Here is a 57,671-nt window from a genome sequence, read left to right as displayed (position 1 = left end):
CAGTCATTACGTAGGCGGCATAAGTATCTTCGTTTAATGTATAATCTTCTTTAGTACTATCAATTGACGTTTCGCCACCGGTGGCACTTTCGCGCGTAATTGATGTTGCATCAACCATGTATTCCATTTGTGAGCGAGATACAAACGGATAAGAGAAATCACTATTATTAGGTATTGCGTAGTCATAGTTAGTTATATTAGAGTTAGCAACAGTAATACAAGTTTCATCCCCATTGCAGTCACTATCATCAATGCTATAACTCCAGCGATCTTTGTTGTTATAGTGCTCGCGTTCATTATAAGTACCACCAAACTTGATATAATTTATATACTCCGAGTCAAACTGTTTGGTTAAATCTAATTTTAAGCTACTAATTTCGTCAGTACGAGTGCTGTCCTCCATAAACAAGTTATCGTATTCCATGTTGGAAAGATTGCTTAAATCTCCATCAGCTTCACCGTTGAATACATCGCCTTCGTCACTTAATGCAAACCCGCCTAACTCAGCGGCTTCTGCGGGAGTAAGTACACGTGCCACAATACTGTTTTTAGACGCTTTGCCGTAGACAATATTTTCCCTTTCACGAAATTGCACACGACGGTCACCTACAGACTCATCATCTGTTTTTGAATATGCATACTCATAATTTATTTTCCAGTCATCACCTACGTAATTTTCACCCCCAATACTCATATTAATAGTGGTTTTTTCGCCTTCTTGAACAAAATATTGGTTCATTACGTCAATGTCAGACAGTGCAAATTCTTTAGTTTCTGAATTTACATAAATAACTTCGTCATCTTGGTCGCCATTATAAAAATTATAGAATTCACGTAGTGCTATATCTTCATCTGTATAGTTTGAGTAATTGGCACGTAAATAGTAGAAACCAGAGTCTGTTGGTTTAAATTCGATATTAACCGTTGCGGTAGTTCTTTCCCTATTTGCTATTTCACGGCGGTTTTCTAATTGCGCAGGAGCTAAAATTTCAGGTGCGCTTTCAATGTCTTCCGCAGTTAGGCCTATTCCACCTTTTAAAAAATTTAAATCACGGGTACTGTGATGCCTATTTTCATCCACTTGTGTTTTACGATCTTCGTAAGATAAGGCAAACCCAATACCAATGGTGTCATCAAGAAACAATTGAGTCCCATCAATACTAAATTTAGGAGAGTGTTTTTCGCGCAGCTCATTGTAAGCGTCTTGAATTTTTATTTTTAGGGTATTCTCACCTCGATCATACGCAGAGATCGATTTAACATTTACAGCACCACCAATTGAATTTAGGTTCATGTCAGGAGTCAGTGTTTTAAAAACTTCAATGGAACCAAGAGAATCACTCGTTATACCGTCTAAGCCTACTTTTCGGTCATCCCCTGCGCCAGATAACTCAGCACCGTTCATATTTATTGCTACAAACTTAGGTCCTAAACCACGAACAGCTACGTATTTCCCTTCTCCTTCACTTCTTTCCAGTGTTACACCTGGCATTCTTCTTAATGATTCTGCTACATTTTGATCAACAAAGTTACCCATGTCATCAGTTGCAATAACTGAACTAAATGCATTACTGTCTCGCTCAAGTGCACGTGCTTTTAAATCAGCTTGGTAAATACCGGTAACACTAATAATTTCAATATCATCTTCTGGTGTTTGAGGTTTACCGTCTTGTTTCGATAATGTACTAGAGATCGGCTTTTCTTTATTGTTAAGCTCATCAGCGGTTGAAGAGCTTTGCCCATAAGAGGGAAGGGCTAATAATAATGCAGCTGCTATTGTGCTGAGTCTCATGCTTTTCATGATTTTTCCTTTATATAAGAGCGTTGTGTGTAACAAAAATGATACTTAGATGCTCACTGCCACCGGTGGCATTTGTGTTTTATGACGTTAACACTTCATTAATAAATATGTCAATCGTTTAATATTCGGGCAGTTGGATTGTGACTACGTAGTTGAATATAGTTATAAAGTATTATTTGAAGTTTTAGTGTGTGTTATTTAAGGCGCTGTAATAGTGGTTTGTTCATACTTTTAGATGTGTTCTAATCAAAAAAGAAAATAAATCAGCTTGGGTCGTTAATCTACTTATTTAAAATTTATTACAAATACGAAAAGAGTATAAGGTTTTGTGCTAATAAACTTTTTATAGTTAAAAAAAGCGACTGACTGTTTAGTTAGCCGCTTTTTAAATTTATTTAGGAGCTGTTGATTTTTTCGGATTAAAATTTTTCCTAAATATCAATTTTATTACCTCTTCATATCACTCTTATGATAGAACTACACAAATAAATAATAAAAATTAAGCTAATACATGGTTTCCCTACAGCAGTGGCAGTCTCAGGGTTCATTTACCCAAATTAATGGTCATCAAATATTTACAAAAGTAGCCGGCGATGTAACAAAACCTGCGCTGCTTTTAATACATGGCTTTCCAAGTGCTAGTTGGGACTGGGAAGGTATGTGGCAAGCGCTTAGTGAACATTATTTTGTAATTACACTCGATATGCTAGGTTTTGGTTTGTCAGATAAACCTAAAAATGCAGGCTATAAAATTACTGAACAAGCCGACTTATATACTCAATTTTTAAAAACGTTAAATATTAATGATATACATATTTTAGCTCATGACTATGGCGATACAGTGGCTCAAGAGTTATTAGCAAGGCAAGTACATAATCAAAGTGCCATAACGATCAATAGTGTTTGCTTTTTAAATGGTGGACTGTTTCCAGAAGTGCACAAACCCTTATTTATACAAAAATTATTATTATCTAAGTTTGGTTGGCTAGTGCCAAAATTAATGAATAAACAAAAATTTGCCAATAATTTAGTGACTATTTTTAGTAAAAGTACACCCCCTTCAAAACAAGTGGTAGACACACTTTGGGAGTTGCTAATTCATAAAAATGGTTTAGCCGTTATGCCTAAACTCATTAGTTATATAAAGCAGAGGCAGCAAAACAGAGAGCGTTGGGTTGGTGCCATCATAAATAGTAATATACCACTTACGTTTATAGCAGGCGCAGAAGATCCCATCTCTGGTAAGCACATGATTGAGCATTATAAAAAGCTGATCCCCAATGCGCGCGTACAAGAGTTTGTAGAGCTTGGGCATTATCCGCAAGTAGAAAATCCAGATGCAATTACGCAGGCTTACTTGGCATTTAGAAATTAACTATTAGTACAATTTAGATTTTTATAGAAGCTAAAATTTTAGCTATTTTTTCTTTTGATTCATAACTGATAGGCGCTAAAGGGCTTCTTACCGTTGCGTGTATTGGTAATCCCAAAAGGCTGAGTGCTTCTTTAATATTTGCATGAGGGCTGGTTACTGACTTTATTAGTGGTTTAGGACTACGAATTAAAATATTAAGCAGTGAGTTTTGCACACTTACTGAAATATTCAAATTATTAGCAATCGGTAATACAGATTTTAATACTGTACGATGTTTATTTATCTCTTTAGTGTTATTTAGATTTAAATCTTCAAAAAATGCAGCAGCCTGCATGGGTAAAATAGTTGCTATAGGACAAATTGCACCCGCAGCACCATGGGCAGCTATATGTTCGTACACCAAAGTTAATCCGCTAAAGTAACGAGTATCAGGCAATTTATTTAAAACGGTGCGCGCTGTTGCTAGATGTAATGAGCTATCTTTAATACCTATAATATTTTTAATACTTAGCAGTTTTATTAATTGTTGGTTTGAAAAATAATGCCCTGTAATCTGAGGGAAATAATAAAAAAGGATAGGTGAAGTTGAATGCTGCGCTATGTTCTTAATCGCTTTTAAGTAGTTTTCAAAGCTTGATTTATAGTAAGGAGTTAATAACAGTAATATATAACTCGAGTAATCTTTATAAGCAGTAATTTTTTCAATTGCTTGCGCGCTACTGTATGCGTTTACGCCTATGATAAGTGGCTTTTTATTTTGCACTTTATTGTAAGTGTACTGAACAATTTTAAGTTGTTCTTGATCAGAAAAATAAGGGAGTTCACCACCACTACCTAAAATTGTTAAGCCGTGTATATCTGTATCTAGGTAATAACCTAAACATTTATCAAACCCTTTAAAATCGATACTCTCATCTTCTAAAAGGGGAGTGTGGATCACTGGGTATATTCCATTTTTTATAGTCATATTGATATCCAACTAAATATTAGCTCCTAAAATTATTAGGAGCTAAGTGATTTTATATACTTAAATCAAGTAAGTTATAATCTTTAATCTCTTGTTTTGCCAGATCATCCCAATCAAAGGTTTTATTGGCTTCAGCAAAAGGTTGATATTGATAAGGTGTTTCGTCAGGGAAGTGCTGTTTTCTAGCATCTATTGCATAGCCAAGTACTTTTGATCTCTGCTCAATAAGTGACTCATCGTAAACTTTAGCTTCACAGTGCATTCCAGAGCCCATGACACCTAATACAGATGAACGTTTATGGAACCCAAAGTTAATAGTAACGCGAGGCTCAAATCCAGAGTTAGCGAATGAACCATGCAAAAGCTGTCTATTACAAATAACAACATCACCGGGATTACAAATTAAAGGCACCATTCCAATTAAGCGCTCACTGCCTGCTTCGGCAACCATTTTTTTAATATCAACCCTACCAACCTTATGACTTTTAGGTAAAACCCACACACCATTTACAGCAGTACTGCCAAAAACTTGCGCCATAAAGTTAAAGCCGTGTATGTCTTGATCAAAATTTTCATTTTCCCAATGAGTATCACCATCTTGGTGCCATGAAACGGCAGCGCCTACGCCAGGATCTTTAATAAAAAGACATTCATGAAATGGGGCAAAATCCTTACCATTTATTGCCTCGGCCACTTTTAATAATTGAGGGTGCGCGTACGTTCTTAAGCATGACTCAGAAAACTGCAGTGAGCCAAGCAATACAAAAGGCGAAAACGCAGGCAGATCGTCAGCAGCTTCAGGTTCAAATAATTTTACTTGGTGTCGGCCATTAGCGATTGCGGTTCCGCCAAGTGGATCTCCAAGTGATTTTGACCAAATTAAATTAGGTGCTTGATTATCAGCACCTAACGCTGGTTTTCCATCTGCGGTTGTTTTTCCATACGGTTCTAAAGGGAAGGTTTTTTTTAATTGGGCTAGTTCTATTTCTATCTCGGCGAGCTCTTTTTTATCAATTACGTTTTCGAATATATAAAAGCCGTATTCTTGGTATTGGCTTTTAATGTTTTGTGCTAAATCACCATATTCATCAAACTCAATAGGGCCTCTATTATTCATAGCTAAAGCATTTTTTTCGCCATTAAGTAAATATTCTCGCATTTCATTGGCATTTTCACCGTAATGTGAGGCGCATGCATCAATCGATCTTGTTATACTTTTAGTCATAATGTGTCCTTAACGTATTTCACAGTTTTTATTGTAAGTAAAACTTAACCTATAATAAAAACTGTGGTCAAGCTGTTTTTCTATGGAGAAAATAAATGGAGCAACTAAATATCGCTCGGGGTAATAAAAAAAGACAAGAAAACAAAGAGTTGAGAAAGGTTGATATACTAAAGCATGCCCGAAATCTTATTGCCTCTAAAGGCTTTGATGCGTTTACATTAAGCGAATTAGCCACTGTTGCAGGTGTTTCAATACCAACTATTCATAATTTATTTGGTAAAAAGCATGATATCTTCAAAGTGCTGGTCGAAGAAATGGTCATTCGCATTGAAAAAGTTATACTACAGCCCGACATGACAAACCCAATAGAAGCCGCTATTGCGTTTATAGATAACTTACTCGAATTATTTAAAAAAGATGAAGCGTTTTACCGAGCTGCGTTTGTTGCTGGTGAGCGTAGTAATTTATTTGAACATAAACAACCGACAGGCATTTTTAGTCAATCGCTAAAAATAGCAGAGCAGCTATGTATTTCAGCTAAAGAAAAAGGCTTTTTGAATGGTCTTGTTGATAGTAAATGGTTAGCAAAGCAGCTGTTTGGTTGTCAGCGACTAGCTCGCCAAGATTGGGTTAACGGGTATATTGATTTACAGCAGTACAAAAACCAAGTGCTGATAGGTATGTTTATTACTTTTAGTGCTGATGCAACAGATGAGTATAAAGTTGAATTGTTAAATAAAATTGATTCACTGACATAAACGTATAAAAATGCGGCCTACTTTACAGTGGCCGCGTTTTAAATTTAGTAATTAGGTTTAATATTTTTTCTTCGGTGCTCTTAATTGTTTTTCAAATTCATCTGAAAACAATATCGTGCCGTCGTCTTCCTCAGTAGGAAAGGCAGCAATAAGTAAATCATCCTCTTCAAGGCCTGGTGTCCAGCGACTAAACCAATCAGCAAGTGGAATTGCTTTAGCGCTACAACCAACCCATTCGCCAGTTGCCCATGCCTCTGCAAATTCGCGAGTTGGCCAAACTGGAACACAGTCGTCATCTTCGTTGGCAAGCATAACGCAGCCATCATCATCGTTTAAAATCCATACTTGTTTAAATTGTTGTACGGTTTCGAACATATAGGCTAGGCGTTTTTTTGCCCCAAGCCCTAAAATTACTGCTTGTTCTTCACTTAAATTTGGCGTTGTCATAATTAGCTCACTCTTAATTACTATATCTAAATTATATGCACACAAGTATATCGAGTTATATGACAGAGTGTTGAAAAGTTGTTATTTAATTTCAGCAATGCAGATCTAATTTGTATATTGACCAGTATAAGTCCTCACTAATTTGAGCGATCATTCAAAATAAGCTTGAATGTTTGTAAAAAGGCCACATTGTAGTAAGCATATACTTAATGAAGGATTAAAAAATGACAACCGATCTACTAGCTCCGTTTAAACTAAATAACACGATTGAGCTTAAAAACCGCGTAATTATGGCGCCATTAACGCGTTGTATGGCTGACGATAACTTAGTGCCAACACAAGATATGGTTGAATATTATGCTCGCCGTGCCGAAACCGGTTTAATTATTAGCGAAGCAACTATTATTCGTCCAGACGCGCAAGGTTACCCAAATACACCGGGTTTATTTACCAGTGAGCAAATTCAAGGTTGGAAAAAAGTAACAGACGCAGTGCACGCTAATGGCGGCAAAATGTTTGCACAGCTTTGGCATGTTGGCCGTGTTGCACATCCTCACTTTTTTGATGGCGATGTACTGGCACCATCGGCAATTGGCGTTGAAGGCTCTGTACCTCGTATGCGTGAGCTTACATACATCACACCAAAAGCAGCGACTATAGATGACATTAAGGGCCTTGTAGCTGATTACGCAAAAGCGGCAGAAAATGCGATTGAAGCGGGTTTTGATGGGGTAGAAATTCACGGTGCTAACGGCTATTTAATTGACCAATTTTTGCATTATGCTGCCAATACACGCAGCGACGAATACGGCCAAACGCCTGAAAATATGTCGCGTTTTGCACTAGAAGTAACCGATGCAGTTATTGCAGCTGTGGGCAGTGATCGTACTGCACTTAGATTAACACCGGGTGCTTACTTTAATATGAGCGAAGATAGCCGCGATAAAGCGGTATTTGACTACTTACTAACAGAACTTGAAAGCAGAGAATTAGCGTACTTACACGGCGGTATTTTTGACGATAGCATGCGCTTTGACTCGCTTGAAGGCAAAAGCATCTCTGAATTTTTACGTGCAGGCTACAAAGGTACGTTAGTAGGTGTAGGTAGTTATAGTTTTGAGTCAGCAAAAGAGGCTATTAACGATGCTAAGTTTGACTTAATCGCTATTGGTCGCCCACTTATTGCAAATCCAGATTATATTAGCAAGGTTGCAAACGGTGAAGAGTTAGTACCATACAGCGATGAAATGCTTGCTGAATTAAAATAACAGCTAATTATTATATTTAGTTATCAATAAATAGTTATTAAGACACCCGAAGCTAAACCTTTGGGTGTCTTTTTTTGTACATATTCCCGCCATAAATATTCCATATTTGTTTAACCTTTATGTAAATAAAGTTCATCCTCGTTGTCATATTTAAAATTCATACTGTGCTCGTTTTCATATTTCATAATTAAAACTAAACGGGACAACAATGTACGCTTTAAAAAACAAATCGCTATTGAGCATGGCAGTTGCCATGGCTGTATCAACATCTACTTATGCTAACGACAGCACCATAGAAGAAGTAACCGTTGTAGCTAAACCAACGAGCTACGCTAACAATGTTATTGAGCCTGCAATGCTTGAGCAGCAAAGTTCGGTATCGAGTATATTATCGGTTATTGATAACTTACCAGGTATTAGCATAAACGAAGGTGATGCATTTGGTGGCGACGATTGGTCTACTACAATCACTATGCGTGGTTTTAGTATTGATGGGAACCAACAACAATTAGGAATGACCGTTGATGGCATTCCCAATGGTGGCTCTAATTACGGCGGTGGTGCTAAAGCTAACCGTTACTTGGAGAGCGAAAATTTAGCAACGGTAGAAGTAGGTCAAGGTACGTCTGATATTAAGTCGGCTTCACTTGAAGCACTAGGCGGGACATTTAACTTTGTAAGTAAAGACCCAAGCCTTGAAAAAGGCACTACCTTTGCTTATACATCAGGCAGCCACGATGCCACGCGTTATTATATTAAACACGAAACAGGCACTGTTTTTAATAACACACAAGCGTACGTAAGTTACTCGCAAACAGATACAAGCCGCTGGATTGGTTCAGGCAGTAATGGGGGCAAAGACAACCAACACGCTGAGCTTAAGTTTGTATCTAATTTTGACGATTTAACACTCACTGGTCGTTTATCTTACGATGATGTAAGCGAGACAAACTATAACAGCGTAAGCCTTGAGCAGTTTGAACAAACACCCGATTGGGATCAGCTAACATGGAATTGGACAGGAGTTCCGCATTTTGACCAAATGTTTGCAGAAGGTTGGGGAACGCTTCGTGAAAATACCTTAGGCTATTTAAAATTTGAATACGCGATTTCGCCAACTTCATTATTAACCGTTAGTCCTTATTATCATAAAAATTCAGGTCGCGGCGATTGGATCCCACCTTATTTAACAACGCCTGTTGATGAAAATGGCGACCCAACAACCGAGGGTGGCACTAATACAGGCTCTTATGGTTTTGCTGATAGTGAAGGCAACCCGCTTGCACCCAATGCCGATTGTACGCAAAGTTTGAGCTGGCCATGGGAGTCGGGTCCTGGTTTAAATCCTGCGTGTTACGATGCAACAGCAACGCCTGTTATGTCTTACCGCCATACGCATTACAACAAAGATCGTTTAGGTGTAACGGCAAATTACCAAGCTACATTTGGTGATCACGATATCGAAGCGGGCTTTTGGTATGAGCAAAGCGAACGTGATGAATCGCGTGATTGGCACAAAGTAATTGATGCGCGTATTTATCATCACTTTGATAGCACGCCTTACTGGACACAATACAAAAACACTTTTGATACCGATACATTCAAATGGTACCTACAAGACTCGATTAATTTTGGTGACTTAACATTAAATATTGGTGCAAAACAATATTTAGTTGAATTACAAAAATACGACCACTTTGCTAACGAAAGATCAGATAAAGTAGATAGCGACTCAGACGTGTTATTTAGTGGTGGTGTATTGTATCAGCTAAATAACAGCACAGAATTATTTGCTAGTTACAGCGAAAATTTTTCAGCAATAAAAGACGGTGTACTTGAGCGAGATAGCTCAACACTTACAAACATAGAGCCAGAAACTGCCGACAACATCGACTTTGGTGTACGTTACCAAGCCGACAGATTAACCCTTACAGCAACGGCTTACAGTGTTAAGTTTGATAACCGCATTACCTTTATTGCCCCTGGTAGTGGCACAGATGGGATTGATTACACCATTGGTACAAATGGCTCGTACGTAAATGTAGGGGGTATTGACTCAAATGGGCTTGAGCTTGCAGCAAGCTATATGTTAACACCAAGCTGGAGCGTGTATTCGTCGTATACTAATAGCAGTTCTGAGTATTCGTCGGATGATCCAAATGCATACGATTCACAGGGTGTAATATTAAGAGATGAAAGTGGTAATGAGGTAGCACCGAGCTTTAGAAAAGGCGACAGCATAATAGATTCATCAGAGGATTTATTTGTGGTATCTACCGATTACTTTAGCGATGGCTTTCGTGTTGGTTTATCGGCTAAATACACCGGTGAGCGCTTAGGTACATGGCAAGACGAAGACACTCGCACGCGTAATAAAGTAGACGGCTACACCGTACTTGATTTTAATGCAGGTTATTCAACTGACGTAGATGCAGGTCCGTTTAAAGCCATTGACGTATCGTTTGTTGTTTATAACGTTACTGACAAAAGCTACTTAGCAGGTGGTACTGGTAACGGCGCTACTTATTACATTGGCGCGCCACGCACCGCAGCAGTTACATTTACTGCTGACTTTTAATTAAGTTTTAGTAATTGAATTAAAATGAAGCCCATCATTGATGGGCTTTATTATATCAAAGGGCGCAAAACGCGATGAAAACGATTTTAAAAGTAACACTATTTAGCTTAAGTGTATTAGCGAGTAACTTTGCAACAGCAGCGCAAAATGTAGTGCTGGTAACGCTTGATGGAGTACGCTGGCAAGAAGTATTTAATGGGGCTGATAATAGCTTAATTAATAATACTGATTTTGTTAAAAAGCCAGAGCAATTAAAGACCCTGTTTTGGGCAAAAACAGCAAATGAGCGCCAGCAATTACTAATGCCTTTTTTAACGCAAGTAGTGGCTAAAAAAGGGATTATAATTGGCGATAGAGCTAACGGCTCTACTATGTCTGTAAGTAACCCGTGGTATTTTTCATACCCTGGTTATAACGAAATACTCACCGGTGAAGTTGACGAAAATATAAATAGTAACAACAAAGTGCTCAACCCAAATAAAACTATTTTAGAGCGTTTAGATAAGTTACCTGAGTTTAAAGATAGCACAGCCTTATTTGGTAGTTGGGATGTATTCCCATACATTGTAAATACTAAGCGCAGTAACGTGTATGTAAATGCAGGTTTTATGTCAATTGAAGAGAATTTATTCACAGATGCGCCACTGTTAAATGCGCTACAAAACGAAATCCCCAGTCCTTGGTATAACGTACGACTAGACAGTTTTACGTATCGCTTTGCTAAAGCGTATATGTTGGCTAAAAAGCCTAAGTTGTTAGTGATAAGCTTAGGCGAAACCGATGACTTTGCGCATGATGGTCATTACGATCAATACCTTAAATCGGCAAGGCAAAGTGACGCGTTTATAAAAGACTTATGGGCAACCATTCAAACTACAGCGGGTTATAAAAATAACACCACACTAATTATTACTACTGATCACGGCCGTGGCAATAATGCCAACGATTGGCAACATCACAGCTCTAAACGTGCACTTGCTGAGCTAGAGTTAGGTGAAAATACCTACCCAGAAGGAATTATCGGCTCTGAACATATTTGGCTTGCAGCCATTGGCCCCGCAATAAAAGGTAGTGGCTTAATTAAAACTAAAAATGAGCTTAAACAAGCGCAAATAGCGGCGACCGTTTTAAAGGCGCTTGGGCAGAATCCAAATGAAATAAATTCAAATATGGCGCCTGCTATTAGCGAGATTTTAAAATGAAGAACCTATTAAAACCATTAACCCTAACTGCCTTGGCGTTGAGTTTGGTTATTAGCGCAAGTATTACTGCCGCGCCATCTAAAATTCTATTTGGTTCGTGTGGGCATCAAGATAAAAACATACCCATATTTAATGCAATTAACAAAGAGCAGGGGGATTTGTTTATATTTTTGGGTGACAATATCTACGGCGATACCAACGATATGGATGTACTTGCCGATAAGTACCAACGTTTAGGGGCAAAGCCTGGTTTTAAAACGTTAAAAGTGCAAACGCCTATCATTGCTATGTGGGATGACCACGATTATGGCCAAAACGATGCAGGTAGAGAGTATCCGCATAAAGAGCTATCACGTCAAATTATGCTTAATTTTTGGGATGAACCTGTAAACTCAGCGCGTCGCACTCGCCCTGATGGAATTTATACCTCGTACATGTATGGTGAAAATGAGCAAACCATACAAGTAATAATGCCTGATTTACGTTGGAATCGTGATGCGTTAAACCATGTAGGTGAGCTTGAATACTACACTAAACGCAAGTTAAATAACCAAGGCCCGTATAGTCCCAGTGAAGTGAAGGGTGCATCCATGTTAGGTGAAGCCCAGTGGCAATGGCTTGAACAAGAGCTTAAAAAGCCTGCTGCAATTAAATTGATTGCCTCAAGCTTACAGCTTTTACCCGATTTTACAGGTTGGGAGTCATGGGCAAACTTTCCTGAAGATAGAAACCGTTTATTTGCATTGATTAAAAAGCATAAGGTAAATGGGGTCGTGATCATCAGCGGCGATACGCACTGGGGTGAAATATCAAAGTATCAGCAAAATCTTGATTACCCATTAATTGAGATGACCAGCTCTGGCTTAACTGAAAAATGGAAAGACGTAAGCCCTAACAAACACCGAGTAGGGGATTTTACTCATAACGTAAATTATGGTGATTTAAGCATAGACTGGCAGCAAATTGATCCCACTATTTCACTTAAATTAAAAGGCGTTGATGGCGAAGTAATAATGCAAAGTGACTTTAGTTTATCAAGTATTAGCCCTTATAAATAAACTCACTACTACGCACAGTATATAAAATAGATGCTGTGCGTATAAAAATCTGTAAATTAGTTCTTAACTCTCTGATTTATTAAAGCCAATTACCCGTTTGCGCTACCCCTAATATTGAAAATATCTTACACTGGTTTTATCTCAAGCAAGGTCAGTGTTATATGCTAAATATTATTCAATCAAACCGGATGGAAGCCCTGCAAGCGCAGTTCCACCAGCTGTTAAAAGTAAACCCATTGCAAAGCCCGTTCGACAAAGAAGTAGTGCTAGTGCAATCGCCGGGTATGTCGCAGTGGTTAAAAATAGGTTTGAGCGAAAACTTAGGGGTTGCAGCGCAGGTTGATTTTCCGCTGCCGTCGAGCTTTATTTGGCAGTTGTATCAGCAATTGCTGCCAAATGTCCCTAAAGAGTCGGCATTTAATAAGCCCAACCTTGCTTGGAAACTGTTTGCAATTTTACCAAACTGTATTGACGAGCCATTATATTTGCCGCTAAAAACCTATTTAGAAGGCGATATAGGCGGGCAAAAAACCTTCGCGCTGTGCGAAAAAATAGCCGATGTGTACGACCAATATTTAATGTACCGACCGCACTGGATAGCCACATGGGATAGCGGCAAAGATGAGCTTGATGACGTAGATGTAGCCATTGCCCCATGGCAACCTGATTTATGGCGACGCATTGTAAAGCTAAGCCAAGAACTTGGGCAAAGCCAATTTCATCGCGCTAACATGCAAGGGCAATTACTTGCAGCACTTGAGACCATGGACAATAGCTTACTGCCACAACGCATTAGTTTATTTGGTATATCGGCGATTGCCAGCTCCCAGCTTGAGGTATTTGAAGCGCTGAGTAAAAAAACCGAGGTTATATTATTCTTTTTTAACCCAAGTGAGCACTACTGGGGCGATATCATAGATGAAAAAACAGCAGCTAAAATAAGCGCTAAATACGCTAAAATGCCGCTGGTGGAAGCGCAACAAAAAAAACAAACCAATCCAGACGAAGAATACTACTTTATAGGTAATCCGTTGTTATCGTCGTGGGGTAAATTAGGTCGCGACTATTTTGAACAACTTGTACAGTTAGATGCCCGTTGGATTGATGGTTTTATTGATGTGTTTGACGACACCTTACTAGGGCAAGTACAAAGCGAGATTTATCAGCTTGCGTTTAAAGGCGAATCTCTTACCGATAACAAAGAGTGGTTTATAAACGACGAAGGTAAGTTACCAATCAGCACAACCGACACCAGTATTACGCTCAGCGATTGCCATACACCGCTTAGAGAAGTTGAGCGCTTGCACGACTACTTACTTAACTTATTTAATCAAAACCCAACGCTTACCCCCAAAGACATAATTGTCATGATGCCCGATGTAGGCATTTACAGCCCCTACATTGAAGCCGTATTTGGCGGGGCACAAGGCAGCCGCTTTATTCCTTACGCATTGGCCGATTTAGCCATAGAGCAAGAAAAGCCCGTCCTTAGCTCATTTGCGAGTTTAGCTAACTTACCGTTTTCGCGCTTTGGTGTGTCGGATATTCTCGATTTATTACAAGTGACGCAAATAGCCGAAAAATTTGGGCTTGAAGCACACGAGTACGAGCAAATTCAATACTGGCTTGAACGTGTTGGGGTTAAATGGGGTATAAACGCAGCGCATAAAAGCAGCTTTGATTTACCCGCTATCGATTTAAATACCTGGCAACATGGGCTCAACCGTTTACTGCTCGGCATTGCCATGCGCGACGAACAATGCCCGTTTAACGGCATTTACAGCGCTGATGAAGTAGAAGGCATGGCGCTTGATACACTCAACAAGCTCGTGCATTTTATTGATGTACTGCAAAGCTTTAAAGAGCAGTTAACGCCCGACGATACGCTCACTAATAAAGCGCATATTTTAAGCGAGCTGTTAAACGCCATATACGAAAGTGAAAGCGATGACAGCTGGGATTTATTAGTACTTCAAAACGTGCTCGAAGAGTTACAAAAACACCACGACAACGGCGATTACAGCAAGGCGGTTTCGCAGCGTATTGTTAGTTATTTAATTAGACAAGGCATTCAAGAAAAAGGCGTGGGGCAGCGGTTTTTGGTCGGGCAAGTAAACTTTTGTACGCTTATGCCCATGCGCGCCGTACCATTTAAAGTGGTATGCATGCTGGGCTTAAACGATGCTGACTACCCGCGTAACGTACAACCTATTGGTTTTGACTTAGTGCCTTACTCTAAAAAGCAAAAAGGTGACCGATCACGTAAATTAGATGACCGCTACTTATTTTTAGAAGCACTACTGAGTGCCCGCGACAACTTATACATGAGTTACATTGGTCGCTCGTGTTTTGATAACCAACCGCGCATGCCATCAACCCTTGTAAGCGAGCTGTTAGAATATATTGGGCGTAGTTTTGTATTAAGCGAAAAGAGTGAGAAAACGCTGCCCGCATGTCTAATTAATCAACAGCATTTACAGCCCTTTAATAGCCATTACTATTTAGCCGATGAGCAAGCAAATACTGTACTGAGCAACCACAGTTACAATCCAATTTGGCTGCCAAGTGAGTCAATAAAACCACAGCCGGTTATTGCGCTTGATGTGATTGTGCCAGATCAGTTAGATCTCGATGTGTTTATTAGAAGCGTGTGCAGCGCACAAGAGAGCTTTTATCAACAAACATTAGGTTTGCGCCTGCCACAATTTAACGAAGTAGCAAAAGACGAAGAACCCTTTAGTTTAGATGCGCTGCGCCGTTATTTTTACCTTGATGAAATACTCGAAGCAAACATAAACGAGCAACCACTGAGTACCGAGCAAATACTGCAGCGAGGTGAGTTACCTCAAGCCAATGTAGGCAGCCTCATATTTGAGAGTATGGAGCACCGAGTTGATGCGCTTGCAGGGCAAGTAAAAGAGCAGATTAAAGGCGGAAAAAGTGAGCCGATAGAAGTTTTGCTTACCATTGAAGACACTAAAATAGAGGGCTGGCTCAATCATGTGTATTTGCAAAAACAAGTGTTTTACCGCAGTGCGAGTATTAAAGCGAAAGATTTAATTAAAGGCTTTATTTATCACCTCGCAGCGCAAAGTATGGATCAACAAGTAGAAACATTGTTACTTGGGCTTGATAAGCAAATTACCTTTGCGCCAATTAATAAAGCTGATGCCGATGCATTGTTACTTGATTGGTTTGAGTTATACAAAGCGCTGCGCGCAGAGCCTGTGCCGTTCTTTCCGGTAAGTGGTTATGAATACGTTAAAAGCGGCGGCGATATAACAAAAGCAATGAGCAAATTTAGCCCGCAATACATAGGGCGAGGTGAGGGCGAAAATCCGTATATTCGCTTAACGGTGCAATCGCTAAACGACTGCCAAGAAGAATTTATAAAATGGAGTGATAAATTGCTCACGCCGTTATTTGAACACGCAAAGGAGAGTGACCATGCAAGCACTTAATCCTCTTACTATGCCGCTCATTGGTCAAAGCTTAATAGAAGCCAGTGCGGGTACTGGTAAAACTTATACAATTACGGGGCTGTATTTACGTTACTTACTAGGTATGCAAATAGAGGGTGAGTTAAATACGCCGCTTAGTGTTGAGCAAATTTTGGTAGTAACCTTTACCGACGCTGCTACCCAAGAAATTAAAGACCGCGTACGCAGCCGAATTATTGCTGCGCGCGACGCATTGCTTGGGCAAGACCCAAACGACGAACTCATTGAAGGCGTAATTGCCAAAATTGATGATAAGCACCGCGCGTTTGATTTACTCGATGCAGCTGCTAAATCAATGGACGAAGCGGCTATTTTTACTATTCATGGCTTTTGTCAGCGGATGCTAAAACAACATGCGTTTGAGTCGGGAGTGGCGTTTAATCTCGAATTTATTTTAGATGAGCGCGACATATTACTCGAAACTATTAAAGATTTTTGGCGTGCGTTTGTATACCCACTTAACAAAGAGCGCACCGATGCTATTTTAGATGTATTTTCCGCACCCGAGGCTTTATTCGCTCAAGTGGCGAGCATTTTAAATAAAGCTAATGCGCACATTACGCCACAAATAAAATTAGACGATGTATGGAAAGCCCGTGACGAGTACATAACCCGTGTACCCGCATTTAAAAAAGCGGTGTTAGAGCAAGAGTTTATAGGTGCTATTATAGGCTCGGGTTTGAGTGGGTCTAAAACGCCAGCACGAAAAGGCAGCCTTGGTGCGCTTGAAGCATTTTGTTTAGGCGGCGATTTGTTTTTTGAATTTGGCACTAGCAAGTATTCGTTTGAAGTGTGGAGTACAGAAAACCTAAGCGATGTGAGCAATTATAAAAAAAATCAGCCATTATTTGTGCATCCATTACTGAGTCAGTTTGACGAGCTTGCCGCCCTTAACAACACCATAAACCAAGGGCTCAAAATAGCGGTTGTACAACATGCAGCACGCTGGGTAAAAGCCGCAATAGTTAAGCGCAAGCAAGAGCAAAGCGTGATCACCCCAGATGACTTACTGACCAATTTACACAGTGCGCTTAATAACGAGCAAGGCGACGTACTGGCGCAAAAAATTGCGCAATTGTTTCCGGTCGCCATGATTGATGAATTCCAAGATACCGATCCGATTCAGTACGGTATTTTTAGTGAAATTTATGGGCAACAAAATACTACGCTTGCCATGATAGGCGACCCAAAACAGGCTATTTATGGCTTTAGGGGCGCTGATATTTTTACGTATATTGGCGCAAAAGAAGCTGTACAGACTGATCAGCAATTTACGCTGGGTACTAACTTTCGCTCAAGCACAGATATAGTAAATAGCGTTAATAGTTTATTTGGCAAACACGCTAACAGCTTTATTTATAACGACGCCATACCGTTTAACGCAGTAGCTGCTAAAGGTAAAAAAGCGGATGACTCTTTTTTAATTGATGGCAAACCCGCGACCGCATTCGAATTTAATGTATTTGTGGATGAAGCCGCTGATGAAAAAAACAAACCAACCAACAAAGGTGTAGGGCAAGCACATTTAGCCACTCACTTTGCTAATAAAATAGTGACCTTGCTTGAAAAAGCAAAACAGGGGGACGCGTGTATTGGCAGTACCCCTGTAAGCGCTGCCGATATTTGTATATTAGTGCGCGACCGTGTTGAAGCGCAAATAATGAAAAAAGCGCTAGATGATGCCAAAATTTCCAGCGTGTATTTATCACGAGAAAGCGTTTTTAGCCAAGAGCTTAGCCATCACCTACTTAACTTTTTAACGGCGCTGCATGGTCAATATGACGAGTCATTGCTGCGCGGTGTTTTAGCAGGTCCACTATTTTGTTTAAGTTATAACGAAATACACGCACTCGCCGATGATGAAAATAAATGGCAAGACTACTTAAACTTTTTTGCACAACTTAGCCACATTTGGAACAAGCAAGGCGCTATGGCAATGCTTGAGCGCTTAATGAGCCACAACCAACTTAGCGCTAAATGGCAAGGTTTAGGGTATAACGTAGAGCGTTGGCTGACGGACTTTAGGCACTTGGGCGAAATACTTCAGCAAAAACAAATAGAGCTTGAAGGCACGCTGCGTTTACTGCGATGGTTTGCACAAAAGGTAAGCCAACAAGACGGTGAAACAGTACAAGTACGCCTAGAAAGTGACGCCAACTTAGTTAAAATTGTCACTATGCATGCCTCAAAAGGGCTTGAATACCCACTGGTATTTATGCCGTTTGCCAGTGGTTATCGCGAAACAAAAGAAGCGCTTTATCATAATAATGGCAAGCTAGTTTACGATTTAAGTAAAGACGAAGATGCCCTTCAAAAAGCAGAACAAGAACGCCTAGCTGAAGATTTACGCCTGCTTTATGTAGCACTTACTCGCGCTGTGCATTTTTGTGCGCTTGGTGTTTATAATATAGGGCAAGGACAAAGTAGCCGCTTGGCTATGCAAAGTAGTGCACTTGGGCATGTTTTATTTGCAGGGCTTGAACTTGCCAGTAGCCAAACATGGCGCACGCATTTAAGTGAGTTTTGCGACGCTAACAGCGCGATGAGCTATCAGCAGTTTACCTCACAAACGTTATTAGAGCAGGGAACACTTTGTTTTAATAACAGTGAAAGTGCGCAGCAAACGTTAAGTGTTAATAAAGTAACGGCAAATATTGAGCGTAACTGGCGAGCAACCAGCTTTAGTGCGTTGAGCTTTAAAAAGCACAGCGACCAATTAGCCCCAGGGCGAAGTGATGAAGATCACGAAAAAGACGAGTTTGCAGTGCAAGAGGACGAACTACCATCACCTTATAGTTTTCCTAAAGGGGCAAAGCCTGGTAGTTGTTTACACGAAATATTTGAACAAATAGATTTTACTAGCCCAATAGTTCACCCAACTAATACTGAGCAAAACTTATCTGAGGTAGTTAAGCGCAGCCTTGAAAAGTACCACATAGGTGAGCAATGGCGAGAAGTGGCTGAAAAATGGGTGCTTGATGTTCTTGCGTGTCCCCTAGATAACAGCCTTCTTTCATTGGGTGTGCTTACACCCAATGATTGCCTAGTCGAAATGGAGTTTAATTTACCCCTTGAGAGCTTAAGTGCACCTAGGCTAAACGAAATGCTAATTAAACATTTTGGTTTTGCACAAAGTAAGCTTGAATTTTCGCAAGTAAAGGGCTTGTTAAAAGGCTTTGTCGATTTAATATTTTGCTACCAAGGCAAATATTATATTTTAGATTATAAGTCTAATTATTTAGGTAGCACGCCAGCGGATTACGAGAGCGACATGCTTGAGCAAGCGATGAGCAGTCATCAGTATCATTTACAGTATTTAATCTACACGGTAGCGCTGCATCGTTTATTAAAACAACGTATAGCTGATTACTCGGTAGAAACCCATTTAGGCGGCGTGTATTACACGTTTTTACGTGGGATGCCCGCAGGGCAAGGCGTGTACTTTAAAAAGCTAACTGAAGAACAAGTGATTATTTTAGATGGCTTATTTAGCCAAGGAGCCATGCTATGAGCGATTTAAATGAGCAACCTGGCTTGTTTGACGATATAGACGAGACACTTAATAATGAAGCCGTAGAGCCTCTTACTTCAAAAAATGTAGCACAAGATGCTTCATTAGAGGACATTGTGTTAAATAATACGATTATCGAAGTCCCGTTACTTGAATATTTATTAGCGCAAAATCGACTACGTGTGGTTGATGTTAAACTCGCAGAATTACTGTGTGCTAATGACATTGAGCAAACTCATAATGAGCTGTTTTATATTATTTTATTACTTTGCTTATCGCAGCAAAGTCAGCATAGCTGCCTAACTTTAAATGAGGTTGATTGGAATAATCCTTTTAACTTGCGCAATAGTGACTTTAATAAACTCGATGGCAATGTACCCAGTACGCTAAGCCCGTTTGGTGATGACTTTAACGTACACACAGCGCTTAGTTATTTACAAAGCCATGAAAGCGTAGGCGAAAATAAACCACTGCAACTGTTTAACGAGCGACTTTATTTTGCGCGCCTTGCCGGTTATGAGCAAACACTCGCGGATAGATTACTAAGTATGAGCGAGCGAAAGCTCAATATTAACAATGAAGTATTGGCTGAACTTTTAAATACCTATTTTCCTGCAGATTCTGCAATTGAAACTGATTGGCAAAAAGTGGCATGTGCGATTGCCGCCACCAAAGGCTTTAGCGTGATCACGGGTGGTCCTGGGACAGGTAAAACTACCACAGTGACTAAGTTACTGGCTATTTTACAGTCACTTTATAAAACCGCGCCGCTTAGCATTAAGCTGGTGGCACCGACTGGTAAAGCCGCTGCACGTTTAAGTGAGTCTATTTTGGGCGCTAAAAATATGCTCACAACGATTCCTGATGATATAAAAACGCTGATACCGCAAAGCGCCCAAACTATTCATCGCTTATTAGGCGTAAAACCGTTTACTAATAAATTCAGACATAACAAAAGCAATCCGTTGCATTTAGATGTACTAATTATTGATGAAGCCAGTATGGTCGATTTATCGCTGATGGCTAAATTAATAGAAGCACTTCCTGCGCACGCGCGATTAATACTCCTAGGTGATAAAGATCAGCTTGCCTCGGTAGATACCGGCAGCGTAATGAGCGATTTATGCCAAGGTTTAATACTTGAGCAAACGCCAAGCTACTCGCAAGCACGTTGTGATGAGCTAAATAGCTTATGTTTTAATAATGAGCCTAAGCTCGTAGCGCAAAGCGTGAGTGAATTTAAACTCGCAGATTGCGTTGCCTTTTTACAGCACAGTTATCGATTTGATGCACAAAGCGGCATTGGTCAACTCGCACTTGCGGTAAACACCAATAACACCGGTATTTTAAATTACGTTGAGCAAGAAAGTACTGAAGGGCGTTTTAACGATGTAATTTTAGATTACGACTTTGTAGCAAAACCGATTGAAAAGCTTGTTAAAAGTGCAGCAAGTCATTATGCAAAATACCTTAACTTAATTGCCCAAGGTGCAGATGTTGCACAGGTGCATGCTGCTTTTGCTAGTTATCAGCTTTTAGCTGCGGTACGAGAGGGCGATTACGGCGTGCATAGCTTAAATCAGCGAATAGAGCGCGTATTGCAACAGCAAGGTTTAATAACAGTTAGCCCTAATACTCACCACTATACGGGTATGCCTATTATGGTGAGCCAAAACGATTACCAGCTTAAGTTATTTAACGGTGATATTGGTATTTTAATGCCTGATGAAAGTAATCAACTCAAAGCCATATTTATTGATGAGCAAGGTAATCAACGAGCATTTTCACCTGCACGACTCCCTGCGCACGATAAAGTATACGTAATGACTATTCATAAATCACAAGGCTCAGAGTTTAGTTACACCGCTATGGTATTGCCACCGCTAAAACAAGCGCGTATGGGTATTAACCGGCAATTGGTGTATACGGGGATAACCCGCGCTAAAAATAAGTTTGAACTGGTGGCTGACAAAAAAGTACTGCAACTTGCAATGAATAAGAGCGTATCAAGAGCATCTGGTTTATATGAAAGGTTACAATTTTAAGCTTAGTTTGTATTTTTGATTAATAATTTAGCTTCAAACTGCTTGTTATTTATCGCGTTATTATAAATGTCTTCTATACTAAAATTAATTTTATATTGAATGTGTTAGTAAGGATATTAATGTTTTTTTCTAAAAATAAGCAAAATGAAATAGCCTCTTTAAAAGCAGAACTCTATCCGTTACGACAAGTGTGGGAAGGGCTTTACCGAGAGATGTTAGTACTAAACATTCTTTATGATGGTAGAATTTCGCACGCTAATGATAGGTTTTTAGAAAACTTAGGCTACAACGAAGACGATCTTACTAATAACTCTTTTGATGATTTTATTACTGAGTCGTCTCGTCAATCTTCAGAATTTAAAAGCCTACAGCAAGCTATAAAAAAAGAAGGACATTGGGGAGGTGCATTACAAATTGCGCGCGGTGATGGTAAAGCTGAATGGTTACGTTTAATAGTACACCCAGTAAAAGGTGAGCAAGACCAGCTGCTCTATTTTTCTATATTCGGGAGTGTACTTACAAAAACAATTACAGCTTCTCGCGAGCAAAGCGACACTATTAAAGCAATATATCGCTCTATGGCTGTAATCGAATTTGATTTAGAAGGACATGTTTTAAAAGCTAATGATCAATTTTTGGTAGCTATGGGCTATAAAGAAAGTGAAATTATAGGCAAGCACCACCGTACATTTTGTGAGGGATCAGAAGCAAACTCTCAAGAGTACTTGCAATTTTGGACTAAGTTGCGGGAAGGAAAATTTATTGCGGAACGTTTTAAGCGCGTAGATAAACATGGCAATATTGTATGGTTAGAAGCGTCATACAATCCAATCTCAAATGATGCAAATGAACTTTATAAAGTAATGAAATTCGCGACAGTTATTACAGAGCAAGTAAATCAAGAAATAGCAATATCACAAGCGGCCGAAATTGCTCATGGCACCTCAACCCAAACCGATAAAAAAGCAGAGCAAGGTGCGCTTGTTATACAAGATACAGTCGCTGTTATGACTGAGTTGGCCGTTAACATGGAGCAAGCTGCTAGTGAAATATCAGCGCTCGATCAGCAGTCACAACAAATTGCGAGCATTGTACAAAGTATCAGCAGTATTGCCGAACAAACAAATTTATTAGCGTTGAATGCCGCAATTGAAGCAGCTAGGGCTGGAGAGCAAGGTCGAGGTTTTGCTGTTGTTGCAGACGAAGTAAGGTTGCTTGCATCGCGTACCTCAAAAGCAACAGAAGAAATTGTTGAAGTTGTGCAGCGTAATCAATCACAGACACAAAATACGGTGGCTGTAATCGAGAAAGGTAAAGAGAAAGCAGAGCAAGGTTTAGCATTATCTAAAGAGTCAGGTGATGTGATGCAGGAAATTCAGCAAGGTGCGCAAGAAGTTGTGAATGCTATAGGGCAATTTACTAATGAACTTAAAGCCAATGGTTAGCCTAATTGTCTCCTCATTTTAAAGCCGGCCTTCCTAAAGCACTTAAACATTAAAGGTTTAAATGCTTTAGAAAAACTTAGCCACATTTGCATTCATAAACACGAAGCTAACCGAATTAGTTTAATTTTAATACTCCTCAGTGTAATCTTTTAAATCAGTCCAATAATTTCAAATTTAACAATTATCGTTTTGTTAACCCATTAATAAATGTGAAATAAATTATTTTCCAACACAAATGATAATAAAATGTTGCATTTTAGTGGTTTGTTCCTAATACTGTTGAATGCCTGAGCTGACAAGCTCAAGTACATTGAACATGAATACCTTAAATATAAATAACCTGAGCTTTAGATAGTAAATCTATCTCAAACTGCTACTTCAGCGCCAACTGCGATTACAACAGATCCACTACTGACGAGTGAATTAGCCTTGTTTTCACTGAAAATCGCTGGCTTAGAGAAAAACAAATTTGACTATCATTGTGGTTCAATATGTTAGTAAATCTATTAGTTAGAGTTGAGGTTAAATAGTAAATATAAAACACACCACATTAAGGAATTGTATGAACAACAACAAACGCACACACAAACTAATAAAACCAAGCCATTTACTTGGTGCGGGACTCGCTATGTTAATGAGTTTTTCCGCTGCGAGTAAAGATTACAAAATTATATTAATTCATGGCTTACAAGTGTCGCAAATAACAAATAAATCAGGCAGTGATGTTGTCAATGATGGTGAAACATATTGGCAATCGTACTGGAATAATCGCGCTGACGAACGCATTGATTGGCCTTCATACGAGCGTGTAGAGGGTAAAATAGCCACTGATTGGGTTTGGCCTAAGTTGAAACAAATTTCGCGTTCTAATTTGTGTAACGATGGCTGTGTGCTTGTAACTCATTCTACAGGTGACTTAGTTGCACGCCATATTATTGATAATCAAGAAAACTGGTTAGAAAACGCGGGGCTACAACCGCTTAATATTGTTGCTACGTTTGATTTGGCAGGGGCTGGCGGTGGAAGTGAGCTCGCTGATATTGCAGTGAGTGCATTAACCGGTGCTTCATGGAACTTTGCGATAGATGCTGCACTCAAATGGTGGTTAGGCAGCGATGTAACGCAAGCAATTGGTGTATTACACGATTTAAAAGTAAATAATGCACGTAAAATTTCACCATTTCCTGACGCACGCACACCACGCTTACGTTTTGTTGCTGATGGTAATGCATACTTAGGCCTAACGGGTGGTTTTTTAAGAGGTAACGATGACTCCGTTGTAGCATCACACTCATCATGTGGGGCAAGTTCTGTAGGATCGTTTGGAAGCTGTAGCCGCAGTATCGATACAGATGGACAGTTAGATTCACAAGGCGATGCAGTAACAAGCTTTATGCCAAACCATTATCCTATGATGATGAGTGATAGCTATAGCCACAATGAAATTCATAATGCACAACGCAAAGGTAATGTAACTATTGCGATGAATAATGTGAATGTTGATGGCCAAAACGTAGGTTTTAATACGTTTGATGAATCAACAGGTACTTGGTTTTGGAAAAAACAATACCGGTACATAAAGGATTCTAATAATTTAAGTGCATCGGCGCTTATTTATAATGTGATTCCATAATATAAAAGCGTGCAGTTACTAACTGCACGCTTTATGCAGGATATGAATATAGCCTATGAAAAAATTTTATCTGATCACTTTAATCATTAGCGTTGCTTTATTTGTGCTGTGGTTTACAAATAATAATGACTCAAAAAAACTGGATGAGACAGAAAAAAAACCAATATCAAAGTCTCTTAGCGCCCCAAATACAGATCCTGTAAAAGTAATAGCCATTGATGTACCTAAAGTAAAAAAAACACCATCTAAACAACAAATTGCTTTTAATGAAGATTTAACAAAAGCAGCTGAACAAATAGTTATGCAATACGAAAGTGCACTTAAATTTCCTCCTTATTCTCAACCGTTGAGCACATTAGATGAGGATCGTCTAAAGCCAAACCAGTTTTATCCGGTATCGAGCCCAATTGACGAAACTGGCTCTGCGCTTACGTTAAGCCTTGAGCAGTATCGTTTTGTATACCCAGAAGAAATAAGGTTAAATGTAAGCGCGCAGGGGCTCGGTAAAGTGGTGGTTGAGCTGGCAAATACAGACACAAAAGAGGTATTAAATACTCATACTGGCAGTGCACACGAAGGAGAGGCGAGTATAACGTTTAAAGCTAAAGAAGATTATCCTCGTAGTTTACAATTGTTTGTAGAGGCTGATGTGGCAGGTAAAAAAGTACCCGTAGTTGCGCAAATTCAATATATGCCACCAAGTGCAACCTTAATTGGCTTTAATACAGCTTATGCACAAAATGAAAATATGCTTATACCAGCAAATCTAACCGTCATAAAAAGCGGTTTATATCGGGTGAGAGCTAATTTATATAATGGTGATACACCACTAGCTCATTTAGTATCAAAGAAGAGGTTAACGCAGGGGAATCAAACACTTAATCTAAAAGCTCACTGGTCTGTATTACCACAAGGTATTACAGAAATGCGCTTAAGTGACTTTGTTGTTGAGAGAATGTCACCAAGCCCAGGTGAGCGAAACAGCTTTGGAAATAGTGAAATAAGTCAATTTGATATTAACGATTTTTCGTACGATAGCTTGCAGCAATTACCCTATCAGGCTAATGCACAAGAAAAGCTGAGCTTGGAGTTTTTACAAGGCTTAGCTGAAAGTTGAAAATAGAGCGTAATACTAAGTTGTTAAATTTTAAGGGTTTGTATATAAATACAAACCCTTAAATTAGTTAGCTTAGATTTATAGTAACAACACTTGGCGTTTCTTGTTCATCAAGTTCATTAGTAACAGGCACTTTAGGAATGTCGGGTTTATCAAGGGCGATATCACCACCATTAATTACTTCACCGGTTTGTAAATTTTTAAAATCAAATAGATCAGCATCGGCCAAATGCGAAGGAACTATATTTTGCATTGCAGTAAAAATGCTTTCTATACGTCCTGGGTGCTCAGCATCCCATTTAGCAAGCATCGCTTTTGTATGTTTACGTTGTAAGTTTTCTTGCGAGCCACATAAATTACAAGGAATAATAGGGTAACCTTGTGCAAATGCGTATTGGGCTATATCGGTTTCTCTGCAATATGCAAGCGGGCGAATAACCATGTGCTCACCGTTATCACTCATTAATTTAGCGGGCATACTCTTTAGTTTACCGCCGTAAAACATATTTAAAAACAAGGTTTCAATCATGTCGTCGCGATGATGGCCAAGCGCAATTTTTGTAGCACCTAGCTCTTTTGCTGTGCGGTATAAAATACCACGACGTAAACGAGAGCAAAGTGAACAGGTTGTTTTCCCTTCAGGAATAATATCAGTCACAATACTGTAAGTATCTTCTTCTACAATTTTGTATTCAACATTTAATTTATCAAGGTATTGGGGCAATACATGCTCAGGAAAATCTGGTTGTTTTTGATCAAGGTTTACAACAACTAGATCAAACTTTATTGGTGCAACACGTTTTAAATGCTGAAGCATTTCAAGCATTGTATAGCTGTCTTTGCCACCTGATAAACACACCATTATACGGTCACCTTCTTCAATCATATTGAAGTCCATAACGGCTTGACCAGTTTGGCGACGTAAACGCTTTTGCAGCTTATTTAAGTTAAATTGAGCTTTAGCTTGATCTGAGTGTGACAATTACGCCCCCTAGTAAAACAATGCAGCAAAGTTATTTGCTAAAAATAAAGGGGCGTATTATACCCAAACCACCTGAATATGCGAGTTTAGGATGTAATTAAACGCGGTATTTTTAGCAAGTAAGGTACGTGCTGTTATTTGCTAAAATATTTTTTGGTTAATCTAGCTTTTTTGCCAACGGGCTTACGTAACCATCGGGTTTAAGTGCCAATACATCGCAGTCAAGGCTATCAATTACATGCTCTGCAGTATTACCTACAAGTGCTGCACTTAAACCTGTACGACCTACAGTACCAATAACAACCAATTCACTATTTAATCGCTTAGCCACATCAGGAATTACATCCTCTGGTAAGCCTTCTTCAATAAAACATTGTTCTTGGCTTAAATTAAATTCAGCGGCAAGTTCATTGGTTGATTCGTGGTGATGTTTTTTAACTGATTCGTTATAAAGTCCAGGGTTAAACTCAGGGATTTCGATAGCGATATTAACGGGGGTTGCAGGGTAGGCATTAACTAAATTGAGTGTTGCATTGGCGAGTCCACATAAAAATTGTGCATCTTTGATAACTCGTTTATTAAGTGCTACATGTTCTTCGTTTTCACTAACTGCATTTACAGCAGCTAAAATATTTCCGTTTGCTGGCCATGCCATTTCTTTTACAAACAATACCGGAGCTGGGCATTTACGTACTAAGTGCCAATCTGTAGGGGTGAAAATAACGGATTTAAGTGCACCATGTTGATGTGTGCCTTTAATTACTAAATCGTACTTTTCATCAATTACGGCATCAATAATAGCTTCATAAGGGCGGTTATGCCATACAACTTGAGTTTCAATACTTATATCTTTGTAGGGAGAAACCAAATCACTTAGCCATAGTTCGCGGTCTTTAACAACAGCGTCGCGCATAGCTTCTCGTTCATCGCCAGAGAGCATTGTGGTCATTTCATAAGAGAAGTCATAAACCGTCATAAAGGCGGTAATACTTGCGCCAGATTTCTTAGCTAAATCTATTGAACGTGCTAAACCGTGTTGATCGTCTTTGGTAGGGTCAATAACTGCAATAATGCGTTTAATAGTGTCCATGTGCTACTCCATTTACTTAACGGGTGTATTTTTAGTGTAACGTAAATACAAAACAGTTAAAGGGGTAGCACATAAATTGTTGTTCTAAATCAAACTATTTTATTTAGCAAGATTTAACAATTGCTGCGGCTTTAGCTAATGCATTGTTATCTAAAATAGTAATAAATTTACCTTCTACTTTAATTAAGTCAGCTTTTTGAAAACGGCTTAATAAGCGGCTAATAGTTTCTACGGTAAGGCCTAAGTAGTTACCTATTTCACCACGAGTCATGGTAAATCTAAATTCTTTACGCGAAAAACCACGCTCACCAAAACGCTCTGACAGGTTATAAATAAAACTAGCTAAGCGTTCTTCTGCTGATTTTTTATTAAGTAATAACAGCATTTCTTGATCGTATGTAATCTCACTGCTCATTAAACGCATAATTTGTTGACGAAGTTTTGGTAATTTACCAGCAAGTTCATCAAGTGTATCAAATGGAATTTCGCATACCATTGACGTTTCGAGTGCTTGCGAAAAGCTCTGATGCGCCATTTTGCTTATCGCGTCAAAGCCCACCAAATCGCCCGCTAAATGAAATCCGGTTATTTGCTCATCGCCTTGTTCTGATAGTGTATAAGATTTAAATGAACCTGAACGTACTGCATAAATAGCTTGTAAAGGGGCACCTGATTCAAATAAGTAGTCGCCTTTATGGAGTGGTTTTTTTCGCTCAATAATTTCGTCAAGCTTATCCATTTCTTGGCCATTGAGTGAAAATGGCAAACACAATTGACTGATACTGCAGTTATTACAGCTAATAGCACAATTGCTTTTAGCGCGACTTTGAGAGAAATCCATATTTTAATCCGTTTTTAATTTTTATGCACGACGTTGTCTAGATTAGTGTACCAGCTTGTCGGTTGCAATAATCAATAAGTAGATACCATACCAAATTATAACACTGCCTAATACAATGCGAGTCCATGGATGGTTAATAATACTATTTAGCTTTTGTGCGGTGATACCTAGAGTGATCATTGCCGGAAAAGTACCTAAAGCAAAACAAAGCATCACTAAAGCGCCATCTAAAGCACTTGGACTAGTCATCGCCCATGTAAGCGCTGAGTATACAAGTCCACAAGGCAGCCAGCCCCACAATGCACCGTAACCTAGGGCTTTAAAAGGAGAGTTAATAGGCATTAAATATTTATTTAGCTTAACAATGTGTTGCCATACCAAGGTTTTACCTATTTTCTCTAACCACTGCAGCGTAGGGCCCAAGCGCATTATATATACGCCGACTAGGAGCATAAAAATAGCTGCAATGAATGAAAGGGCTAAAGAAAAAGACGTATTTTGCCTAGCAAATTGACTGCTAATACCAGCAACAAGCGCGCCTGCTGCCATGTAGCTAAGTGCGCGTCCAATATTATAAGCAAATGAATAGGTAAATGTTTTACGTTTATCGCTTGCCAGTTGTAATGAGCTTGCAATACCGCCGCACATAGCAATGCAATGGCCGCTACCTATTAGCCCCATTAAAAATGCACTGGTATAAAGAGGATCAATCATTACTTTTGTTGTGTTGCTCTTTGTCGTCTTCAAACAAAATACTATGACCTTGTTTGTTTAAATCAGAAAACTGCTCACTTTTTACGGCCCAAAAAAACACGCCAATAGCAATAATGACAAACAAAATGGCAATGGGGATCAAAATGTAAATTATGCTCATAACTTTAATAGCCTTAGTGAATTACTAATCACAATAATGGAGCTGGCAGACATGCCAATAACAGCCATCCACGGAGCAACTAAGCCTAATGCCGCCAATGGTAATATGGACGCATTATACAATAAAGACAGTGCAAGGTTTTGCTTAATAATACGTCTTGTTTGTTTTGCCACATTGAGTAAATGATCGATTGAAGCTAAATCGCTATTAAGAAGCACTACATCGGCGCTATTTTTTGATATGTCAGCACCTGTTTCCATTGCAATGGATAAGTGTGCACTGGCAAATACAGGACTGTCGTTTACGCCATCGCCGACCATTGCAACTACTTCGTTTTGTGACGCCCATTGTTCAACGGCTGTTTGTTTATCTTGTGGCGAACATCCAGATTGCACACTTTCAAGGTTGAGTTGTTTAGCTACTTTTTGCCCAGCATCTGATGCGTCACCAGTTAACATATGACACGTTAAATTTTGCGATTGAAGTGAGCCTATAAGCTTTTGAGCATCGTTTTTCACTTTATCAATAAAGTAAAAACGTGCAACAACTTGCTTATTAATATACAAGCTTGCTTGTGCATTTGATTTTTTGCTATCAAACCAACCACTTTTACCAATTGCGTAATGATTGTTTGCATCTTGTGCGCTAATTCCCAGACCTGGGTGTACTTCAACGTTATCAAGGTTGTGGTGAGCAGGGGTAATTTCATCAAAAGCACTGGCGATAGGGTGTTCAGAATAACGCTCTAACATAGCTGCCATATCTAGCACTTGCGCTTTTGTGTATTGCTTATCGATTATATCCACTTCATCAAGGCTAAATTTACCTTGGGTGAGCGTGCCTGTTTTATCAAACGCAAATAACGTAATTTGTGAGAGTGTTTCGAGCACATGCGCTTGTTTTATCAACACGCCTTTACGAGTAAGTGTTGCAACCGCGCATGTAAGTGCGGTTGGTATCGCTAAACTCAGGGCACATGGGCAGGTAGCAACTAAAACCGAAATGGTGATCCAAAATGCGTGTTCAGGGTCAATTTGGTACCAGCCAATAGCTGTAAGTGAAGCAAATATAAGTAAAGACGCAATAAACCATTGCGCAACTTTATCTGTAATTTCAACCAGTTTAGGGCGCTTGGTTAAAGCGTTATGTTGCAGGCGTATAATTTGGTTTAAAAGCGTATTTTGACCAATTTTATTAATTTTTATTTCAATAACGCCGTCGTGGTTAACGCAACCGGCGTAGACATTGTGACCAATAAATTTAGTGACAGGCTGGTGTTCTCCCGTCATCATTGATTCATCAACCGTAGTTTTACCTTTAATAAGTTCGCCGTCGGCCGGAATTGTTTCACCGGCTTTAATAAGCACTACATCATTAAGCTTTAGTTTTTTTGCTGCAATTATAAGTTCTTCGCCACTTTCGTTAATGGTGCGGGCTGTTAATGGCAATAATTTTTGTAAGTTGGCAGTAAATTCGCTCGCTTTTAAACGCGCTCTAAATTCAAGGTACTTACCTAATAAAAGTAAAAAGGTAAACATGCACACAGATTCAAAATACACTTCGCCGACTTGCATAAATGTGGCGTAACAACTTGCACCAAACGCACAAAAAATAGCCAGTGATACGGGTAAATCCATATTGAGCTGTCTTGCTTTTAGTCCATTTATAGCATTGGTTAAAAAGGGCAGTGCACTGTATAAAATAACCGGAGAGGCTAGTACTAAGCTGATCCATCTAAAATACTGCTCAAAATTGCTGTCCATGCCGGAGAACATGCCAAAGTACATGGCAAACGCAAACATCATAACTTGCATGGTCATTAAGCCTGCAACACCTAAGCGGCGAATATAGGCTTTTGCAGTTTGCTGTTTTTGTTGTGCTTCAATATCTGATTGAAACGGGTAGGCTTTATAACCAATTTTAGCTAAGGAAGTAATAACTTCACTTAATGGGGTGCTAGTTTTGTCCCATTGGATCATCGCGCGATTGGTAGATGTGTTTACATCAACACGTTTTACTGAGGTTAAATTTAAAAGTTGTTTTTCGATTAGCCATGCACATGCTGCGCAGGTTATACCTTCAACGCTCAACAATACTTCTGAGATATTATCGTTAGTGGCTATAAATTCGTCTTGAATGTCTTCGTTGTCGTAACTTTTTATAAATGCGAGTTGCTCAGGTACTAGCTGTTCGACTTTTCCAGCGCGAACGGTTCGGTATTTATAATAATCAGTCATGCCTTGATCAACAATATTTTGCGCAACTGCTTGGCAGCCAATGCAACACATCGGCTGGGCTTTATCGTCAATGATAACGTTTGCGCTAAATCCGTTTGGCACACTTTCAAGGCAATGAAAGCAAAAGTTAGACATAGTAATGACTACTTATAGTTAGGATTAACTAAAACGGTTTCAGCCGTCGGTAGAACAATGTTCTCTTTTAGTTTCCAACTACCATCAATTGGCTCAATAAATACAGAATATGCACCCGATGTGTACTCATTAAGTAATGCAGTAAACTCTTGATTGGCATTAGGCGTAAGTGTTGCCTCAAAGTCATGCGCTTTAATAGTACGGTGGTAAAACGAAAGTTTTAAAACATGTACGTTGCTGCTATCGCCTTTTGTAAATTTAAAGCTTACACGTTCATTAGTAACATTTAATTCGCCGTGTAAATAAAGTGCTTTTGCTTTTTCAAACTTGGTTAATTCTAAGTTTATTGCTTTCCCTTTTTTGTAGTAGTCGTCAACAACCATATCTGGGCCGTTACCTATCGCCGTAATAAACAAGCTAATACAGCCAATAATGGCAACTAACGGAAAAAAGATTAAAAACCAAGGCCAAAAATTTTTATACCACGGAGTAGGTTGCATAGTGTCTCTAAAATTAGTTTAGGAAGCGTTATTTTATAGGAATTATACGTAAAAGACTAAAAAAAAGCCTCACAGTGGAGGCTTTTTTGATCTGGATTAATCTATTGAATTAAATAAATTAATTTATAAACATTTTATTAACCGCGTGCTTATTTATCTTGCGATAAACTGTAAACGTAGGCTGTTAATAAGTGAATCTTATCTTCACCTAAAATGTCTTTCCAAGCAGGCATTACACCAGCACGGCCGTGGTTAAGCGTTTCTTCAACAGCGCGTTGAGAGCCACCGTATAACCAAATGTTATCAGTCAGGTTAGGCGCGCCAAATGGTAGGTTATGTGCAACCGACCCTTTACCATCAGCACCGTGACATGCGGCGCACATTGCAAACTTAGCGGCGCCTGCTGCTGCATCTTTTTGGTTAACAGTACGGCCAGAAAGGCTCAGCACATGTGCTGTCATTTCTTTAACGCCTTGCTCGCCAAGAGCTGGGCCCCAAGCTGGCATTGCTGCAATACGACCATTAAGCAGAGTTTCTCTAATTTTGTCTGGTGTACCGCCATATAACCAATCTTTATCAGTTAGGTTAGGGAAGCCAGTTCCGCCACGCGCATCAGAGCCGTGACATTGCGCACAGTTTTGTGAGAATAAACGCTGACCAATTTCGATGGCTAATTGGCCATCTGTTTGCTCATGTTTGTCGCCATTTTTTAGAGCAACTTGCTGCGCTGCGTCACCTTCAAACTTAGAATTAACTAAATCTAAAACCGGCACTTGTGCAAGTCGGTTAAAAATAGGACCAAAGCGTTCTTCTGCGGCTTCGTACTCTTTATCGAGTTTAACAAAACGACCTTCAGCTTTGGCCTCTGCAACTGCTTTTTTAGACTCAGCTAAAGACGTAATACCTTGATTAGAACTAGTCCATTTACCTAAACCTTCCCAGTTACCTAAACCTGGGTAAGCTGCAAGGTAATATACTGACCAAATAAAAGTTGCGAAAAACATGTAAGTCCACCATTTTGGTAGTGGATTATTTAGCTCTTCAATGCCGTCAAATTCATGTCCACAGCTTTCACCTTCTTTTACGCCAGCATAGTTTTTTAAGTTCCAAACTAATAAGCCAAAGATGATGCATAAGCATGCAAGGGTTAATACAATAACCCAAATACTCCAAAAGCTAGTCATTTTTCAGACTCCTTTTCCTCGTTAGAGAGTGTGTTGTTATGTTTTTTTTCATCTTCGAAAATGGCATTAGCAGCGCTATCAAAACGATTTTTGCTACGCTTGCTGTATGCCCATACAACAATCACAATAAACAATACTAAAATTACCAGAGTCAAAATGCCTCTGTATGTTCCGTAATCCATAATAATTTACTTCAAGTGGGTACCAAGTTGCTGTAAATACGCGATTAGAGCTTGCATCTCCGTTGCGCCTTCGCCGTTATTCATAGCGTTAACTTTTTCAACATCAGCTTTAAGTTCTTCGTCGCTGCCATAACCTAGGCCCGGGTGTTTAGGGTTTTCTGGGTTAATAGCAAAAGTATCACGGAAAATTTGTAGTTTTTTCAGAGTCAGGCTTGTATCTACCTTATCCTCTGCTAACCAAGGAAAACCTGGCATATTCGACTCAGGAACCACGGCACGTGGGTCAACTAAGTGAGCATAATGCCAATCGTCCGAGTAACGTTTACCAACGCGAGCAAGGTCAGGACCAGTACGTTTAGAACCCCATTGAAAAGGGTGATCCCATACTGATTCGCCTGCTACAGAGTAGTGACCGTAACGCTCAACTTCATCACGAAAAGGGCGGATCATTTGTGAGTGACAGTTATAACAACCTTCACGTACATATATATCACGGCCTTCCATTTCTAAAGCGTTAAGAGGGCGTAGGCCTTCTACTGGTTTAGTTGTGTCGTCTTGGAACATTAGCGGAGTAATTTCAACTAATGCACCAAAGCTGATAGCAAAAACAGTCAGAATAGCCATAAGGCCAACGTTTTTTTCTACTATCTCATGTTTATTTTGTGAATTTTTATTGCTCATCATCTCACTCCGTTATGCTAATTGTGCTTGCGCGTCTAACTTCAGAGATTCTTTCTCAGCTGAAATTGTACGGAAAACGTTATAAGCCATAACTAACATGCCTGTTACGATGAATACACCGCCTACAAAACGCATGATGTAGAAAGGATGCGACGCTTCTAAAGACTGCACAAAGCTGTACATTAATGTACCGTCAGCATTCACTGCACGCCACATTAGACCTTGCATTACACCAGAGATCCACATTGCAACAATGTATAAAACAACACCTACAGTGTGTAACCAGAAGTGGGTATTAACCAATTTAACGCTATACATACGACCTTGCGCAAATAACGCAGGAATTAAGTGGTAAATAGCACCAATTGAAATCATAGCAACCCAACCTAGCGCACCTGAGTGTACGTGGCCGATTGTCCAATCTGTGTAGTGAGATAACGCATTTACAGATTTAATTGCCATCATAGGACCTTCAAACGTAGACATACCGTAGAAAGACAATGAAACAACTAAGAAACGCAGTACTGGGTCAGTGCGTAGTTTATGCCACGCGCCAGACAGTGTCATAATACCGTTAATCATACCACCCCAAGACGGTACGAATAGGATAATAGACATAACCATACCTAAACTTTGCGTCCAATCAGGAAGCGCAGTGTAGTGAAGGTGGTGAGGACCAGCCCAGATATATAATGAAATTAGTGCCCAAAAGTGAACTACCGATAAACGGTATGAGTAAACTGGGCGACCTGCTTGTTTTGGTACAAAGTAATACATCATACCTAAGAAACCAGCAGTTAATAGGAAACCTACAGCGTTATGACCGTACCACCACTGAACCATAGCATCTACCGCACCTGCATAGATTGAGTATGATTTAGTTAACGACACAGGCACAGCCATGCTGTTTACAATATGAAGCACTGCAACAGTAATTATAAAGCCAGCATAGAACCAGTTAGCAACATAAATGTGCGACACTTTACGCTTGATTAAAGTACCAAAGAATACAATGGCGTAAACAATCCAAACCACAGCGATTAAAATATCGATTGGCCACTCAAGTTCTGCATATTCTTTTGAGCTAGTAATACCTAAAGGAAGCGTTATTACTGCTAATACTATAACCAGCTGCCAGCCCCAAAATGAAAAGGCGGCGAGTTTGTCTGAGAAAAGACGCGTTTGACAAGTACGTTGTACGACGTAATAAGACGTCGCAAAAAGTGCACTAGTACCAAATGCGAAAATTACTGCGTTCGTGTGTAACGGACGTAGTCGAGAGTATGTTAACCATGGTGTATCAAAGTTAAGTGCTGGCCAAGCTAATTGGGCAGCAATCAGAACCCCAATACTCATGCCAACGATGCCCCAAATCACTGTCATAATAGCGAATTGGCGTACAACTTTATAGTTATACTCAGTTTGTGATGCTACTGTTTGGCTCATTTTCTGGCTTCCGCTGCAATAAATGCGTTTAGAAATGAATTACCCACTTTTAAAAAGTGGGGCCTACTATTACTTCACAAGCATGTTACCTAAAACGTTCAAAGCATGAATGCTTCAGAAAACAAACTCGAGAAACCCTTAATTTTTGCGGGTGAAATGATAAATTTTTTGACCTAAAAAAGATAGGTCAATTACGTAATATTATGACATCAATCAAACTTTGTGAGCTTGTTGTTTATTTTTTGATACAGTTTGTGCCATATTTCGACTAATAGTAACACTCCCACTTGTTATTTATAGACCCGATTATTAGTATTCGCTTTTATTTACAGCGAGATTGTTATGCTTATATATAGATTACCCATATTTTTTGTAGCGTTTTTTTTATTAATAGCATGTGATTTTTCTGAAAAAAATGAAGCCCAGCTTCTAAAAACAACGCAATGTGATGCCAATTTACCATGTACTTTCCCAAGTGGTGTTAAAGTATGGTTAAGTAATTCTACACTTTCCCCCGAAACTCCATTTACAATTTTTAGTGAGCTACCAAACGGATTGCACATTACAGACGCAAAATTAAAAGGCGTTACTATGTATATGGGGTACATACCTCAACAGTTCATAAAAAAGGGTGAACTTTGGCAAAGCAACACTATGGTCGGTATTTGCTCTGAAAAGAATATGCTTTGGCGCTTGGAGCTCACAATACTTAATCAAACATCTTCGGTAGAACAAGTAATTAACTATAATTTTTATGTAACGTACTAACATATAAAGTTACGATATTTAAATTAATTAGATCACCCAGAAGCGGTTTATCTTTCGAGATTGAATTTTCAGCAGAATGCACCGTTTTTAGGCAGCGTACGCCTGTGCAGTATTTTAATTTCAACCAAGCGGTGATAACGCAGTATAAATGCCAAACATGTGCCGCCCTATGAATTAGACCTTGGGGCGATTTCCCTTTGTAGCTCGCTTTTTTAGCCTGCATGGTTACAAATCTCGCGCCGTGATCAAATTCCATTACGTAGAACAAACTTAATTCTGCAAGGTCAACAGTCCTTAAAGCTTTTACATAAATTAGCACGTATTAAGTTTTTATTGATTGGGTAGGAACTTATTAAAGTGATGACGCAATTTATGACCTAACCTCGTTGATAGCCATTCCTAGTTTATATCCACAGTCCTACACTAAAGAATAAGTAATCCGATTTCAGGTTAAGCAAAGCCCAGTTCTGATCACTTGTAACTACTAGGCCAGCAAAAAACATTTTAAAGAGATATTTTGAACAGCGAGTATTTAGTGTTTAATAATTATTGTCAGCTATCTATAAAGTAACGGTACGAAACAGGCTTTTACTTAAGCTAAAAAGTAAATGTATGCTTTTTAAAATAAATATCTAAAAGTAAGCCATGGCTAAAATTATATTTACTTTTGATGTGATTTTAAAAAGTTCAATTTTTAATGTTTCCTGAATAAAAAATTTCTCCTTAAACGCCTCCTAAGCAGCTAAATAAGACTAATTAATCGCTCATTCTGCATAAATATGGTTAGTAATTAACATTTAGTTTTGCGGTTTTAATAATGCGCTGTGATTAACTTGTTAATTAATCAAATATCGGGATATTTTTCTACTAATTACATTTGATTACAAAGTGAATCACTTTGATTTCAGGTGTTTTTTGAATGTATCATAGATCATATAAACAACTGATTTTTATGTGTATTTATTAATTAACAATGAAACAATCTGTAACGTGTGTACCTTTACTGGTTATTCTATTTTTACGGAAATTAAAATCTGACCGCTCGTTAAGTTTTCGTTCAGTTAAAAGCGCCTAAGTTGCCGACCTGACTCACTATTCTTATAACAAGTGAGCATTACCAATCACGGTAAATTTCCAACAAGTAGGGTTCTTTCATGAAAAAATCAACTCTTGGTTTAGCTGTAATCGCAGCAATCCCGATGTTCTCAAGTGTGCAAGTTTTAGCGGCTGACGAAGCAGCAAAATCAATCGAAAAGATTCAAATTACGGGTTCTCGCATTAAGCGTTCTGACATGGAAACCGCTAGCCCAGTAACGCTAATTGGCGCAGATGAAATCAGAGCTTCTGGCGCAACATCTGTAGACAGTGTGCTTCAACAAATGACAGCCACTGGCGGTGCAATGACTAATCCTGGCGTGAACAATGGTTCAAGCGGTAATGCATCTATTGATCTTCGTGGCTTAGGTTCACAGCGTACTTTAGTGCTTGTAAATGGTCGTCGTATGATCAACTCAGGTACTGGCGCTTCATCAACTGTTGATTTGAACACTATTCCGGTATCAATGATCAAACAAATTGAAGTGCTTAAAGACGGTGCTTCAGCTGTATACGGCACAGATGCGGTTGCAGGTGTAGTAAATATCATTCTTAAAAATGATTTTGAAGGGTTAGATTTAAACGTTAATTCAGCAATGACATCTAAACATGATGCATCTGAAACGTCGATTGACTTTACTGTAGGTACTTCATTCGATAAAGGTAATATCGTTTTTGGTGCGCAGTACACTAATCGTGGAGAAGCAAGCCAAGCTGATCGTGGTTTTTCAAATTGCCCATTATTTGAAGGCGACAACGGTCTTTACTGTGGTGGTTCTTCGTTCAGCGAAGGCGGACACATTTACAACGTAAACACTGCTGGCATAGTAAACAGTGATGGCGAAATAGAACAACAAGGCGTTGCAAATGATAGCGGCTTAAGCGGACTTGGTGGTAGCTTACATCGCTTTACCGATGCAGCTGATGCATATAACTATGCAGCAAAGAGCTACTTATACACACCTATGGAACGTTTAAACATTACAGGTGTTGGTAAATATGAAATAAGTGATGATACTAGGCTTTTCAGTGAATTTACTTATACCAAGCGTTGGTCTGAGCAACAATTAGCACCGCAACCTATTAATTTTGGTTTTACTTATGCTGATAGCATGGGTGATAGTTTATTAAGCCAAACTTATGATAAACGTCAAGTTGCTAATAATGCATTTGTAAAAGATGCAGATGATAATTACGTAACTACAGCAACTAACTACGCTTACAATGACAAGATTAGCTACCGTCGTCGTATGGCTGAAAGTGGTACGCGTGATTTATCTCAAACGGTTGATACCGTTCGTATCGTGCTAGGCGCTGAAGGTGAAATTAGCGATTACTCTTGGGATTTTTCTGCAAACTTTGGTCGTAACGACTCTGTAGATAAAATGAGTAACTTACACAATGTTTCTGCAATTAATTCTGCAATTGTAGCCGGTACATTTAATCCGTTAGATGAAGCAGCTTGGGCTCAGTCAAATGTACAAGAGTATATTTACACAGAACAAAACTCAGGTGGCAGCCAGTTATTTATTCTAGCGGCATCGCTTTCAGGTGAACTATTTGAAATGCCTGCTGGCTATGCAGCATTCGCAGCCGGTGTTGAACACCGTCAAGAAAAAGCTTGGTACACACCTGATTCAATTGCAGCACAAGGTTTAGGTAATGACCCTCGTGTAGATCCAACAAGCGGTGGCTTTGATGTAAATGAAGCGTTTGTTGAATTTGCAATTCCTTTATTAGCTGATGCATCTTTTGCTGATTCTATCGAACTAAGTGCAGCGATTCGTGCGTTTGATTACAGCACATTCGGTTCAGATGAAACTTGGAAACTAGGCTTAACTTGGCGTGTAAATGATGAACTAATGCTACGTGGTGTTCGTTCCACAGCATTCCGTGCACCAACTGTAGATGAGCTTTATTCAGGTAAAGAGCCATCTTATGAACAAGTAAGCTACCCTGGTGCTGATAGCCAAGCAGAAGTAACTGTTGGTGGTAACCAAAACCTAACACCTGAAGAAGCTGATACACTTACATTTGGTGTTGTATATGAGCCAGAATGGTTTGAAGGTTTTTCAATGACAGTAGATTACTACGACATTGAAATCGAAAATGCTATTTCTACTTACAACAACCAATTTGTAGTTGACCAATGTATTGGTAATGCAAATAGTAGCTCTAATGATGTATGTACTAGTACTTCAGCCGTATTCCAAGCTGATGGCCGTATTGTTTTCAATAACCAACTACGTAACATTGGTTCAGAGAAAACGTCTGGTATCGATTTAAACCTTAACTACTCATTTGATGCGTTAGGTTTAGCGTGGAAAGCAGGCCTAGATACAACTTACTTAGATGAGTATGTTGTTGATACTGGTGCTATCGTAGATTATTCAGGATTAATTACGAGTGGTTCAGGTGGTTACGCAGACATTAAGTCAAACTTTAGCTTAAAAGTTAAAGGCGATAACTGGGATGCTACTTATGAAGCTCGTTACATAGCGGGTATGGATAGCTTTGCATGTGTTAGCGATGATAGCTGTTATGCACCAACTACACCATCAGTTGTATACCACGACATTAGCGCATCTTACATGATCAATGATGTATTGACCGTTTCTGCTGGTGTTAATAACATGTTTGACAAAGAGCCACCGTATTACTCAGGTAACAATGACTCAAACACTGACCCATTTACATATGATGTATTAGGTCGCCGTTTATTTGCTGGTGTTAATATTAAACTTTAATTAGCAATATAAATTCATTAAGGCTCAGTGTTTACTGGGCCTTTTTTATTGAACAAAACGAAGGAGGCAAGTACACTTAAAGAGTAAATTAGAAGGAGAGCTGATTGTTAAAACAAGACGAAAACTTATCTTTTGTCATTGAACCAGAACTGAACCCCCGTTCTGAGCAGCGTATTGATCTGTACTTTTCGATTCCGAACGAAATGGGGATTAATCCGCAAACCCTCACTGAAGAATCCTACTTTAATAACCATTTTAAATCGCACTTAGCGTATAACGCTAATAATATTCATTTGCCCTTGGTGCGAAGTCGTTTCGTTAGTAAAAACAAAGGCGAACAGCAAGATTACCGGCAAAATCTTAATTTATTCTGTTACCAAGTACGTTTAGCACTCGACGCCGATATAAAAGATGCGTTAAAAATTAGCGAGGCTGATGATTTTTATAAACGCGCCAATGAAGTGTACGAACAAAGTGAAGGACTTTTAAAAAAGCTGCGTCGATATACGCCTGATGATGAAAAGTTACTGCCATTTTTTACCAATGCCGATAATTACTTGAGTTGGCATGTTGAGCAATCTTTTTTAAAGCTTTTAGATGAAGGTCCACGTAGCAGCGATTATGCAAAAGAACGTAATGAGTTACTGCAATTTTGTAAAAATGAAAATACGTACCGCGCTGATAAAAATTATAATTCTGAAACCACCATGCAAGATGCTAATCGAATAACGAATAAGATGCGCTTGCTACAACGCTTAATTGAGCATGGCGTTATATTACAGCGGCAAACGCGATTTTTGAATAGCTATCTAAAACGTTTGGTTAAAGGCACAGTGACGGCGGTTATAATGGCTTTTGTGATGGTGGTAATATTAAACGCGCGCTCAAGTTTTACAGAAGTAACTGCAACCCTTATTTTGATTTTAGGGCTGATCTATGGCTTACGAGAAATATTTAAAGAAGACATAACACGTGTAATCTGGCGGGCTATTGTGCAGGGTAGACCTAAATGGCGATTTAGTTTTAAAAATAGCATTACTAAAGATAAAATAGCGAGTCAGTTTATTTGGCTCGAATACACACGTTTTAAAAAAATCCCTAAAGAAGTTAAATCTATCTTTTCAAAACGTCGTCAGCAAAATAAACAAGCGGCTCAGTGGTTGCATTTTGCAAGTGAAACGCGTGTAAGCGCAAAAGAATTTTTACCAGGTTACGATACGCTACAGCAAACATTACATTTTAACCTTGCACCGTTTGCACGTTACTTAAAGCGGGGAGAGGGCAAGTTATATCATTTAGACAGTAATAAAATTTCTAAGCAGGCAGTAGAAAGGCGCTATCAATTAAACATGGTGCTGGTGTTAACTGAAGAGGATAAAAAGCTTTACCAACGTTATAAAATCACCCTTAATCGCAGTAAAATAGTTAATATAGAACTTATTTATTCTACAAAATAATACGCCTTTTATTAAAAACATGATCATTCTAGCGAATTAAATAACTCACTAATTCAATGCAATTAGTATAAAAAAGGAGGGCAGATTTAAATCTGCCCTCCTTTTTTATAAGTATACGTCTATTTAGTTAAACCGTGCTTACTGTATAAAGTTACTTTATCTGATACTAATGTGATTTCTATATTTTTAGTCTCATCACCCCAAACGCAATTAGTATGAAGTGTTTTTTCTACACAGTTATCCGCACTACCTAATAGTGTTTCTACTTCAGTTTTATCCATTCCGATTTCTATTTTTTCGTAATTCTCTAAGCTTACTTTTGAACAAGCTGCAAGGCTAAGTGTAGCCACAATAATGAGGAGTTTTTTCATTGTTATTTCCTATTTGGTAAATACGATTAATGATTAAATTTTCTTATTTGTACAATCATTCCCATACGAGGATGATCAAAGTAATGAATCTCGCTGCTTATCACACGTCTAAACTGTGAAAAGCGGGCTGATTCTATGTCGCCATTTTCTAGCTTTTGACTGATATCAAAATCGGCTGTTATGTAGAGATAATGACGTAGATGGATTTTAAATAAGCCCTCTAATTCCCAATTAACGTTTAGTTTATCTGGATCGTTAAATAGCTTAGGTTGGGAGTTTAGTAAGCTGATAAAATCGGGGTTTGAGTAGCTAGGAATGGTGTTTATGTTATTTCTTATATGTTTACCTGCAATTAAGCGCACGCTTGGTGCACGGGACTTACTCGCTTCTTCAAAGCGCCAACCAGTATGCAGAATAGGTGTTAATCCTTTTCGTACAAGCTCTGTGTATTGAGTTTTAAACTGTAATTGTTCAGGTGATAAGAGATAGGTTTGTTCCATAGTTTCTTGCGTTTCAGCAATTGGCGTTACCGGGAGTTCATCGTAGCTTTGTATATAGTCAATACTATCGTCACACACATTCGACTGTGGATTTAGATTAACTAAAGAGTCGGTAAATGAGCGTTTTTGAAAACGCTCATCGCCATCTATGCAGGCCTGCATTGCTTGCTCTTTATAAAGAGGCGTTAGTAAGTCTAGGGTGTTCTTATCTTCAATAGCTTTGTGTTTAAGGCTAAAGTCTTCTTGTAAGTAAGGGGCGGGGAGTTGTTTAAAAACGAGTACTTCAACCTCAAACCAACGCTCTGCAAATGCAGTGCTGCTAAATAAGCAGCATAAAACAACAAGCGATTTTTTTAGCAACATTAATGGCTAACCTTTTTTTCGAAATCTGCAATCATTGCAGTGACCATTTTTAAGCGTTCGCGGGCATTTGCCTCACTAATTGCAAAGCGCAGTTTATTTGCGCCATCCATTTTGTACACCTTAGGCGCACTTTGTATCAAGCCAATGATGAAGCTAGGGTTAACCTTAGTATCTTGGCTAAACTCAAAGTAACCGCCTTTAGGGTTCGCTTCAATTTTTGTAATGCCTAAATTACTGGCTTGCATTTTAAGTTGCTGCAGGCTAAATAAGTTTTTAGCAGCATCAGGCAGCAAACCAAAACGGTCTATCAACTCGACCTGTAGTTCATCCATATCATCAAGGTTAGCACAACTAGCAACGCGCTTGTACATACCTAAGCGTGCATTTACATCGTGTATGTAGTCATCAGGTAATAATGCAGCCAGTTTTAAATCTACTTCGGTTTGTTTTTGAAGTAAGTTTTCAAGCGTTGGCTCTTTACCTTCGCGCAGCGCATTTACTGCTTGTTCGAGCATTTCCATATACAAACTAAAGCCGATGGTTTGCATTTGACCTGATTGATCATCGCCAAGTAACTCACCAGCGCCACGAATTTCTAAATCGTGTGTAGCGAGGGCAAAACCTGCACCTAAATCTTCTAACGATTCGATTGCTTGTAAGCGTTTGCTCGCATCTTTAGAGAGTGCTTTAGGGTCACCTGTGAGTAAATAGGCATACGCTTGATGGTGGCTTCGACCAACTCGCCCACGTAATTGGTGCAATTGCGCAAGGCCGAGTTTATCTGCTCTATCCATAATAATGGTATTGGCCGTAGGCACATCAATACCGGTTTCGATAATTGTGGTACATACTAGCACGTTGTATTTTTGATGATAAAAGTCAGTCATTATTTGCTCAAGCTCTTGCTCGCGCATTTGGCCATGAGCTGTGGTCACACTTGCTTCAGGTACCCATTCACTAATTTCTTGTGCAACACGCTCAATAGTTTCTACGTTGTTATGTAAAAAGTAAACTTGGCCACCGCGTTTAATTTCTCGCAGTACTGCTTCGCGTATTAGTTCTACATCGCGTTGACGCACAAAGGTTTTTACTGCTAAACGTTTAGCAGGCGGCGTTGCGATTATTGATAAATCGCGCATGCCGCTCATGGCCATGTTAAGTGTACGAGGTATTGGCGTTGCAGTCAGTGTGAGTATGTCTACATCAGCGCGCAGTGCTTTAATTTTCTCTTTTTGGCGAACACCAAAGCGATGCTCTTCATCAACAATAAGTAAGCCTAAATCGTTAAATTTAATGTCTTGTTGAATAAGTTTATGTGTGCCAATAACTATGTCGAGCTTACCGTTGGCCATTTTTTCAAGTGTGTCTTTTTGCTCTTTAGTGGAGTTAAAGCGCGAAAGTACACCTACTTCAATAGGAAAATCAGCAAAGCGGTCTTTAAAGTTTTCATAATGCTGCTGAGCCAGCAGGGTAGTTGGTACTAAAATGGCCACTTGTTTATCATCGTTAACCGCTACAAAAGCAGCGCGCATGGCCACTTCTGTTTTACCAAAGCCTACATCACCACACACTAAGCGGTCCATGGCTTGCTTTGATTGCATATCACCTAATACGGCTTCTATGGCGTTGCGCTGATCGTCTGTTTCTTCAAACGGGAAGCTATCGCTAAATTGGCGATATGCAGGGGCGTCTAGGGTAAATTTATTACCAGGTTTTGCTTGGCGCTGAGCATAAATGTCGAGTAATTCAGCGGCGACATCGCGAACTTTTTCAGCCGCACGTTTTTTTGCTTTTTCCCATGCATCTGAGCCAAGCTTATGTAGCGGGGCGCTAGCTTCTTCACCGCCAGAGTAACGACTAAGCATATGCAATGCAGATACTGGCACGTACAATTTAGCTTCACTTGCGTAAGTAATCGTAACAAACTCAGTAACTACACCTGCAGCATCAATTGTTTGCAAACCTTGGTAACGCCCAACACCATGATCGAGATGCACAACAGGTTGACCTTCTTTGAGCTCTGCTAAATTACGGATTAGTGCATCTTGGCTGGCTTCGTACTTGTACTTGCGGCGTCTGCGCTGAGATACTTTTATGCCAAGCAGTTCTTGCTCGGTAATAATAGAAAGGCTTGGCTTAGTGCCAAGTACGACACTTTGCTCGAGCGGACTTACTATTACGCCTACGTCACTTGCACTTTTTATAAATTGTTCGAGTGTTTCAAATTCTTTAAATTTTAAACCGCTTGGTTTTAAAATGCTCAGCAATGATTCGCGACGACCGTCCGATTCAACACTGAGTAATATGCGGCCTTTTTTCTTTTTTTGCTCTGCTACATAATTTATAAACGCGCCATAAGGTTCATGCTGTTTATGATCAATTCGAATGGCTGGCAGCTCGCTAACGCTTAAGTTTTTATTACCTGCTTTAGTGCCAAGCTTTGCAAGGGATAATCTAATACGTGCAAAATTGCCTAAATTAGAAAACAGCTCTTCAATAGGCTGATAAAGCGCATTAGGTTCAAGTAATGGACGAAGTGGGTCAACTCTGCGGTTTTCATAGCGTACATTTACATCGTGCCAAAAGTTATCTGCCGCATGCTCTAAATCACCCAGCTGCATAACGGTTGTTGTATCTGGCAGGTAGTCAAAAATAGTCGCGAGCTTTTCAAAAAACAACGGCATGTAGTATTCAATACCAGCAGGCCAGTTACCTTTGCTTACTTGCATGTATACAGAGTCTTGCTGCGAGCTTGCACCAAATTTTTCGCGATAGCTTATTCTAAAACGTTCAATATCAGCGTCGTTAGTAGGAAATTCATGCGCTGGAAGTAGCTCAATTTTATCTACTTTTTCATCAGAACGCTGCGTTTCTACATCAAATAAGCGAATTGTGTCGAGTTCGTCATCAAAAAAATCGAGTCTAAACGGATGCGGGCTACCCATTGGGTATAAGTCAACGATAGAGCCGCGTATAGCGTATTCGCCGTGCTCCATTACTTGTTGAACATTTAAATAACCAGCTTGCTCTAAATTGTCACGAAAGTTATGTGTGTCTAGCTTGTCGCCCACTTTAAAGTTTATTGTTGAACCGTAAATAAACGAGGCCGGGGCTGTGCGCAACATTAAGGTAGATACAGGCACAATTAACACACTTTGTTGTTCTTTTTTTAAGGTATTTAAAGTGGCTAAACGGGCTGAAATAATATCTTGATGGGGAGAAAAGTGATCGTATGGCAGAGTTTCCCAATCAGGAAATACCATGACTGGGTTATCGGGTAATAAATATTCTAATTCTGTTTCAAGGCGTAGTGCGCTTGGTGTATCAGGCGTAACAATCAAGACTAAGTTGTCTTGTTGTTTAACGCCTTCAGCAATGGCAATACTTAAACCACTTCCGCTTAGCTGGCCCCATTGAATTTTATCTTTTTGAGATTTTACCCAAGGCAAGGCTGCCCATTGCTCAAACGCCATTTATTACTCCATTTATAGTTGGCTCTTAGCAAGTAAGAGCCATCTTGAGTTAAGGTTACTTAGTCTCGGTATATTTTTGTTAGGTCTTTATAGTGATCAATTCGTCTATCACGTAAGAAAGGCCAGATACGTCTTACGTTTTCTGAGCGTTTTTGATCAATTTCTACTACTAAAATTTGCTCATCAGTATTATTAGCCTCTGCTAATAGTTCACCTTGTGGGCCTGCAATAAACGAATTGCCCCAAAACGAAATACCATCGCTTTGCGCACTAGGGTCACTTTCATGGCCAACGCGGTTACAGCTAATTACCGGCACGCCATTGGCAACAGCATGGGCACGCTGGCTAATAACCCACGCATCTTTTTGACGAGTTTGCTCAGCAATGTCGTCGTTAGGATCCCAACCGATAGCGGTTGGGTAAATTAATACCTCAGCGCCAGCCATTGCCATTAAACGTGCAGCTTCAGGAAACCATTGATCCCAACATACTAGCACGCCTAATTTACCCACTGAGGTTTGAATAGGCTCAAAACCGATATCACCTGGGGTAAAGTAAAATTTTTCGTAAAAACCTGGATCATCAGGAATATGCATTTTGCGGTATTTACCTGCAATACTGCCGTCTTGCTCTAATACAACCGCAGTATTGTGATAAAGGCCCGTAGCGCGTTTTTCAAATAAAGAGGCCACAATAACAATGCTTAGCTCTTTAGCAAGCTCACCTAAGGCATTACTGCTAGGGCCTGGAATGGTTTCGGCTAAATCAAATACGTCAACATTTTCGGTTTGGCAAAAATAGAGGCTTCGGTGTAGCTCTTGAAGTACAACCAGTTTTGCACCTTTTTGAGCTGCTTCACGAATGGCACTCATTGATTTTGCCATATTGTCTTGAGCGTTATCGGTATTGCTTTGTTGCACTAATGCAACGGTTAATTTTGCAGGGCTTGTCATTGTGCTGCTCCAGCTAAAAATCCACGAGGTAATTGCATTGTAATACAGTGCAGGCTGCCAAATTGTTCAATTATTGGTTGGCAATTAACGCCAATAATAGTGTGTTGTGGGTATGCTTTTTGAACTTGCGCAAGAGCACGCTCATCATTGGCATCATTATACGTTGGCACAAGCACAGCATTATTAATAATTAAGTAGTTAGCGTAGGTAGCCGGTAAGCGTGTTTGCTCATCGTCATAAGCGGCTTTTGGCCACGGTAACTCAATTAAGTTATATGGGGTGTTATCGGCAGTTTTAAAGGTTTTTAGTTGTTTTTCCATCGCATCAAGTGCGCTAAAGTGCTCATCAGTTTTATCGTCACACTGCACATATACAAGGGTATTATTTGGTGCAAAACGCACTAAAGTATCAATGTGGCTGTCGGTGTCATCGCCCGCTAAATAGCCATGTTCAACCCATAAAAAACTGGTCGCGCCTAAGTGCTCTTTTAAAAGTGCTTCAATATCATTTGGGTTTAAATCAGGGTTACGGTTTTTATTAAGCAAACACTCACTGGTTGTTAGCAACACACCGTGCTCGTTTATTTCAATACCGCCACCTTCAAGTACCATATCGAGCGCTTGATATTGGTTGTTTGTGCTACTTAGCTCTTTTACCAAAGTACGATTAATTTGATTGTCCAATGCGTTTTCAAATTTATTGCCCCAACCATTAAAAGTAAAATCATATACTTTTAATTGCTCTGGTGAATCAATAGCGGCGCAAGTAAGCGGACCATGATCGCGCGCCCATGTATCGTTAGTAGGCGTTACTACAAAATGAACACGATTAAGAGAGACGTTAGCACTATTTAGTAAAGCTGTAATATGCACTTTTAAGGCACTGTTATGCGCCACAATAACAAGCTGTTGCTGCGTTGTTATGTGTTTAGCAAGTTCTATATATACAGGTTCTACACGCGCTAAGTTGTCGGCCCAATCGGTGTCTTTGTGAGGCCATGTAAGCATAACAGCGTCTTGCTCGGCCCATTCTGGTAAAAGTCTAAAGTTCATGAATTTTATATACTAATTAAGATGGCGCTAGTTTAGCATTTTACATAAAGATGTCAGCTAATTATCACTGTTTAGGTCGCCTTGGTTTTGATCAAGTTCTTGACGTTTTTTAAGTTGGCGGGTTTGAGCATGTAAACTCGCTCTAACAATAAGTTCTTGGTCTGTGGTTCTAATTGCGGTAAAGAGCATAGTGTATTGGTAGTGTTCGCTATCTTGTTTTTCTACTGCCACAACTTCGGTGTAACAATAAACCGCAGAGGCCTCGTGGTGCAAAAACAGTTTGGTTCTAAATGCTTGGCCAATTGAGTGTACTTCGGGTGATGTAAAACGAATACCGCCACCGCCGTAGCTATCACATTGTATTGCGTTATCTTGGGCTTGTTCTGAGGCCAAAATATGGCTCATTATTAAATCTATTTTACGTGACTGCGCTTGTAAAAAAGTAGCTAGCTCTTGTGCTATATCGCCTAAGTTACGCAGTGGGCGTAACGAGCTTTGCTCAAGCTCACTTACTTCATTTGCTAATCTAAATAGTGGGGGAATGTCGTCTTCAAGCTCAAGTTGTGACTTAGGGACTTGCTTATTTGTCACAGCTAATAAATTCACTCTAATACTTTCATCAATTTGAAAGTATTGCTCAAACTCACCTAATCTTTGACTTTTCATTACACTCTCCACCACGTATTTAGTTAATAGTAGCGTTGTGAGTACTAAATTACTAGCAGATAAAATAACGCATAGCGGGCTAAATACTTTGTTTACATTCAATTTTTTAACATGCTGATTATGAGAATAAATACCGTAAAGTTCAACACGCTCTAGGAGTTATAAAAAAGCGGCCAATGTCATCCTAACATTGGCCGCTTGGGTATTGATTCATCAGCGTGTACTTATTTAAGTAGAGCGGCTAATTCATGTAAATCTTTCACAACGTGATCTGGTTTTTTAGCTAATGGGTAAAGTGCTTTACCTGGGCGTGCTATAAAAGTGGTTTGTAAGCCAGCTTCTTTTGCACCAGCAACATCCCAGCCATGGGCTGCAACCATCATTGCTTCATTTGGTGCTACGTTTAGCTTTTTAAGTACCCACTCATACGCACGTAAGTCTGGTTTGTAAATTTTAATATCTTCAATGCTGTAACGCGCATCAAAGTAAGACATTAAACCAGCGCTTTCAAACTGTGCCTTTACACCTTTGTTTGAAGAATTTGTAAGGCTTACTAACTTATAGCCCTGTGCTTTGAGTTTTGCCAGTCCTTCTTTAACATCGCTGTGTGGAGGAAGTGTTAAAAGAGGCGTAACAATAGCTGTTTTAGCTTGTTCACTTGTAATATCAATGTTGTTGTTTTGGGCAACCATAAGAAGTGACGCCACACCGATTTGCCCAAAGTCGTGATAACTACCGCTTACAGTATCTACTAATGAATGGTGCAGCATAGTTGAAAACCACAGTGGTAATAAATCTTCACGTCCGCCTAGCGCTTTACCAATAGAAGTACGCATTGACGTTAAATCAAGTAGGGTTTCGTTTACATCAAAAATAAGCACTTTAGGTTTTGCTTGTTCTTTTGGTTCATCAGCGACAGCATAACCTGATACAAGGCTTGTGCCCACAAGTAGTGAAAGAGTAAGTGTTTTTAACGATTTTAAAATAGACATTAATTATTCTCCGATTCAAGTACTGTCATAACATCAATAGGTTCTGCGCGTAGGGTGTAATCTTCGCTTAAAAATGCGTATGTAATTACACCTTCTTGGTTTATCACATAGGTGGCCGGTAGCGGTAATTTAAAGCTTTTATCGCCGTAGTAGTGTTCAAAATCAATACCAAATTGTGTGTATAACGCTTGAATACGCTCATCAAGTGTAAACAATAAACCAAATTGCTCAGCTACTTTATTGCTCACATCGCAAAGCACGTCAAATTCAAGGTCGTTTTTTTGTGCAGTTGAGAGAGTTTCATCAGGTAGTTGTGGTGATATTGCGACTAACTGAGCACTTTGAGTTTTAAATTGTGGTAAGTAGTCGTTAAGTGCTTTTAGCTCTAAATTACAATATGGGCACCAGCCACCACGGTAAAAACTAATGATTACCGGGCCTTTTTTTAATAAATCTGCAAGCTCAATGTTTTCGCCGTTATGGTTGGCTAAGCTAAAGTTTTCTACTTTTTGACCAATTTGCAATGCATTGTCTTTAATATGCTGTGCAATTAGCTCTTCGTTTGTAGTGTTCATTAGTGCCAAAACGTCAGCCGGCAATTTGGCATCTTTTTGTACGTTATAGGCATCTATTTGCGCTTTTAAACTCATGATTGAACCTCAATAATTAGACTATTTGCAATTATAGTGTTTTATATATTTAAATAAACATTGCAATACTGAAAGCTTCATTCGAAAATATTAAACATTGAAAAGTGCACAATGGCATCTTTATGTATAATTTAAGCGACCTAGAAACATTTATAGCTGTAGTTGAAAATAAGGGCGTACTTGCTGCTGCCCGCGAGCAGCGTTTATCGCCTGCAACGGTGAGCCATCGCTTGAGTAAACTAGAGCGTGAGCTTGCTACAGTACTTGTTTTTAGAGATAGCAGGCGAGTACGGTTATCTCCCGCAGGTGAAATATTTTATACGCGTGTGGGGGCTATAATAGAAGCTCTTCACGATGCTGAGCATAGTATTGGCGCGCGTAGCTCATCGGTGAGTGGTTTACTACGCGTGACCATGCCGCCTTGGGTTTTTTCAAAATACGTAATGCCTAAACTCAATGAGTTTGAGCAAGCTTACCCTGAACTAAAGCTTGATTTTTTAATAACGGATCATTTTGTAAATGTGGTTGATGACGCGCAAGATGTTGCAATTAGGGTGGGAAAATTAAATGACTCAGGATTACTTTCTCGTAAAATCGTAAACAATAGTCGCATACTGTGTGCAGCCCCTAGCTATATAGAAAAGTACGGCATGCCTGAAAATTTAACGCAATTGAGTGAACATTATTGGGTTTGCCTGCCGTGGCAACGCCAGTTAAAGCTTTTTGACGAACACAAAAAAATACATACCTTTAATGCTAAAACTCGTTTTACTATTTCAAACTCCGATAATATGACACAAGCTGCTATTGCAGGTCATGGTATCGCTATTAAGTCAAAAATAGCGATTAATGAAGATCTTAAAAACGGTATTTTGGTTGAAGTTATGCCAGGGGTAATGGCACAAGATGATGCACCGGTTTGGTTTTTACGTCCGCAAAATAGTTTAACAACCCGCAAAACCGATGTATTTTATGATTTTATGAAATCATTATTTTTGAGCTGCGAATAAGCGTTTAAATGAGCGTTTTACTCCAGTTAAAAACAAATAACCAGTAAGCTCTGCAAGCAAGGCAACAATTATGGCTGCAACAATGGCGGCTATAATAGAGTCTTTTTTTAAAATGATTTGACCTTCAAAGCGTTGCCATACTTGCTGTTTTATATCGCTTAAATTACTGGTTATGGTAAATAAGTAGGGAGATTCAGAAAACGCATTAACAGCTGCTTGTAAAGCTTGCTGGCGTTTATTTAACACATTAATATTGTTTGCACCTTTATTAATAATGTCATCATCTAAATGTTGATAATGTTTAATGAGTTTATCTAAGTCATTATTAAAGTATTGCGCTGCGTCATTCTTAAATGGCTTAATTGCGTTGTTAGCTTCAATTAACTGCGCATTTATAGCTTGCCCAAAATCACTCACAAATGCAGGTATTTGCACACCTAGAAGTAAACCACACGCAAAAAAACTTAATCGTATATAGTCTAAAAGTTTACTCATAAACTTTCCTTTTTAAAAACAATACATATAAATAACCCAAAGTTAACATTTTGCTTGTTTTTATGCTCAAAACTCGTAATCTAAAGGTAATAAAAATAACAACAGGTGCTAGTTAAGGATGACGAAAAAAATAACGTTTACGTCAACATTTGTTGATATTTCAAGTCAACTTAAGCGCTTTGTCTCTCGAATAGTTCAGCCCGATGACGTAGAAGACATTGTGCAAGAAACATTTATAAAAAGCTATGAAGCTGACTTAAAGCAAGATATTCAATTTACTCGCAGTTATATGCTTAAAACAGCAAAGCATTTAGCACTTAATCATATTGCTAAATGGGATAATAAATTTAACGAATCCCTTGAGCAAGACAGTGAGTTGCCTGTATTACTTAAATCAATGCAGCTAGAAGATGAATACACATCTAAAGAGCGCTTTTTACTTTTTTGTAAAGCCACAGAGCAATTAAGTGTATCAATTCGTAAATGTTTTATATTAAAAAAAGTATACGGCATGAGCCAAAAAGAGATAGCGAGCGAGATGCAATTAAGTCAAAGTACGGTTGAAAAGCACATTGCCAAAGGATTACTACAGACTATGTTGTATATGCGAGAGCATGACAAAACCCACGAACTTCCTGATGCAAGTATTATGTCAGTGCAATCGTTACCCCTAGAGAGGGTTTCAAAATGAGCAACGTACATCAATTTACCTCAAAAGATTTAATTCTCGAAAAAGCCTGTAATTGGATAAGTGCAATAGATCGCGGCTTAAGTGCTGACGAAAAAGAGCAATTTAAATTGTGGATGATGCAAAGCACTGCTCATCAAGATGCTGTATATGAACTTGCTCAGCTTTGGGATGAAATATCTGTTTTAAACGAATTAAGTCATTTATTCCCGCACCGTAGTAGCAAACAGTCTAAAAATAGATGGATGTTTTCTTACTCGATTGCAGCCAGTTTATTTGCAGCATTAATGGTGTGTAGCTATTTACTGATCAATTTAGAAAATGGTTATAACCAAGAACTTGCTAAAGTTAATTATACTAAAATTTATAAAACGAAAGTAGGTGAGCAAGCTACTTATGTTTTACCCGATGGAACGATTGTTCAGTTAAATACCAATAGTTTACTTGAAGTTGCTTACAGCAAAGGGCGCAGGCAGCTATTACTCAGTCGTGGAGAAGGGCGATTTAATGTGGCTAAAGATACGACGCGTCCGTTCAGTGTTATGGCTGGTGATAAAAGCTTTACCGCGTTAGGCACGGTATTTAATGTGCAACGCAATACTTCATCAGATTTAGAACTTGTGGTTACCGAAGGTAAAGTGATGATTACCGACCCAAGTGTTGCTGTAGATGCTAATGATTTTAAAGCATATCAACTTGCTGATAATAGTACGCAAAAAATTCGCAAAATTAATGCAAATATTGTTACTTCGGGCGAGAAAGCGATTATTGAGCAAAGTATAACAAAGCCGATAACGCAACTTTCTGCGGGCGATGTTCAGCGCGATTTAGCATGGCAAAATGGTATGTTAATTTTCAATGGTGAACAATTAAGCGATGCTTTAAATGAAGTAAGCCGTTATACCGCAACGCGTTTTGAATTGTCGTCAGCTGAACTTGCTAGTATTAAAGTGGCTGGTGTATTTAAAGCCGGCGATGTAGCTGGCTTACTTGAGAGCTTACAAACTAATTTTTCGATTGATCATGAACGCTTAGGCGAGCATGTAGTTAGTCTTAAACGCCATACAGAATCATAAGTAGCAGCTATGCAAATCAAGCTAATGTTAGATAAAGTTGCACCTATAAAGATATCACGTAAAAAAAAGATTAAAAAAAAGAAACAAAACCATAGAGGATTTTTGTTTGTCAGCTGTTTATATAAGTTGCGCAGTAACCATACGTATTTATTGGGTGGTTTAAGTGTGCTTGTCCCCGCTATTTTTAGCATCAGTGTACAAGCCGCGACGCAAACCACTGGGCAAATGGTGCAATTTGATATAAAAGCGCAGCGAGCAGACAAAGCCTTAATTGAATTTGCTAAGCAAACAGAGCAAACCGTGGTGTTTTCTTATGAGTTAGCTAAGCAGTATGATGCAAATTCGGTATATGGATTTTATACCCAACTTGATGCTTTACAGGCATTACTAGGTGGAACTGAGCTCGATGCGGTTGTTGATCAAAATGGATTACTGAGTATAAAACTCAAACAAATCAACAGGAATGATAACAACATGATGAAGCTTTCAGCGGTCAGTGCAGCTATATTACCAGCGTTACTTGCGGCAAATTCGCAAGGTGTGAATGCAGCAGAAGAAGTTGCTCAAGAAAAAATTGAAAAAATTGCTATTGTCGGTAGCCGTGTAGCGGGACGTTCAGTTGAAGATTTACCCGTTCCAGTAGATATTCTAAGTGCGGAAGCGCTTGAAAATACGGGCCAAACAGAAGTTGGCCGTATGTTACAGTCTATTGCCCCTTCATTTAACTTTTCAAGCTCGTCGATTAGTGATGGTACCGATGCATTAAGACCTGCCACATTGCGTGGTTTAGGTCCAGATCAAACGTTAGTGTTGATCAATGGTAAACGTCGCCACCAAGCAAGTATTATTCATATTAATACATCAGTAGGACGTGGTACTGCGGGTACTGACATGAATGCAATACCTGCGTCAGCTATTAAACGTATTGAAGTTCTGCGTGATGGCGCTGCGGCTCAGTATGGTTCTGATGCAATTGCCGGTGTAATTAATATTGTACTTAAAGATGGTAGTGAAGGCGGTAAAGCGGCTATCAATTATGGTCAATATTCAGAAGGTGATGGCGAAACAGTTAACGTCGATTTTAACAAAGGTTTTGCACTAGGCGATGACGGTTATTTAAATGCAACAATTAACTATCGCGACCGTTCACCTACTAACCGTGCTGGTTTACATGGTTCATGCCAATTTTACGGTTGTACAGAATTAAGTGACGGTACTTTACTGGCTGGCGATCCACGAGAAGTGACCGCAGACAGAGATACATTTAGAATTGGTGATGCCGACTCTCAACAGTTTGGTTTAACAATTAACACAGGTTATGAGTTAGGCGATGGCGAGCTTTATGGCTTTATTACTTATTCAACGCGTGATAACGAATCAGCTGCATTTTTCCGTCACAATGCAAATGCGGGTGGCAATCCAGTACTACAAGATAATGATGCGACGATTCCGCTAGGTTTTTTACCAAAAATCAACACAACGATCGATGATATTTCATATAACTTTGGTTATAAGACACAATTTGATAACGATGCTAGCTTAGATTTATCCTACACTTACGGTGAAAACAGCATTGATTACACGACAAGTGACACAATTAATGCTTCATACGCTAATTTTTTACGTTACGACCAAGGCTTAAGTGCAGCTGATATTCGTACAACTATTCCACGTGAAGCATACGCTTATGGCATGGAGCTCTCACTACAAACAATCAATCTTGATTTCACACAAAGCTTTGATGATTATTCTTTAGCAATGGGTGCTGAGATTCGTACTGACGAATACCGTATCCTAGAAGGTAATGAATATGCATACCGAGATTATGATACAAACAATGGCGTAAGTATTTACGATGGGTTAAGTGGTGGTGTAGGCAGTGAAGATGCATCTGGTGGCACACAAGGTTTTGGTGGTTCATCTCCAGCATCGTCGGTTGACGAGTCACGCGATGTTATTTCATTTTACATGGATGCAGAAGCCTACTTTATTGAAGATGTTATTATATCTGGCGCACTTCGCTACGATAACTACAAAGGTTTTGGTGATACTGTTAACTTTAAACTAGCGGGTAACTGGTCGGTTACAGATGATATTTCATTACGTGGTGCATTAAGTTCAGGCTTTAGAGCGCCATCTATGCAACAGCTATACTTTAACAATATTAGTACGCAGTTCGTGACAGGCCCTAATGGTACATTAGTTGCTGAGGAAGTAGGGACATTTAGAAATGACTCAACACTTGCACAAAGTTTAGGTATTCCAAAACTGAAAGAAGAGAAATCTCAAAACCGTAGTTTAGGTATCGTTTACAACGTGACAGATAACATCAACTTAACAGTTGATTACTACTCAATTGATATTGACGACCGTATTGTTATTAGTAACCGTTTGGGTAAAGGGCTTTCTTCAAGCTTAGATGCGGCCTTAGTTAGCTCAGGTGCAGGCGCTGGTCAGTTTTTCTTAAATGGTGCAGATACAGAAACTCGTGGTATCGATTTTGTTGCAACATGGAATACAGAAGGCTTAGGCGGTACGCTTGATTTTACACTTGCGGCTAACTTTACTGAAACTGATGTTGTATCGTTATTTACGCCATCAGGTTCTGGTTTAGAAACTGTGCCGGTTGAAGATGTATTCTCGGAACAAGAGATTTCAATCATCGAAGAGTGGCAACCAGAGGATCGCATTAATTTAAGCGCGCTTTATCAACGTGATGACTGGACGGTTAATTTATCACTGAATCGTTTTGGTGAATACACCGTAGAGGATGGTGATAGCCAAACTTATTAGGCAGAAATATTAACGGATGTTAAAGTTAATTACTTCGTAACAGAAGATTTATCTGTGAATATTGGTGCTAATAACCTGTTCGACGTTTACCCAGACAAAAACAAAATTGGTAACTCACGTTCAGGCACAATCGTTGATGCTAACGGTAACACTGTAGTAAGCAGCTCCGGTGTATTTGAATACTCTCGCCGTTCAGCTCCATTTGGTTTTAATGGTGCTTATTACTACATCGGCGCAGAATATCGTTTTTAATAAATAACTCTCCTATTGTTATTTAAAGTTGAAGGGCCGCAAGGCCCTTTTTTGTTACTTTAAAGAGTTATCCTATATCTAATACCAACCTGCATAAATCTTTGATCAATTTAATGAATTAAATTGCACTATAACGTCGTTGAAAATTTTCATTTAGAACAACTAGATACAAAAATTTTTGCCTAGTT

The 57,671-nt window shown here is 39.2% G+C and carries 42 protein-coding genes and 1 pseudogene (1 of these 43 running past the window's edge); 19 read left to right on the top strand and 24 right to left on the bottom strand.

Annotated elements, in window-relative coordinates:
* Window positions 1-1,801: the 5' portion of a TonB-dependent receptor gene (locus DC53_RS19445; RefSeq protein WP_033028325.1), read on the bottom strand. 1,163 nt of this gene lie to the left of the window's left edge; 1,801 of the gene's 2,964 nt are visible here — the first part of the coding sequence; it begins with the start codon at window positions 1,799-1,801; the stop codon falls past the left edge of the window.
* 511 nt (window positions 1,802-2,312) lie between these two features.
* Between DC53_RS19445 and DC53_RS19450 the strand changes: the two genes are divergently transcribed.
* Window positions 2,313-3,176, top strand: a complete 864-nt coding sequence (locus DC53_RS19450) for an alpha/beta fold hydrolase (protein WP_033028324.1) — start codon at window positions 2,313-2,315, stop codon at window positions 3,174-3,176.
* A gap of 13 nt (window positions 3,177-3,189) precedes the next feature.
* On the opposite strand, the gene DC53_RS19455 is transcribed toward DC53_RS19450, so the two are convergent.
* Window positions 3,190-4,143, bottom strand: a complete 954-nt coding sequence (locus DC53_RS19455; protein WP_033028323.1) for a dihydrodipicolinate synthase family protein — start codon at window positions 4,141-4,143, stop codon at window positions 3,190-3,192.
* Window positions 4,144-4,195: 52 nt separating this feature from the next.
* Complete coding sequence (locus tag DC53_RS19460; RefSeq protein WP_033028322.1) at window positions 4,196-5,368, bottom strand: phytanoyl-CoA dioxygenase family protein; 1,173 nt, start codon at window positions 5,366-5,368, stop codon at window positions 4,196-4,198.
* Between the two features lie 95 nt (window positions 5,369-5,463).
* On the opposite strand from DC53_RS19460, the gene DC53_RS19465 reads away from it, so the two are divergent.
* Entirely contained in the window at window positions 5,464-6,126 is a 663-nt protein-coding gene (locus DC53_RS19465; RefSeq protein WP_033028321.1) for a TetR/AcrR family transcriptional regulator, read from the top strand.
* A 57-nt stretch (window positions 6,127-6,183) separates the two neighbouring features.
* Here the strand turns inward: DC53_RS19465 and DC53_RS19470 are convergent, their stop codons facing one another.
* Window positions 6,184-6,573, bottom strand: a complete 390-nt coding sequence (locus DC53_RS19470) for a DUF2750 domain-containing protein (protein ID WP_033028320.1) — start codon at window positions 6,571-6,573, stop codon at window positions 6,184-6,186.
* Between the two features lie 224 nt (window positions 6,574-6,797).
* Between DC53_RS19470 and DC53_RS19475 the strand changes: the two genes are divergently transcribed.
* From DC53_RS19475 to DC53_RS19520, 10 genes are all read left to right on the top strand, one after another.
* Window positions 6,798-7,841, top strand: a complete 1,044-nt coding sequence (locus DC53_RS19475) for an alkene reductase (RefSeq protein ID WP_033028319.1) — start codon at window positions 6,798-6,800, stop codon at window positions 7,839-7,841.
* A gap of 208 nt (window positions 7,842-8,049) precedes the next feature.
* A complete protein-coding gene (locus DC53_RS19480) occupies window positions 8,050-10,419 on the top strand; it encodes a TonB-dependent receptor domain-containing protein (RefSeq protein WP_033028318.1) in 2,370 nt (789 codons plus the stop codon).
* A gap of 74 nt (window positions 10,420-10,493) precedes the next feature.
* Window positions 10,494-11,621: an alkaline phosphatase family protein gene (locus tag DC53_RS19485; protein ID WP_033028317.1), complete on the top strand. Its 1,128-nt coding sequence runs from the start codon at window positions 10,494-10,496 to the stop codon at window positions 11,619-11,621.
* A complete protein-coding gene (locus DC53_RS19490) occupies window positions 11,618-12,679 on the top strand; it encodes an alkaline phosphatase D family protein (protein WP_033028316.1) in 1,062 nt (353 codons plus the stop codon). Before DC53_RS19485 ends, DC53_RS19490 begins: the two co-directional genes overlap by 4 nt.
* A gap of 161 nt (window positions 12,680-12,840) precedes the next feature.
* Window positions 12,841-16,140, top strand: a complete 3,300-nt coding sequence (recC, locus tag DC53_RS19495; protein WP_033028315.1) for an exodeoxyribonuclease V subunit gamma — start codon at window positions 12,841-12,843, stop codon at window positions 16,138-16,140.
* A complete protein-coding gene (gene recB / locus DC53_RS19500; protein ID WP_033028314.1) occupies window positions 16,127-19,690 on the top strand; it encodes an exodeoxyribonuclease V subunit beta in 3,564 nt (1,187 codons plus the stop codon). The genes recC and recB overlap by 14 nt, the downstream gene beginning before the upstream one ends.
* Entirely contained in the window at window positions 19,687-21,735 is a 2,049-nt protein-coding gene (gene recD, locus DC53_RS19505; RefSeq protein WP_033028313.1) for an exodeoxyribonuclease V subunit alpha, read from the top strand. The genes recB and recD overlap by 4 nt, the downstream gene beginning before the upstream one ends.
* A 119-nt stretch (window positions 21,736-21,854) precedes the next feature.
* Window positions 21,855-23,180: a methyl-accepting chemotaxis protein gene (locus DC53_RS19510; protein ID WP_033028312.1), complete on the top strand. Its 1,326-nt coding sequence runs from the start codon at window positions 21,855-21,857 to the stop codon at window positions 23,178-23,180.
* A 562-nt stretch (window positions 23,181-23,742) separates the two neighbouring features.
* Entirely contained in the window at window positions 23,743-24,813 is a 1,071-nt protein-coding gene (locus DC53_RS19515; RefSeq protein ID WP_007375307.1) for a hypothetical protein, read from the top strand.
* Between the two features lie 55 nt (window positions 24,814-24,868).
* Complete coding sequence (locus DC53_RS19520; protein ID WP_033028311.1) at window positions 24,869-25,930, top strand: hypothetical protein; 1,062 nt, start codon at window positions 24,869-24,871, stop codon at window positions 25,928-25,930.
* 67 nt (window positions 25,931-25,997) lie between these two features.
* Here DC53_RS19520 and ttcA read toward each other — a convergent pair whose 3' ends face one another.
* The 11 genes from ttcA to ccoN form a co-directional block, all read right to left on the bottom strand.
* Window positions 25,998-26,912, bottom strand: coding sequence for a tRNA 2-thiocytidine(32) synthetase TtcA (gene ttcA / locus DC53_RS19525; protein WP_033028310.1), 915 nt, complete (start codon window positions 26,910-26,912; stop codon window positions 25,998-26,000).
* A 157-nt stretch (window positions 26,913-27,069) separates the two neighbouring features.
* Window positions 27,070-28,002, bottom strand: coding sequence for a universal stress protein UspE (gene uspE, locus DC53_RS19530; RefSeq protein WP_007375304.1), 933 nt, complete (start codon window positions 28,000-28,002; stop codon window positions 27,070-27,072).
* 103 nt (window positions 28,003-28,105) lie between these two features.
* A complete protein-coding gene (locus DC53_RS19535) occupies window positions 28,106-28,843 on the bottom strand; it encodes an FNR family transcription factor (RefSeq protein ID WP_007375303.1) in 738 nt (245 codons plus the stop codon).
* Between the two features lie 42 nt (window positions 28,844-28,885).
* Window positions 28,886-29,557 carry a sulfite exporter TauE/SafE family protein gene (locus DC53_RS19540; RefSeq protein ID WP_033028309.1) on the bottom strand — a complete coding sequence of 224 codons (672 nt, stop codon included), beginning with the start codon at window positions 29,555-29,557 and terminating at the stop codon, window positions 28,886-28,888.
* Window positions 29,550-29,717: a cbb3-type cytochrome oxidase assembly protein CcoS gene (ccoS, locus tag DC53_RS19545; protein WP_002963071.1), complete on the bottom strand. Its 168-nt coding sequence runs from the start codon at window positions 29,715-29,717 to the stop codon at window positions 29,550-29,552. Before ccoS ends, DC53_RS19540 begins: the two co-directional genes overlap by 8 nt.
* Complete coding sequence (locus DC53_RS19550) at window positions 29,714-32,089, bottom strand: heavy metal translocating P-type ATPase (RefSeq protein WP_033028308.1); 2,376 nt, start codon at window positions 32,087-32,089, stop codon at window positions 29,714-29,716. Before DC53_RS19550 ends, ccoS begins: the two co-directional genes overlap by 4 nt.
* A gap of 8 nt (window positions 32,090-32,097) precedes the next feature.
* Window positions 32,098-32,589 (bottom strand): FixH family protein, encoded by a 492-nt coding sequence (locus DC53_RS19555; protein WP_033028307.1) that lies wholly within the window; start codon window positions 32,587-32,589, stop codon window positions 32,098-32,100.
* A gap of 149 nt (window positions 32,590-32,738) precedes the next feature.
* Window positions 32,739-33,773, bottom strand: a complete 1,035-nt coding sequence (gene ccoP, locus DC53_RS19560; RefSeq protein WP_007375299.1) for a cytochrome-c oxidase, cbb3-type subunit III — start codon at window positions 33,771-33,773, stop codon at window positions 32,739-32,741.
* Complete coding sequence (locus DC53_RS19565) at window positions 33,770-33,955, bottom strand: CcoQ/FixQ family Cbb3-type cytochrome c oxidase assembly chaperone (protein ID WP_024597380.1); 186 nt, start codon at window positions 33,953-33,955, stop codon at window positions 33,770-33,772. The genes ccoP and DC53_RS19565 overlap by 4 nt, the downstream gene beginning before the upstream one ends.
* A 6-nt stretch (window positions 33,956-33,961) precedes the next feature.
* Complete coding sequence (gene ccoO / locus DC53_RS19570; protein WP_033016430.1) at window positions 33,962-34,636, bottom strand: cytochrome-c oxidase, cbb3-type subunit II; 675 nt, start codon at window positions 34,634-34,636, stop codon at window positions 33,962-33,964.
* 12 nt (window positions 34,637-34,648) lie between these two features.
* Window positions 34,649-36,082, bottom strand: a complete 1,434-nt coding sequence (ccoN, locus tag DC53_RS19575; protein WP_002961515.1) for a cytochrome-c oxidase, cbb3-type subunit I — start codon at window positions 36,080-36,082, stop codon at window positions 34,649-34,651.
* Between the two features lie 342 nt (window positions 36,083-36,424).
* Between ccoN and DC53_RS19580 the strand changes: the two genes are divergently transcribed.
* The 3 genes from DC53_RS19580 (at window position 36,425) to DC53_RS19595 (ending at window position 42,149) form a co-directional block, all read left to right on the top strand.
* Window positions 36,425-36,850, top strand: a complete 426-nt coding sequence (locus DC53_RS19580; protein ID WP_033028306.1) for a hypothetical protein — start codon at window positions 36,425-36,427, stop codon at window positions 36,848-36,850.
* 1,154 nt (window positions 36,851-38,004) lie between these two features.
* Entirely contained in the window at window positions 38,005-40,692 is a 2,688-nt protein-coding gene (locus tag DC53_RS19590) for a TonB-dependent receptor (RefSeq protein ID WP_033028304.1), read from the top strand.
* 104 nt (window positions 40,693-40,796) lie between these two features.
* Window positions 40,797-42,149 (top strand): hypothetical protein, encoded by a 1,353-nt coding sequence (locus tag DC53_RS19595; RefSeq protein WP_007375296.1) that lies wholly within the window; start codon window positions 40,797-40,799, stop codon window positions 42,147-42,149.
* A gap of 119 nt (window positions 42,150-42,268) precedes the next feature.
* On the opposite strand, the gene DC53_RS19600 is transcribed toward DC53_RS19595, so the two are convergent.
* From DC53_RS19600 to DC53_RS19635, 8 genes are all read right to left on the bottom strand, one after another.
* Window positions 42,269-42,520, bottom strand: a complete 252-nt coding sequence (locus tag DC53_RS19600) for a hypothetical protein (protein WP_007375295.1) — start codon at window positions 42,518-42,520, stop codon at window positions 42,269-42,271.
* Between the two features lie 26 nt (window positions 42,521-42,546).
* Window positions 42,547-43,383, bottom strand: coding sequence for a peptidoglycan binding protein CsiV (locus DC53_RS19605; protein WP_033028303.1), 837 nt, complete (start codon window positions 43,381-43,383; stop codon window positions 42,547-42,549).
* On the bottom strand, window positions 43,383-46,856 hold the full coding sequence (gene mfd, locus DC53_RS19610; protein WP_033028302.1) for a transcription-repair coupling factor: 3,474 nt from the start codon (window positions 46,854-46,856) through the stop codon (window positions 43,383-43,385). Before mfd ends, DC53_RS19605 begins: the two co-directional genes overlap by 1 nt.
* 59 nt (window positions 46,857-46,915) lie before the next feature.
* The gene (locus DC53_RS19615) at window positions 46,916-47,809 is read right to left on the bottom strand and encodes a carbon-nitrogen hydrolase (RefSeq protein ID WP_033028301.1); all 894 of its coding nucleotides are present in this window, start codon (window positions 47,807-47,809) and stop codon (window positions 46,916-46,918) included.
* Window positions 47,806-48,861 carry an agmatine deiminase family protein gene (locus DC53_RS19620; protein ID WP_033028300.1) on the bottom strand — a complete coding sequence of 352 codons (1,056 nt, stop codon included), beginning with the start codon at window positions 48,859-48,861 and terminating at the stop codon, window positions 47,806-47,808. The genes DC53_RS19615 and DC53_RS19620 overlap by 4 nt, the downstream gene beginning before the upstream one ends.
* A 57-nt stretch (window positions 48,862-48,918) precedes the next feature.
* Complete coding sequence (locus DC53_RS19625) at window positions 48,919-49,527, bottom strand: PilZ domain-containing protein (protein ID WP_033028299.1); 609 nt, start codon at window positions 49,525-49,527, stop codon at window positions 48,919-48,921.
* A gap of 224 nt (window positions 49,528-49,751) precedes the next feature.
* Entirely contained in the window at window positions 49,752-50,519 is a 768-nt protein-coding gene (locus DC53_RS19630; RefSeq protein WP_002961500.1) for a haloacid dehalogenase type II, read from the bottom strand.
* Window positions 50,519-51,169: a peroxiredoxin-like family protein gene (locus DC53_RS19635; protein WP_033028298.1), complete on the bottom strand. Its 651-nt coding sequence runs from the start codon at window positions 51,167-51,169 to the stop codon at window positions 50,519-50,521. The genes DC53_RS19630 and DC53_RS19635 overlap by 1 nt, the downstream gene beginning before the upstream one ends.
* Window positions 51,170-51,291: 122 nt before the next feature.
* On the opposite strand from DC53_RS19635, the gene DC53_RS19640 reads away from it, so the two are divergent.
* On the top strand, window positions 51,292-52,179 hold the full coding sequence (locus DC53_RS19640; RefSeq protein ID WP_002961497.1) for a LysR family transcriptional regulator: 888 nt from the start codon (window positions 51,292-51,294) through the stop codon (window positions 52,177-52,179).
* Here the strand turns inward: DC53_RS19640 and DC53_RS19645 are convergent.
* Window positions 52,159-52,674 carry a DUF2937 family protein gene (locus DC53_RS19645; RefSeq protein ID WP_033028297.1) on the bottom strand — a complete coding sequence of 172 codons (516 nt, stop codon included), beginning with the start codon at window positions 52,672-52,674 and terminating at the stop codon, window positions 52,159-52,161. The genes DC53_RS19640 and DC53_RS19645 overlap by 21 nt on opposite strands.
* Window positions 52,675-52,792: 118 nt before the next feature.
* Here DC53_RS19645 and DC53_RS19650 point away from each other — a divergent pair, with 118 nt between their 5' ends.
* The 3 genes and pseudogenes from DC53_RS19650 to DC53_RS0120260 all read left to right on the top strand — a co-directional run bounded on the left by DC53_RS19650 (window position 52,793) and on the right by DC53_RS0120260 (window position 57,483).
* A complete protein-coding gene (locus DC53_RS19650; protein WP_007375285.1) occupies window positions 52,793-53,365 on the top strand; it encodes a sigma-70 family RNA polymerase sigma factor in 573 nt (190 codons plus the stop codon).
* On the top strand, window positions 53,362-54,438 hold the full coding sequence (locus DC53_RS19655) for a FecR family protein (RefSeq protein WP_007375284.1): 1,077 nt from the start codon (window positions 53,362-53,364) through the stop codon (window positions 54,436-54,438). Before DC53_RS19650 ends, DC53_RS19655 begins: the two co-directional genes overlap by 4 nt.
* Window positions 54,439-54,447: 9 nt before the next feature.
* A pseudogene (locus tag DC53_RS0120260) lies at window positions 54,448-57,483 on the top strand (TonB-dependent receptor plug domain-containing protein).
* Window positions 57,484-57,671 lie beyond the last annotated feature (188 nt).

Source organism: Pseudoalteromonas fuliginea (genome assembly GCF_000690055.1).
GTDB lineage: Bacteria > Pseudomonadota > Gammaproteobacteria > Enterobacterales > Alteromonadaceae > Pseudoalteromonas > Pseudoalteromonas fuliginea.
The sequence above is the reverse complement of the archived record's forward strand: the minus strand, read 5'-3'. Positions and strand labels throughout refer to the sequence as shown.

Coding starts and splice junctions, on each gene's coding strand:
- DC53_RS19460 (WP_033028322.1), bottom strand. CDS start 5,368: ATGACTAAAAGTATAACAAGATCGATTGATGCATGCGCCTCACATTAC.
- DC53_RS19535 (WP_007375303.1), bottom strand. CDS start 28,843: ATGGATTTCTCTCAAAGTCGCGCTAAAAGCAATTGTGCTATTAGCTGT.
- DC53_RS19615 (WP_033028301.1), bottom strand. CDS start 47,809: ATGACAAGCCCTGCAAAATTAACCGTTGCATTAGTGCAACAAAGCAAT.
- DC53_RS19650 (WP_007375285.1), top strand. CDS start 52,793: ATGACGAAAAAAATAACGTTTACGTCAACATTTGTTGATATTTCAAGT.
- DC53_RS19565 (WP_024597380.1), bottom strand. CDS start 33,955: ATGGATTACGGAACATACAGAGGCATTTTGACTCTGGTAATTTTAGTA.
- DC53_RS19625 (WP_033028299.1), bottom strand. CDS start 49,527: ATGAAAAGTCAAAGATTAGGTGAGTTTGAGCAATACTTTCAAATTGAT.
- ccoO (WP_033016430.1), bottom strand. CDS start 34,636: ATGAGCAATAAAAATTCACAAAATAAACATGAGATAGTAGAAAAAAAC.
- DC53_RS19640 (WP_002961497.1), top strand. CDS start 51,292: ATGTATAATTTAAGCGACCTAGAAACATTTATAGCTGTAGTTGAAAAT.
- DC53_RS19475 (WP_033028319.1), top strand. CDS start 6,798: ATGACAACCGATCTACTAGCTCCGTTTAAACTAAATAACACGATTGAG.
- DC53_RS19450 (WP_033028324.1), top strand. CDS start 2,313: ATGGTTTCCCTACAGCAGTGGCAGTCTCAGGGTTCATTTACCCAAATT.
- ccoN (WP_002961515.1), bottom strand. CDS start 36,082: ATGAGCCAAACAGTAGCATCACAAACTGAGTATAACTATAAAGTTGTA.
- ccoP (WP_007375299.1), bottom strand. CDS start 33,773: ATGACTAGCTTTTGGAGTATTTGGGTTATTGTATTAACCCTTGCATGC.
- recD (WP_033028313.1), top strand. CDS start 19,687: ATGAGCGATTTAAATGAGCAACCTGGCTTGTTTGACGATATAGACGAG.
- DC53_RS19635 (WP_033028298.1), bottom strand. CDS start 51,169: ATGAGTTTAAAAGCGCAAATAGATGCCTATAACGTACAAAAAGATGCC.
- DC53_RS19455 (WP_033028323.1), bottom strand. CDS start 4,143: ATGACTATAAAAAATGGAATATACCCAGTGATCCACACTCCCCTTTTA.
- DC53_RS19620 (WP_033028300.1), bottom strand. CDS start 48,861: ATGAACTTTAGACTTTTACCAGAATGGGCCGAGCAAGACGCTGTTATG.
- DC53_RS19485 (WP_033028317.1), top strand. CDS start 10,494: ATGAAAACGATTTTAAAAGTAACACTATTTAGCTTAAGTGTATTAGCG.
- ccoS (WP_002963071.1), bottom strand. CDS start 29,717: ATGAGCATAATTTACATTTTGATCCCCATTGCCATTTTGTTTGTCATT.
- DC53_RS19515 (WP_007375307.1), top strand. CDS start 23,743: ATGAACAACAACAAACGCACACACAAACTAATAAAACCAAGCCATTTA.
- DC53_RS19645 (WP_033028297.1), bottom strand. CDS start 52,674: ATGAGTAAACTTTTAGACTATATACGATTAAGTTTTTTTGCGTGTGGT.
- DC53_RS19605 (WP_033028303.1), bottom strand. CDS start 43,383: ATGTTGCTAAAAAAATCGCTTGTTGTTTTATGCTGCTTATTTAGCAGC.
- DC53_RS19630 (WP_002961500.1), bottom strand. CDS start 50,519: ATGTCTATTTTAAAATCGTTAAAAACACTTACTCTTTCACTACTTGTG.
- mfd (WP_033028302.1), bottom strand. CDS start 46,856: ATGGCGTTTGAGCAATGGGCAGCCTTGCCTTGGGTAAAATCTCAAAAA.
- DC53_RS19590 (WP_033028304.1), top strand. CDS start 38,005: ATGAAAAAATCAACTCTTGGTTTAGCTGTAATCGCAGCAATCCCGATG.
- DC53_RS19490 (WP_033028316.1), top strand. CDS start 11,618: ATGAAGAACCTATTAAAACCATTAACCCTAACTGCCTTGGCGTTGAGT.
- DC53_RS19600 (WP_007375295.1), bottom strand. CDS start 42,520: ATGAAAAAACTCCTCATTATTGTGGCTACACTTAGCCTTGCAGCTTGT.
- DC53_RS19520 (WP_033028311.1), top strand. CDS start 24,869: ATGAAAAAATTTTATCTGATCACTTTAATCATTAGCGTTGCTTTATTT.
- DC53_RS19465 (WP_033028321.1), top strand. CDS start 5,464: ATGGAGCAACTAAATATCGCTCGGGGTAATAAAAAAAGACAAGAAAAC.
- recC (WP_033028315.1), top strand. CDS start 12,841: ATGCTAAATATTATTCAATCAAACCGGATGGAAGCCCTGCAAGCGCAG.
- DC53_RS19550 (WP_033028308.1), bottom strand. CDS start 32,089: ATGTCTAACTTTTGCTTTCATTGCCTTGAAAGTGTGCCAAACGGATTT.
- DC53_RS19470 (WP_033028320.1), bottom strand. CDS start 6,573: ATGACAACGCCAAATTTAAGTGAAGAACAAGCAGTAATTTTAGGGCTT.
- DC53_RS19580 (WP_033028306.1), top strand. CDS start 36,425: ATGCTTATATATAGATTACCCATATTTTTTGTAGCGTTTTTTTTATTA.
- DC53_RS19480 (WP_033028318.1), top strand. CDS start 8,050: ATGTACGCTTTAAAAAACAAATCGCTATTGAGCATGGCAGTTGCCATG.
- DC53_RS19510 (WP_033028312.1), top strand. CDS start 21,855: ATGTTTTTTTCTAAAAATAAGCAAAATGAAATAGCCTCTTTAAAAGCA.
- DC53_RS19655 (WP_007375284.1), top strand. CDS start 53,362: ATGAGCAACGTACATCAATTTACCTCAAAAGATTTAATTCTCGAAAAA.
- DC53_RS19540 (WP_033028309.1), bottom strand. CDS start 29,557: ATGATTGATCCTCTTTATACCAGTGCATTTTTAATGGGGCTAATAGGT.
- recB (WP_033028314.1), top strand. CDS start 16,127: ATGCAAGCACTTAATCCTCTTACTATGCCGCTCATTGGTCAAAGCTTA.
- DC53_RS19555 (WP_033028307.1), bottom strand. CDS start 32,589: ATGCAACCTACTCCGTGGTATAAAAATTTTTGGCCTTGGTTTTTAATC.
- uspE (WP_007375304.1), bottom strand. CDS start 28,002: ATGGACACTATTAAACGCATTATTGCAGTTATTGACCCTACCAAAGAC.